Source organism: Pseudomonas fluorescens (genome assembly GCF_018614775.1).
In the GTDB taxonomy this organism is placed as follows: domain Bacteria; phylum Pseudomonadota; class Gammaproteobacteria; order Pseudomonadales; family Pseudomonadaceae; genus Aquipseudomonas; species Aquipseudomonas fluorescens_BY.
In genome coordinates this window covers 5072-62742 of record NZ_JAGGOF010000011.1, presented here as the reverse complement: position 1 = coordinate 62742, position 57671 = coordinate 5072, and the positions used below count along the sequence as shown (strand labels likewise).

General features: G+C 62.7%; 51 protein-coding genes (1 of these 51 cut by a window edge). 21 read left to right on the top strand and 30 right to left on the bottom strand.

The genetic code is table 11. The features are described from left to right. The 17 genes from J7E36_RS03580 to queC all read left to right on the top strand — a co-directional run. A protein-coding gene (locus J7E36_RS03580) for a glycosyltransferase family 2 protein (protein WP_214999949.1) crosses the window boundary here: on the top strand, positions 1–678 show its 3' portion. 57 nt of this gene lie to the left of the window's left edge; the window shows 678 of its 735 coding nt (coding positions 58–735); the start codon falls outside the window, past its left edge; its stop codon occupies positions 676–678. Beyond that, positions 675–1619 carry a glycosyl transferase gene (locus J7E36_RS03575; RefSeq protein WP_214999947.1) on the top strand — a complete coding sequence of 315 codons (945 nt, stop codon included), beginning with the start codon at positions 675–677 and terminating at the stop codon, positions 1617–1619. Before J7E36_RS03580 ends, J7E36_RS03575 begins: the two co-directional genes overlap by 4 nt. Further along, positions 1600–3144 carry an HAL/PAL/TAL family ammonia-lyase gene (locus J7E36_RS03570; protein ID WP_214999944.1) on the top strand — a complete coding sequence of 515 codons (1545 nt, stop codon included), beginning with the start codon at positions 1600–1602 and terminating at the stop codon, positions 3142–3144. Before J7E36_RS03575 ends, J7E36_RS03570 begins: the two co-directional genes overlap by 20 nt. Beyond that, positions 3137–3562, top strand: coding sequence for an acyl-CoA thioesterase (locus tag J7E36_RS03565; RefSeq protein WP_214999942.1), 426 nt, complete (start codon positions 3137–3139; stop codon positions 3560–3562). Before J7E36_RS03570 ends, J7E36_RS03565 begins: the two co-directional genes overlap by 8 nt. Beyond that, positions 3559–4152, top strand: a complete 594-nt coding sequence (locus tag J7E36_RS03560; RefSeq protein WP_214999939.1) for an outer membrane lipoprotein carrier protein LolA — start codon at positions 3559–3561, stop codon at positions 4150–4152. The genes J7E36_RS03565 and J7E36_RS03560 overlap by 4 nt, the downstream gene beginning before the upstream one ends. Further along, on the top strand, positions 4136–6475 hold the full coding sequence (locus J7E36_RS03555; protein WP_214999937.1) for an MMPL family transporter: 2340 nt from the start codon (positions 4136–4138) through the stop codon (positions 6473–6475). The genes J7E36_RS03560 and J7E36_RS03555 overlap by 17 nt, the downstream gene beginning before the upstream one ends. After that, positions 6472–7629 (top strand): sodium:proton antiporter, encoded by a 1158-nt coding sequence (locus J7E36_RS03550; protein ID WP_214999935.1) that lies wholly within the window; start codon positions 6472–6474, stop codon positions 7627–7629. Before J7E36_RS03555 ends, J7E36_RS03550 begins: the two co-directional genes overlap by 4 nt. Continuing rightward, on the top strand, positions 7616–8875 hold the full coding sequence (locus J7E36_RS03545) for an NAD(P)/FAD-dependent oxidoreductase (protein ID WP_214999933.1): 1260 nt from the start codon (positions 7616–7618) through the stop codon (positions 8873–8875). The genes J7E36_RS03550 and J7E36_RS03545 overlap by 14 nt, the downstream gene beginning before the upstream one ends. Continuing rightward, complete coding sequence (locus tag J7E36_RS03540; protein WP_214999931.1) at positions 8872–9600, top strand: class I SAM-dependent methyltransferase; 729 nt, start codon at positions 8872–8874, stop codon at positions 9598–9600. Before J7E36_RS03545 ends, J7E36_RS03540 begins: the two co-directional genes overlap by 4 nt. Beyond that, positions 9597–10094, top strand: coding sequence for a hypothetical protein (locus J7E36_RS03535; protein WP_435304150.1), 498 nt, complete (start codon positions 9597–9599; stop codon positions 10092–10094). Before J7E36_RS03540 ends, J7E36_RS03535 begins: the two co-directional genes overlap by 4 nt. Continuing rightward, positions 10091–11287 carry a beta-ketoacyl-[acyl-carrier-protein] synthase family protein gene (locus J7E36_RS03530; protein WP_214999929.1) on the top strand — a complete coding sequence of 399 codons (1197 nt, stop codon included), beginning with the start codon at positions 10091–10093 and terminating at the stop codon, positions 11285–11287. The genes J7E36_RS03535 and J7E36_RS03530 overlap by 4 nt, the downstream gene beginning before the upstream one ends. Next, the gene (locus J7E36_RS03525; RefSeq protein WP_214999927.1) at positions 11284–11751 is read left to right on the top strand and encodes an ApeP family dehydratase; all 468 of its coding nucleotides are present in this window, start codon (positions 11284–11286) and stop codon (positions 11749–11751) included. The genes J7E36_RS03530 and J7E36_RS03525 overlap by 4 nt, the downstream gene beginning before the upstream one ends. Beyond that, positions 11748–12476: a 3-oxoacyl-ACP reductase FabG gene (fabG, locus tag J7E36_RS03520; RefSeq protein ID WP_214999925.1), complete on the top strand. Its 729-nt coding sequence runs from the start codon at positions 11748–11750 to the stop codon at positions 12474–12476. Before J7E36_RS03525 ends, fabG begins: the two co-directional genes overlap by 4 nt. Continuing rightward, positions 12476–13702: a beta-ketoacyl-ACP synthase gene (locus J7E36_RS03515; RefSeq protein WP_214999923.1), complete on the top strand. Its 1227-nt coding sequence runs from the start codon at positions 12476–12478 to the stop codon at positions 13700–13702. The genes fabG and J7E36_RS03515 overlap by 1 nt, the downstream gene beginning before the upstream one ends. Positions 13703–13743: 41 nt before the next feature. After that, positions 13744–14190, top strand: a complete 447-nt coding sequence (locus J7E36_RS03510) for an excinuclease (protein WP_214999921.1) — start codon at positions 13744–13746, stop codon at positions 14188–14190. 725 nt (positions 14191–14915) lie between these two features. Next, positions 14916–18425, top strand: coding sequence for a dermonecrotic toxin domain-containing protein (locus tag J7E36_RS03505; protein WP_231286365.1), 3510 nt, complete (start codon positions 14916–14918; stop codon positions 18423–18425). 344 nt (positions 18426–18769) lie between these two features. Then, on the top strand, positions 18770–19465 hold the full coding sequence (queC, locus tag J7E36_RS03500; protein WP_214999978.1) for a 7-cyano-7-deazaguanine synthase QueC: 696 nt from the start codon (positions 18770–18772) through the stop codon (positions 19463–19465). Between the two features lie 47 nt (positions 19466–19512). Here the strand turns inward: queC and J7E36_RS03495 are convergent, their stop codons facing one another. Together J7E36_RS03495 and J7E36_RS03490 are read right to left on the bottom strand one after the other, a co-directional pair. After that, complete coding sequence (locus tag J7E36_RS03495; RefSeq protein ID WP_214999917.1) at positions 19513–20391, bottom strand: queuosine precursor transporter; 879 nt, start codon at positions 20389–20391, stop codon at positions 19513–19515. Next, entirely contained in the window at positions 20384–20980 is a 597-nt protein-coding gene (locus J7E36_RS03490) for a helix-turn-helix transcriptional regulator (protein ID WP_214999915.1), read from the bottom strand. The genes J7E36_RS03495 and J7E36_RS03490 overlap by 8 nt, the downstream gene beginning before the upstream one ends. Before the next feature lie 445 nt (positions 20981–21425). Between J7E36_RS03490 and J7E36_RS03485 the strand changes: the two genes are divergently transcribed. Both J7E36_RS03485 and J7E36_RS03480 read left to right on the top strand, forming a co-directional pair. Next, positions 21426–21785: a DUF6124 family protein gene (locus J7E36_RS03485; protein WP_214999913.1), complete on the top strand. Its 360-nt coding sequence runs from the start codon at positions 21426–21428 to the stop codon at positions 21783–21785. A 37-nt stretch (positions 21786–21822) separates the two neighbouring features. Next, entirely contained in the window at positions 21823–22077 is a 255-nt protein-coding gene (locus J7E36_RS03480) for a hypothetical protein (RefSeq protein WP_214999911.1), read from the top strand. A gap of 252 nt (positions 22078–22329) precedes the next feature. Here J7E36_RS03480 and J7E36_RS03475 read toward each other — a convergent pair whose 3' ends face one another. Continuing rightward, complete coding sequence (locus J7E36_RS03475) at positions 22330–23223, bottom strand: LysR family transcriptional regulator (protein WP_214999909.1); 894 nt, start codon at positions 23221–23223, stop codon at positions 22330–22332. 142 nt (positions 23224–23365) lie between these two features. On the opposite strand from J7E36_RS03475, the gene J7E36_RS03470 reads away from it, so the two are divergent. Continuing rightward, complete coding sequence (locus J7E36_RS03470; RefSeq protein ID WP_435304152.1) at positions 23366–24622, top strand: MFS transporter; 1257 nt, start codon at positions 23366–23368, stop codon at positions 24620–24622. Between the two features lie 118 nt (positions 24623–24740). Here J7E36_RS03470 and gspM read toward each other — a convergent pair whose 3' ends face one another. The 24 genes from gspM to J7E36_RS03350 form a co-directional block, all read right to left on the bottom strand. Then, complete coding sequence (gene gspM / locus J7E36_RS03465) at positions 24741–25196, bottom strand: type II secretion system protein GspM (protein ID WP_214999904.1); 456 nt, start codon at positions 25194–25196, stop codon at positions 24741–24743. Continuing rightward, positions 25196–26299, bottom strand: coding sequence for a type II secretion system protein GspL (gspL, locus tag J7E36_RS03460; RefSeq protein ID WP_214999903.1), 1104 nt, complete (start codon positions 26297–26299; stop codon positions 25196–25198). Before gspL ends, gspM begins: the two co-directional genes overlap by 1 nt. Further along, positions 26299–27144 carry a type II secretion system protein GspK gene (locus J7E36_RS03455; RefSeq protein WP_214999901.1) on the bottom strand — a complete coding sequence of 282 codons (846 nt, stop codon included), beginning with the start codon at positions 27142–27144 and terminating at the stop codon, positions 26299–26301. Before J7E36_RS03455 ends, gspL begins: the two co-directional genes overlap by 1 nt. Beyond that, complete coding sequence (locus tag J7E36_RS03450) at positions 27141–27674, bottom strand: type II secretion system protein GspJ (RefSeq protein WP_214999898.1); 534 nt, start codon at positions 27672–27674, stop codon at positions 27141–27143. The genes J7E36_RS03455 and J7E36_RS03450 overlap by 4 nt, the downstream gene beginning before the upstream one ends. After that, a complete protein-coding gene (gene gspI / locus J7E36_RS03445) occupies positions 27667–28053 on the bottom strand; it encodes a type II secretion system minor pseudopilin GspI (protein ID WP_214999896.1) in 387 nt (128 codons plus the stop codon). Before gspI ends, J7E36_RS03450 begins: the two co-directional genes overlap by 8 nt. After that, entirely contained in the window at positions 28046–28513 is a 468-nt protein-coding gene (gene gspH, locus J7E36_RS03440; protein WP_214999894.1) for a type II secretion system minor pseudopilin GspH, read from the bottom strand. The genes gspI and gspH overlap by 8 nt, the downstream gene beginning before the upstream one ends. A gap of 2 nt (positions 28514–28515) precedes the next feature. After that, positions 28516–28971, bottom strand: coding sequence for a type II secretion system major pseudopilin GspG (gene gspG, locus J7E36_RS03435; protein ID WP_214999891.1), 456 nt, complete (start codon positions 28969–28971; stop codon positions 28516–28518). 3 nt (positions 28972–28974) lie between these two features. After that, positions 28975–30183 carry a type II secretion system inner membrane protein GspF gene (gene gspF, locus J7E36_RS03430; protein WP_214999889.1) on the bottom strand — a complete coding sequence of 403 codons (1209 nt, stop codon included), beginning with the start codon at positions 30181–30183 and terminating at the stop codon, positions 28975–28977. A 4-nt stretch (positions 30184–30187) separates the two neighbouring features. Then, complete coding sequence (gene gspE / locus J7E36_RS03425; RefSeq protein WP_214999887.1) at positions 30188–31660, bottom strand: type II secretion system ATPase GspE; 1473 nt, start codon at positions 31658–31660, stop codon at positions 30188–30190. Then, on the bottom strand, positions 31657–33576 hold the full coding sequence (gene gspD, locus J7E36_RS03420) for a type II secretion system secretin GspD (protein ID WP_214999885.1): 1920 nt from the start codon (positions 33574–33576) through the stop codon (positions 31657–31659). Before gspD ends, gspE begins: the two co-directional genes overlap by 4 nt. Positions 33577–33584: 8 nt before the next feature. After that, a complete protein-coding gene (locus tag J7E36_RS03415) occupies positions 33585–34082 on the bottom strand; it encodes a type II secretion system protein N (RefSeq protein WP_231286364.1) in 498 nt (165 codons plus the stop codon). A gap of 26 nt (positions 34083–34108) precedes the next feature. Further along, a complete protein-coding gene (locus tag J7E36_RS03410) occupies positions 34109–34648 on the bottom strand; it encodes a cytochrome b (protein WP_214999976.1) in 540 nt (179 codons plus the stop codon). 67 nt (positions 34649–34715) lie between these two features. Beyond that, positions 34716–36182 carry an N-acetylglucosamine-binding protein GbpA gene (gbpA, locus tag J7E36_RS03405; RefSeq protein WP_214999881.1) on the bottom strand — a complete coding sequence of 489 codons (1467 nt, stop codon included), beginning with the start codon at positions 36180–36182 and terminating at the stop codon, positions 34716–34718. A gap of 341 nt (positions 36183–36523) precedes the next feature. Further along, positions 36524–37591 carry a uroporphyrinogen decarboxylase gene (hemE, locus tag J7E36_RS03400; RefSeq protein ID WP_214999879.1) on the bottom strand — a complete coding sequence of 356 codons (1068 nt, stop codon included), beginning with the start codon at positions 37589–37591 and terminating at the stop codon, positions 36524–36526. A 138-nt stretch (positions 37592–37729) separates the two neighbouring features. Then, positions 37730–39148 (bottom strand): FAD-dependent oxidoreductase, encoded by a 1419-nt coding sequence (locus J7E36_RS03395; protein ID WP_039592434.1) that lies wholly within the window; start codon positions 39146–39148, stop codon positions 37730–37732. Positions 39149–39181: 33 nt separating this feature from the next. Further along, positions 39182–43630 (bottom strand): glutamate synthase large subunit, encoded by a 4449-nt coding sequence (gene gltB, locus J7E36_RS03390; RefSeq protein ID WP_214999877.1) that lies wholly within the window; start codon positions 43628–43630, stop codon positions 39182–39184. A 349-nt stretch (positions 43631–43979) separates the two neighbouring features. Continuing rightward, positions 43980–45560: an AAA family ATPase gene (locus J7E36_RS03385; protein WP_214999875.1), complete on the bottom strand. Its 1581-nt coding sequence runs from the start codon at positions 45558–45560 to the stop codon at positions 43980–43982. Between the two features lie 10 nt (positions 45561–45570). Further along, positions 45571–46671: a 3-dehydroquinate synthase gene (gene aroB / locus J7E36_RS03380; RefSeq protein ID WP_214999873.1), complete on the bottom strand. Its 1101-nt coding sequence runs from the start codon at positions 46669–46671 to the stop codon at positions 45571–45573. Between the two features lie 144 nt (positions 46672–46815). Then, a complete protein-coding gene (gene aroK / locus J7E36_RS03375; RefSeq protein ID WP_122565305.1) occupies positions 46816–47334 on the bottom strand; it encodes a shikimate kinase AroK in 519 nt (172 codons plus the stop codon). Between the two features lie 4 nt (positions 47335–47338). Beyond that, positions 47339–49420 carry a type IV pilus secretin PilQ gene (gene pilQ, locus J7E36_RS03370; RefSeq protein ID WP_214999871.1) on the bottom strand — a complete coding sequence of 694 codons (2082 nt, stop codon included), beginning with the start codon at positions 49418–49420 and terminating at the stop codon, positions 47339–47341. Beyond that, positions 49417–49962, bottom strand: a complete 546-nt coding sequence (locus J7E36_RS03365) for a pilus assembly protein PilP (protein WP_214999869.1) — start codon at positions 49960–49962, stop codon at positions 49417–49419. The genes pilQ and J7E36_RS03365 overlap by 4 nt, the downstream gene beginning before the upstream one ends. Beyond that, on the bottom strand, positions 49959–50582 hold the full coding sequence (gene pilO, locus J7E36_RS03360; protein ID WP_214999867.1) for a type 4a pilus biogenesis protein PilO: 624 nt from the start codon (positions 50580–50582) through the stop codon (positions 49959–49961). Before pilO ends, J7E36_RS03365 begins: the two co-directional genes overlap by 4 nt. Further along, complete coding sequence (locus J7E36_RS03355) at positions 50579–51145, bottom strand: PilN domain-containing protein (RefSeq protein ID WP_214999864.1); 567 nt, start codon at positions 51143–51145, stop codon at positions 50579–50581. Before J7E36_RS03355 ends, pilO begins: the two co-directional genes overlap by 4 nt. Further along, complete coding sequence (locus tag J7E36_RS03350; RefSeq protein ID WP_214999862.1) at positions 51145–52209, bottom strand: pilus assembly protein PilM; 1065 nt, start codon at positions 52207–52209, stop codon at positions 51145–51147. The genes J7E36_RS03355 and J7E36_RS03350 overlap by 1 nt, the downstream gene beginning before the upstream one ends. A 209-nt stretch (positions 52210–52418) precedes the next feature. On the opposite strand from J7E36_RS03350, the gene J7E36_RS03345 reads away from it, so the two are divergent. Continuing rightward, entirely contained in the window at positions 52419–54863 is a 2445-nt protein-coding gene (locus J7E36_RS03345) for a penicillin-binding protein 1A (protein ID WP_435304151.1), read from the top strand. Between the two features lie 175 nt (positions 54864–55038). Here the strand turns inward: J7E36_RS03345 and J7E36_RS03340 are convergent, their stop codons facing one another. From J7E36_RS03340 to rpmE, 3 genes are all read right to left on the bottom strand, one after another. After that, complete coding sequence (locus J7E36_RS03340; RefSeq protein WP_214999858.1) at positions 55039–56307, bottom strand: malic enzyme-like NAD(P)-binding protein; 1269 nt, start codon at positions 56305–56307, stop codon at positions 55039–55041. Between the two features lie 181 nt (positions 56308–56488). After that, on the bottom strand, positions 56489–57274 hold the full coding sequence (locus tag J7E36_RS03335) for a thermonuclease family protein (protein WP_214999856.1): 786 nt from the start codon (positions 57272–57274) through the stop codon (positions 56489–56491). A 41-nt stretch (positions 57275–57315) separates the two neighbouring features. Beyond that, a complete protein-coding gene (gene rpmE / locus J7E36_RS03330; RefSeq protein ID WP_214999854.1) occupies positions 57316–57540 on the bottom strand; it encodes a 50S ribosomal protein L31 in 225 nt (74 codons plus the stop codon). Between the last annotated feature and the right edge of the window lie 131 nt (positions 57541–57671).

Here is a 57671-nt window from a genome sequence, read left to right as displayed (position 1 = left end):
GTGGTCCGGGCATTGCTCGCCAATGACCTGCCGTGCGTCCTGGTGGACGACGCCAGCAGCCCGGCCTGCGCGGCGGTGCTGGAACAGCTGGCCGAGAATGAACGGGTGCACCTGGTCCGGCTGGCCGTCAACCAGGGCAAGGGCGGCGCGGTGATGACCGGCCTGCGGGAGGCGTCGCGCCTGGGCTTCAGCCACGCCTTGCAGGTGGATGCCGACGGGCAGCACGACCTCGGTGACGTGAAAGCCTTCATCGAACAATCCCGCGCTCACCCCGACGCGGTGATCTGCGGCTATCCGCACTACGACGCCAGCGTGCCGAAAGGTCGCCTCTACGCGCGCTACCTGACCCACGTGATGGTCTGGATCAACAGCCTGTCCCTGCAGATCCGCGATTCCATGTGCGGCTTCCGGGTCTACCCCTTGCCGCCGACCCTGGCGCTGATCGGTTCGGCGAATATCGGCAAGCGCATGGATTTCGATTCGGACATCCTGGTGCGCCTGGCCTGGCGCAATCAACCGATGCGCTGGCTGCACACCCGCGTGCATTACCCCCAGGACGGCGTGTCGCACTTTCGCCTGTTCCACGACAACGTGCTGATTTCCAGCATGCACACCCGGCTGTTCTTCGGCATGCTGGTGCGTTTCCCTTTGATTCTCTGGCGACGGTGGCGGGCATGAGCCTTCAGGCAGACAAGCAGCACTGGGCCGACCGCCAGGAGCGCGGCAGTTTCTGGCTGATGAAACTCACGGCCTTCGCCGCCAAGGTCCTGGGCCGGCGCCTGCTGAGCCCGGTGCTGTACGGCATCGTCCTGTACTTCTTCGTGTTCGGTCGCAGCGCCCGCCAGGCCGCGTGGCAATACCAGCAGCGCCTGGCCGAGTGGAGCGCCCGCCCCGAGCTGCTTCCTACCCATCGGCGGGTGTTCGGGCAGTTCATGGCGTTTGCCGACTCGCTGCTCGACAAGCTCGACGTCTGGAACGGCAAGCTGAGCATCGAACAGATCGAGATCGTCGACACCGCGCGGCTGCGTAATCATCTGCGCGACAGCCGTGGGCAGATGCTGGTGGGCGCCCACCTGGGCAACCTGGAAATGTGCCGGGCCCTGGCCGAGCTGGGCGAGAAAGTCACCATGAACGTGCTGGTGCACACCAAGCACGCCGAACAATTCAATCGCCTTCTCGGCGAAGCCGGCGCCACGCACTTGCGCCTGATCCAAGTCAGCGAGCTGGACCCGGCCGTGATGCTGCAACTGAGCGAGCGCCTGGAACGCGGTGAGTGGCTGGCGATTGCCGGCGACCGCGTACCGCTGCACGGCGGCCGCAGCGTAACCGTGGATTTCATGGGCCACCCGGCCGCCTTCCCCCAGGGCCCGTGGCTGTTGGCCGGCCTGCTGAAATGCCCGGTCAACCTGCTGATGTGCCTCAAGCACGAGGGGCGCTATCGCGTCACCCTCGAGCCCTTCGCCGACGCCGTGGTGTGGAAGCGCACCGAACGCGAGCAAGTGATCGCCCACTGGGCCGGCCGCTACGCCGAGCGCCTGGCGCAGTTCTGCCTCCAGGGCCCGCAACAGTGGTTCAACTTTTACCCTTTCTGGAAGACCGATGACGATGCCCACTCTTGAGCCGGTAATCTTTGGCGAACGTCCCTTGCGCATCGAGCATGTGCTGGCCCTGGCCAACCGTCAGACGCCGACGCAGTTGCAGGATGACCCGGCGTTCCGCCAGCGCATCGCCAAGGGCGCGCAGTTCCTCGACTCCTTGCTGGACAAGGAAGGCGTGATCTACGGCGTGACCACCGGCTACGGCGATTCCTGCGTGGTGGCCGTGCCGCTGCACCACGTCGAGGCCCTGCCGCGTCACCTGTATACATTCCACGGCTGCGGCCTGGGCAAGCTGCTGGACGCCCAGGCCACCCGCGCGGTGCTGGCCGCGCGTTTGCAGTCGCTGTGCCACGGCGTGTCCGGGGTGCGGGTCGAACTGCTCGAACGTCTCCAGGCCTTTCTCGAACACGACATTCTGCCGTTGATTCCGGAAGAGGGTTCGGTGGGCGCCAGCGGCGACCTGACGCCGCTGTCCTATGTGGCCGCGACGCTCTCCGGGGAACGGGAGGTGATGTTCCATGGCGAACGTCGGCTGGCCGCCGATGTGCACCGCGAGCTGGGCTGGACCCCACTGGTGCTGCGGCCCAAGGAAGCCCTGGCGCTGATGAACGGCACCGCGGTGATGACCGGCCTGGCCTGCCTGGCGTTCGCCCGGGCCGACTACCTGCTGCAATTGGCAACCCGCATCACCGCGCTGAACGTCGTCGCCCTGCAAGGCAATCCCGAGCACTTCGACGAGCGCCTGTTCGCCGCCAAGCCACACCCGGGGCAGATGCAGGTGGCCGCGTGGCTGCGCAAGGACCTGGCGATCGACGCGCCGACCGCGCCGCTGCATCGCCTGCAAGACCGCTACTCCCTGCGCTGCGCCCCCCATGTGCTCGGCGTGCTGGCCGACAGCCTGAACTGGCTGCGCGCCTTCATCGAAACCGAGCTCAACAGCGCCAACGACAACCCGATCATCGACGCCGAGGCCGAGCGGGTGTTGCACGGCGGGCATTTCTACGGCGGGCACATCGCCTTCGCCATGGACAGCCTGAAGAACCTGGTGGCCAACGTCGCCGACTTGCTCGACCGGCAACTCGCGCTGTTGGTGGACGAGCGCTACAACCACGGCCTGCCGAGCAACCTGTCCGGCGCCAGCGCCGAGCGGGCGATGCTCAACCATGGCTTCAAGGCCGTGCAGATCGGCACCAGCGCCTGGACGGCCGAAGCCTTGAAGAACACCATGCCGGCCAGCGTGTTCTCGCGCTCCACCGAGTGCCACAACCAGGACAAGGTGAGCATGGGCACCATCGCCGCCCGGGACGCGATCCGTGTACTGGAACTGACCGAACAAGTGGCCGCCGCGACGCTGCTGGCAGCCAACCAGGGCGTGTGGTTGCGCAGCCGTGCCGAAGACGCGCGACCGCTGCCGCCGGCCCTGGCGACCATGCACGCGCAACTGGCCAAGGACTTCCCGCCGGTCATCGAAGACCGCGCCCTCGAAGCCGAATTGCGCCTGTGCCTGCAACGCATCGCCGAGCAACACTGGAGGCTGCATGCGTAGTCAGGGCGTGTTGCACGCAGAGACGCAGATCGTGGTGCCATTTTTCGACGTCGACTCGATGAACGTGGTCTGGCACGGCCATTACGTCAAATACCTGGAAGTGGCCCGCTGCGCCTTGCTCGATCAGCTCGGCCACAACTACAACGACATGCTCGAGTCCGGCCATGCCTGGCCAGTGATCGACCTGCAACTGCGCTACGTGCGCAGCGCCGTGTTCGGCCAGACCCTGACCGTGCGTGCCAGCCTGGTGGAGTGGGAAAACCGCTTGAAGATCAACTACCTGATCAGTGACGCGAACACCGGTGAACGCCTGACCCGGGCCAGCTCGGTGCAAGTGGCGGTGGACATCGCCAGTCGCGAAATGCTGCTGGCCTCGCCGCGGGTCTTCGTCGATGCCGTCGAAAGGAGGCTGCCATGAAGCGCTTATGTACCTGGCTGTTGCTGTGCTGTCTGGCCCCGTTGGCCCAAGCCTTCGATTTGCAGCAGTTGAGCGAACAACTGGCCCGCCCGGAGGTGATCCACGGTCAGTTCATCCAGGAAAAACACCTGCGCGCCCTGCCCCAGCCGCTGGTCAGCCAGGGTCGTTTCGTCCTGGCGAAAGACCAAGGGCTGCTGTGGCTTTTGCAATCCCCGCTGAAGCAGGACTATCGCATCACCGCCCAAGGCATCGCCCGGCGGGACGGCAACACCTGGCAAATGCTGCCGAACAAGAGTGCCGGCGCCGAACAGAATCGCTTGTTCCTGGCGGTATTGCAGGGTGACAGCAGCGGTTTGCTACGGGATTTCGAGTTGAGCCTGTCGGGCGAACCGCAGCAATGGAAGCTCACCTTGACCCCGCGCTCGGTGCTGCTCAAACAGGTGTTCAACCAGATCAACATCGACGGCGGCGACCTGGTGCAACGCATCGAACTGTTGGAAACCCAGGGCGACAGCACGGTGCTGCGCATGCAGGACGCTACCCGCGCGCAACCTTTGAGCGAAGCGGAGCAACATGATTTTGCCGAGTGAACGCAGGCTTCCAAGGCTGTTCCTGATCCTGCTGCTGGCGGTGCTGGCGCTTGCCGGCTGGCAATGGCGCCATGGCGCGCCACTGTCGGCCAATCTGATGGAACTGGTGCCGGGCACGTCGCCCGATGCTCTGGAGCTCGTCGCCGAGCAACGCATGCAGGAACCGCTGAATCGCGAGGTGCTGGTGCTGGTCGGCCACGCCGACCGCCAGCACGCCATCGCCCTGGCGCAAACCCTGGGTGAGCAATGGCAGGCCAGCGGGCTGTTCGACAAGGTCCAATGGACATTGCAGGCCGACTTGCCGGCACTGCGCACCCAGCTGCTCAACGGGCGGCTGGCGATGCTTTCGGCGGCGGACCGGCAGCAACTGATCGAGCAACCCCAAGCCTTCATCCAGCAACGGGTGCAGGCGCTGTTCGACCCGTTCAGCGGCTTCAGCCTGGTGCCCAGCCAGGACGATTGGCTGGGCCTGACCGGACGCATTCAGAACAGCCAGCCCCAGCGCGGCGCGATACAACTGGACGTGGGCAGCGGCGCGTTAATCGCCGATGCCGATGGCAAAAGCTGGGTGATGCTCCGGGCTCGCACCCTGGGCAACGCCTTCGACATGAACCTGCCGCTGCGCGTGGCCGACCTGCTGCAACACAGCCGTGACCAGGCCAGCCAGGCCCAAGGGCAACTGCTGGCGGCCAGCGGCCTGCTGTACGCCGCCAGCGGCCAGCAGCAAGCCTCGCGGGAAATCACCTGGGTCGGCGGTGGCGCGACGGTGGGCATTCTGTTGCTGCTGTTGCTGGCCTTCCGGCGCCTGCGGGTGTGGCTGGCGTTCGTGCCGGTACTGGTGGGCATGCTGTTTGGCGCGGTGGTGTGCGTGGCGCTGTTCGGGCACATGCACGTCATGACCCTGGTATTGGGCTCCAGCCTGATCGGGGTGGCGGTGGATTACCCGTTGCACTACCTCTCCAAGAGCTGGAGCCTCAAGCCCTGGCGCAGCTGGCCAGCGTTGCGCCTGACCTTGCCGGGGTTGAGCCTGAGCCTGGCGACCAGCTGCATCGGCTACCTGGCCCTGGCCTGGACACCGTTCCCGGCCCTGACCCAGATCGCGATATTTTCCGCCGCCGGGCTGCTGGGTGCCTACCTGACAGCGGTCTGCCTGCTGCCAGCGCTGCTCAAGGGCGCCGACCTGCGCCCGGCCCAGTGGCCGCTGCGACTGTGCGAACACCTGCTCAAGGCCCGCGAAAAGTTGCTGGCGCGGGTGCGCACGCCGGTGCTGCTGGTGCTGCTGCTGACCTTCTGCGCCGGCGGCCTCTGGCACCTGACCACGAAAAACGACATCCGCCAGTGGATCGGCACGCCCCAGCACTTGACCGACGAGGCCCGCGATATCGCTCGCATCACCGGTTTCCAACCCACCAGCCAGTTCTTCCTGATCCGCGCCGACAATCAGTCACAGTTACTTGAGCGCCAGACCGCTCTCAACGGACGGCTGGACCAATTGATCGGCCTGGAAAAACTCCAGGGTTACCTGTCACTGAACCAACTGGTCAGCCCGCCGGCTGAACAGCAGAAAGTCCGTGAGGCCCTGGCCCGGCTGCCGGCGTTCTGGCAGCCGCTGCTGGACCTGGGCGTACCGGACGTCGCCCTGCAAGCCGAGCTGGCGCAATTGCAGGCCCTGCCGGCGGAAGACATCGATACCGCGCTGACCGGCCCATTGGCCGAGCCGTACCGCACGCTCTGGCTCGGCCCGACCGCTCAGGGCGTGGCCGCCATGGTCAGCCTGCAAGGCTTGAACGACGCTGCGCTGCTGCGGGTGCAGGCCGTGGACTTGCCCGGCGTGCAGTTGGTGGATCGCCTGGGAGACCTCAACCAAGTGTTCGCCGCCACGCAGATCAGCGCCGCCGAGTTGAAACTGGCCTCGTGCGTGCTGATCGTGCTGGTATTGATCTGGCCGTTCGGGGTCGGCGCGGCCTTGCGTATCGTTGCCCTGCCGCTGCTGGCCGCGTTGTGCAGCCTGGCGAGCCTCGGCTGGCTCGGGCAGCCGCTGACATTGTTCAGCCTGTTCGGCCTGTTGCTGGTGACCGCCATCGGTGTCGATTACGCGATCCTGATGCGCGAGCAGATCGGCGGCGCCGCCGTGAGCCTGTTGGGTACGCTGTTGGCCGCGGTCACCACATGGTTGTCGTTCGGCCTGCTGGCGCTGTCCAGCACCCCGGCGGTGAGTAACTTCGGCCTGGCGGTGAGCCTGGGGCTGGCCTTCAGCTTCCTGCTGGCGCCATGGGCCGGACATCAGGCCCACGGGCAAGCCGTAGCGGAGCCTGCCCGATGACGATCCTGGTGTTCTGGCTCATGGCCTTGGGGCTGTTCGCCGCCGCGACGTTCATCGGCCGGCGCTTCGGCTTGATTCCGATTGTCAGCCAATTGCTGCTGGCAACGTTGGGCCTGCCGCTGCTGATGTATGTCTGGATCGAGCCAGGCTGGCAGCTCAGCGGGGCGCAACTGGTCTCGCCGCTGTGGTTGAAAAACCTCTACAGCCTCGCGTTCGCCTTGTTGCTGGGGCACATTCTCAGCGACGTGATCGACCTGCGCCTGGATCGCCAGAGCGTGAAGATCGCCCTGCCAAGCTTCGGCGTGCCGTTTGCCTGCGGCCTGGCGACCGCGTTCTGGCTGCTGCCGCCCCAGCCCTGGATCAGCTCCCTGGCCGTGGGGCTGCTGTTTGCAATCACCGCCATCCCGGTGTTGTACCTGTACCTGCGCCACATCGACTACCCGCCCGCCGCCACCCGACGCCTGGTGCAAACGGCGATCCTGATCGACCTGGCCTGCTGGAGCCTGTTCGGCCTGGCCCAGGGCAGCCTGCACCTGGGCAGCCTGTTGCTGCCCCTGGCCGGCGCCTGTGTGCCGCTGCTGTTGCGTCTGATTGGCCTGCGCCAGCCATTGCTGCACAGCGGCATGTTCTTCGCCCTGCTGGTGCTGGCCGAGCACTATCGGCTCAACGCCCTGATCGTCGGCATCGGCTACCTGCTGTGCATGGCCGCGCTCAAGGTGCCGTTGGTGTTGCCGCTCAGCGCCACCTGGATGCAAGGCTTGCAGACCTACCTGGCGATCCCGCTGATCCTCACGTTCGGCATCGTCCAGATCAACGTCCACAGCGCCCTGAACAGCCTCGACGGCGTGCAGCTGACGGCATTACTGCTGTTGCCGATGGCCAGCAAACTGCTGGGCAATTGGCTCGGGCTGGGTTGGGCCGGGCCATCATTCACCGGCGCCAGTCGCTGGCGTGAAAGTGTCTTGCTGAACATCCGCGGCTTGAGTGAAATCGTGTTCCTCAACCTGCTCTTGCAACAACAGCTCATCAGCCCGGCGTTGTACTTCACGCTGATGTTGATGGGGCTGATCGCAACCTTGTTGCCGGCCATGGCCGGTTTCCACCGTATACCCTCGATTGCCGCCCCGGCCAGGAGCCCCCGTGCCAACAGTTGAAATGGAACGTCGACAGGTCGTCATCATCGGCGCCGGTCCTTCCGGCGCTATCGCCAGCGCCTTGCTCAAGCGCAAGGGCCACGACGTGCTGGTCATCGAGCGCCAGCACTTCCCACGGTTCTCCATCGGCGAGAGCCTGCTGTCCCATTGCCTGGACTTCGTTGAAGAAGCCGGCATGCTCGACGCGGTGAATGCCGCCGGGTTCCAGCGCAAGAACGGCGCGGCGTTCTCCTGGGGCGAGCGCTACAGCGCGTTCGATTTCGGCGATACGTTCAGCCACGGCAAGCCCACGACCTTCCAGGTGCAACGCGCCGACTTCGACAAGTTGCTGGCCGACCAGGCCGCGCTGCAAGGTGTGGAGATCCGCTATGGACAAGCCATCACCCGCGCCGATTTCAGCCTCGCCAAGCCCCGGCTGGACGTGCAGCGCGAAGACGGCAGCGAATACCGGGTCGAGGCCGATTTCGTCCTCGACGCCAGTGGTTATGGTCGGGTCCTGCCGCGCCTGCTGGACCTTGAAGCACCGTCGAATTTCCCGGTGCGCCAGGCGGTGTTCACCCACATCGAGGATCGCATCGACGCGCCGACGTTCGACCGGGAAAAGATCCTGATCACCACCCATCCGAGCAAGCGCGACGTGTGGTTCTGGACCATTCCATTCAGCGGCGGGCGCTGCTCGGTGGGCGTGGTCGCCGCTGCGGAACATTTCGCCGTCCGCACCGACGACCTCGATGCCTGCCTGCGCGGTTTCATCGACGAAACCCCTGGCCTGGCCGGCGTGTTGCGCAATGCCGTGTGGGACACCCCGGCGCGGACCATCGGCGGCTATTCGGCCAATGTCAAAACCCTGCACGGCCCTGGCTTCGCCCTGCTGGGCAACGCGGCGGAATTCCTCGACCCGGTGTTCTCGTCCGGGGTGACCATCGCCATGCGCTCGGCGAGCATGGCCGCCGCCGTGCTGCACCGCCAGTTGCAAGGCGAACCGGTGGATTGGCAAAGCGAATTCGCCGAGCCGCTCAAGCGCGGCGTCGATACCTTCCGCTGCTACGTCGAGGGTTGGTACGCCGGCACCTTCCAGGACGTGATTTTCTACACCGAAGGCTCGAACGACATCCGCCGCATGATCAGCTCGATCCTCGCCGGTTATGCCTGGGATGAGCGTAACCCGTTTGTCAGCGAGCCCAAGCGCCGCCTGCGCATGCTGTCGGAAATCTGCGCGAGCCCTGCGCCGAGTCAACAGTCATGAGTTACCTGAGCGACAACTACGTCGAAGAAACCCGCTTCGGTTTCTGGTTCCTGCGCAGCCATACCTGGCAGCACCATGTGTTGCGGGTGGCGATCAACGACCTGCGCGGCCTGTTCAGCAGCCCGCTGCCGGCCAACCCGGTTTTGCTCGACGCCGGCTGCGGCCAGGGCAAGTCGTTCCAGTACCTGCGCCAGGCGTTCACGCCGCAACGGCTGATCGGCGTCGACGCCGACCCCCATAGCCTGGCACTCAGTGGCGAGGAAGCCGCACGCCAGGGCCTGGCCGTGGAACTGATCGGCAGCGACTGCGCGAAGCTGGCGGTGCCGGACGCCAGCGTCGACCTGCTGTTCTGCCACCAGACCTTCCATCACCTGGTGGAGCAGGACAAAGCCCTCGCCGAGTTCTATCGCGTGCTCAAGCCCGGCGGCTACCTGATGTTTGCCGAATCCACCGAAGCCTATATCGACACCTGGGTGATCCGCTGGCTGTTCCGTCATCCCATGCACGTGCAGAAAAGCGCCGCGCAATACCTGGGGATGATCCGCAATCAGGGTTTCCAGTTCGAGGCTCGCAACGTGTCCTATCCGTACCTGTGGTGGAGCCGCGCCAAGGATTTCGGCCTGCTGGAACGCTTCGGCCTGCGCCGTCCCAAGCCGTTCGGCGAGCGCGAGGAAACCCTGGTCAACGTGGTGGCCCGCAAACCCATCGCTGGGGCTGCCGAATGATCCGCGGTGCGCTGCGCAACGGCCTGTTGCTCGGCTGCCTGTTGCTGCTCGGCGCTTGCGCCAGTCATGCGCCACTGCCCGCGCACACGCCAACCCTGGCCTTGCCGATGCAGTTGCACATCGAGCGGCAACTGGCCGGCCAGCGCCTGGACTGGCTGCTGGTGATCCAGCGCGAAGGCGCCGGTTTGCGCTGGTCGATGATGGACCCACTGGGCATTCCCGTGGCCCGCCAACGCCTGATCGACGGGCAGTGGCAAGCCGACGGCCTGCTGCCGCCCAACGCCGAAGCCCGCGAGCTGTTCGCCGCGCTTTTGTTCGCCTTGACCCCCGACGCCGAACTTTCCGGCAACTACCCCAGCGCCCGGCAACAGGCAGCGCAGCGGACCCTGGATTCGCGCTGGCAGGTGCGCTACAAGCGCCCGCTGGATTTTGACCTGAGCCTGCCCCAAGGCCCGCACTACCGCATCACGCCGTTGACCGAGAGCGCCCCATGACCGCCTATCTGAATGCCCTCGGAGTGATCTGCGCCCTGGGCCGCGACAAGCACACCGTAGCGCGCAACCTGTTTGCCGGCGACTGCTCGGGCATGCGGGCCGAGGCTGGCTGGGTGGCCGAACGCGCCCTGCCGATCGCCTCGGTGCCGGGTGAGCTCGCGGCCATCCCGCCGGCCCTGGTCGCGCAAAGCAGCCGCAACAATCAGTTGCTGCTGGAAGCCGGCTTGCAGATCCGCCCCGACATCGACCGGGCCATCGAGGCCTATGGCCGCGCGCGCATCGGCATCGTCCTGGGCACCAGCACCTCGGGCATCGACGAAGCCAGTCAAGGCATCGCCCATTACTTGCGCGAACAACGCTTCCCCGAGGGTTATGACTATCAGCAACAGGAGCTCAGCGCGCCGGCCAATTTTCTTTCCGACTGGCTCGGCCTGAGCGGCCCGTCCTACGTGATTTCCACTGCCTGCACCTCCAGCGCCCGCGCCTTGATGAGCGCCCGGCGCCTGCTGGACCTGGGGCTGTGCGATGCGGTGATCTGCGGTGGGGTGGACAGTCTGTGCAAGTTGACCCTCAACGGTTTTTCCGCGCTGGAAGCGGTGTCGAGCGAACGTTGCAACCCGTTTTCGGTGAATCGCAACGGCATCAACATTGGCGAAGCGGCGGTGTTGTTCCTGATGAGCAAGACGCCCGGCGACGGAACGCCGATTGCCCTGCTGGGTGACGGCGCCAGTTCCGATGCGCATCATATTTCCGCCCCTGAGCCCAGCGGTCGCGGGGCCCGGCAGGCCATGGAGAAAGCCCTGCGGGGTGCCGGCCTCGATGCCAGCCAGATCGACTACCTGAACCTGCACGGCACCGCCACGCAACACAATGACGCCATGGAAAGCCAGGCCGTGGCCGGGCTGTTTCCGGCGGGCGTGCCTTGCTCGTCCACCAAACCCATGACCGGCCATACCCTTGGCGCTGCCGGGGCACTGGAAGCAGCGTTCTGCTGGTTGGCCCTGAGCGCCGAAAACGCCGCCCAGGCCTTGCCGCCGCATGTCTGGGACGGCCAGGCCGATCCCGGTTTGCCGGCGCTGGACTGGACCGATGCCAATAGCCGCCTGAACCCGACCGCGCCCCGTCGCCTGATGAGCAACTCATTCGCCTTCGGTGGCAACAACGTCAGCCTGATTATCGGAGACGCCCCATGATTGACTGGCCGCTCGCCGAACTGCTGCCCCATGCCGGCGACATGATCCTGATCGACCGGATCGTCGCTTTCGATGACGAGCAGATCCACACCCACACCACCGTCAGGCCCGGCGGCCTGTTCAGTCGCGACGACGGCGCACTGCCGGCCTGGGTCGGCATCGAGCTGATGGCCCAGAGTGTCGCGGCGTTTGCCGGTTGCCATGCGCGCCAACGGGGCGATGCCGTGGAACTGGGCTTCTTGCTCGGCACCCGCAAGTTCGAATGCAACGTCGACTGCTTTCCAGCCGGCACCGAACTGACCGTCCACGGCCTGCGCTCCCTGGAAGACGACAACGGCATGGGCGTGTTCGAATGCCACATCCGCGCGCCCGGCATCCATGCCACCGCCCGGCTCAATGTATTCCGTCCACCCCAGCCCGCCCATTACCTTCATGAACCGTCCGCAACAGGAACCCCGCCATGACTGAATTCGTACTGGTCACCGGCTCCAGCCGTGGCATCGGCCGCGCCATCGCCCTGCGCCTGGCCCAGGCCGGGCATGACATCGTGCTGCATTGCCGCAGCGGCCGCGCCGAAGCCGAAGCCGTCCAGGCCGAAATCCAGGCGTTGGGCCGCCAGGCCCGCGTCTTGCAATTCGACGTCTCCGACCGCGCCGCCTGCAAAGCCATCCTCGAGGCCGACGTCGAGACCCATGGCGCGTACTACGGCGTGGTACTCAACGCCGGGCTGACCCGCGACGGCGCGTTCCCGGCCCTGAGCGAGGACGACTGGGACACGGTGATGCGCACCAACCTCGACGGTTTCTATAACGTGCTGCACCCGGTGATGATGCCCATGATCCGTCGTCGCGCCGCCGGACGGATCGTCTGTATAACTTCGGTTTCCGGGTTGATCGGCAATCGTGGCCAGGTCAACTACAGCGCCTCCAAGGCCGGTTTGATTGGCGCGGCCAAGGCGTTGGCAATCGAGCTGGGCAAGCGCAAGATCACCGTCAATTGCGTCGCGCCAGGGCTGATCGACACCGCCATGCTCGATGAAAACGTACCCGTGGAAGAACTGATGAAAATGATCCCCGCCCAGCGCATGGGCACCCCGCAAGAAGTGGCTGGCGCGGTGAACTTCCTGATGTCCGCCGAAGCCGGCTACATCACCCGGCAGGTCCTGGCCGTCAACGGAGGCCTGTGCTGATGAAGCGCGTCGTCGTCACCGGCATGGCCGGCATCACCTCCCTGGGCAGCGATTGGGAGACCATCGCCGGCAACTTCGCCGCCAACCGCAGCGGCATCCGGCGCATGGATGAGTGGGACCGTTTCACCGAACTGAACACCCGCCTGGCCGGGCCCATCGACGACTTCAAGGTCCCGGCCCACTGGACGCGCAAGCAACTGCGCAGCATGGGTCGGGTCTCGCGCCTGGCGGTGGGCGCGGCGGAACAGGCCCTGGCCGATGCGGGCCTGTTGGGCGACGCGTCGATCAAGGACGGCCGCATGGGCGTGTCCTGCGGTTCGTCCACCGGCAGTACCGACGAGATCAAGGCGTTCGGCAACATGCTGCTCAACAGCGTGGCCGAAGGTTTGAATGCCAACTCCTATGTGCGGATGATGCCCCACACCACTGCAGCCAATATCAGCATCTTCTTCGGCCTGACCGGACGCCTGATTCCCACCTCCAGTGCCTGCACCAGTGGCAGCCATGGCATCGGCTACGCCTACGAGGCGATCAAGTTCGGTCGCCTGCCGCTGATGCTTGCCGGCGGTGCCGAAGAACTGTGCCCGACCGAAGCGATGGTCTTCGACGCGCTCTACGCCACCAGCCTGAAAAACGACGCGCCGCAAACCAGCCCGCGGCCCTATGACAAGGGACGCGATGGCCTGGTGATCGGTGAAGGCGCCGGCATGCTGGTCCTCGAAGAACTGGAACATGCCCTGGCCCGTGGCGCGCGGATCCATGCCGAGATCGTCGGCTTCGGCAGCAACGCCGACGGCCAGCACGCCACCCGTCCCGAACTGAGCACCATGCGCCGGGCGATGGAGCTGGCCCTGGAAGACGCCGGCCTTACGCCAGGCGCCATTGGCTACGTCAACGGTCACGGCACCGCGACCGAACAGGGCGACATCGCCGAGACCCTGGCCACCAGCAGCCTGTTTGGTGAGCACATGCCCATCAGCTCGCAGAAAAGCTTTCTCGGCCACACCCTGGGGGCCTGCGGCGCGCTGGAATCCTGGTTCAGCATCGAAATGCTGAACCGCGACCTCTACGTGCACACCTGCAACCTCGACGAGGTGGACCCCCAGTGCGGCAAGCTCGATTACTTGCGTAACGAATTCCGGCCGATGAGCCACGAATACGTGATGAACAACAACTTCGCCTTCGGTGGGGTCAACACCTCGTTGATCTTCCGCCGCTGGCGCTGAACCGGTTCCAAATGCCCGTTACCCTCGTCAAGGAGACCCCGATGTCGTTGAAGAAAATCGCCGTTACCGCCGCCCTGTTGCTCAGCACCCTGCCGACCATCAGCCAGGCCCGTGATACCGCGCTGTTCCTGCCGTTCGACAAAGTCGTCGCCGAAGCCATCCGCACCGGCAAGATCGATGGCAGCGTGAAGTTCTACCTGGCGGGCAACAAACCGGCCGGCAACGTCACCGTGATCAGCCCCGGCGCGGTGACCAACAAGAAGACCAACGCCTTCAACAAGTCCGACGAAGTGGCCTGCGAATGGGTCTTGCAATCGGCGCTCATCAGCCTGCACCAGGCGGCCAAGAACGCCGGCGCCAATGCCGTGACCAACATCGTCAGCTTCTACAAGAGCAATGAACGCAAAGACCCGACGACCTACGAATGCCATGCCGGCGCGATCATGGCCGGGGTTGCGTTGAAAGGCGATCTGGCGAAGGTGCAGTAAGCCTTCGATATCGATGTCACCTGACACACCGCGATCGCGAGCAGGGTCGCTCCCACAAGGGATCTGTGCCGGACACGGGTTCCGGGCTCACTGAAGATCCACTGTGGGAGCGAGCCTGCTCGCGATGGCGACATGTCAGTCGACAAAGATGCAGCAGGTCCACCGCGATCGCGAGCAAGCCCGCTCCCGCAAGGGACCTGTGCCGGATGCAGGTTCCGGGCTCACTGAAGATCCACTGTGGGAGCGAGCCTGCTCGCGATGGCGACATGTCAGTCGACAAAGATGCAGCAGGTCCACCGCGATCGCGAGCAGGCTCGCTCCCACAGGGGGCTGTGCCCGGGGGCCTTGCTTACCCGGCCTGACACCGCCGCGTGCGGTATCTATCTACCACCCTCCCCGCTACCGACTTCAATAGCTTGGTCTTCCGAACGTTTTCCCTGGAAGAGCACATGTTGGATAACACCCCCCTGCAAGCCGATGATCCTACAGACCCAAGCGCGGCGCTGATAAATCTGCTGAGTACCTCGCAGCAGCACATGATCCGTCTCAATGACGCCGTTCCACGCGCCTCGAAGGTGCTGGAGCAGCACCTGGATGACGGGCCCGGCAGGGCTTTCCCCGAAAGCGTCTCGCTGGATGCCTACCAACACCTGCTGACCCAGGCACTCGATGACTTCTGGGAGCAACCCGCCGATTTCAGCCAGGGCCGAAGCGTCAGCGCCTGGTTGGTTGATGAACTGGCGACACAACTCAAGACCCAGGCGGATCTCCATGCGCTGGACGGAACGCTGAGCCCACTGATGCACAAAGCGCTGACCGAGCGCGCCCTGGCGGCACCGGACGCGGCGGCTCGGGCCCGGCTGACGGAGTACCAGCGGCCCGGCGTCCAAAGCCTGAGCCTGATTCCGCAAGGATGGGCCATGAGCGTGCCAATACCCGGTGCCGTGGTCGTGACCCGGCATGACCGAGCCAGCGAATCAGGCGCCGCGGTGCTGTACCGCCCGGGCGAACCGCTGCATCTCTACGAGGACCTGGCGGCGCTCAAGGCGAGCCTGAGGGAAGACGGCGATCCCGGGGATGAGATCGACACCGCGCCGATAACCGAGAACTTCCTTGTCCGCCTGGTCGCTGAACTACGGGCGACGCAAAAAAGCGCCGTGACCCGTGCGCTGCTCGACGGCCCTGCAGAAGCAACGCAGATCGACACGTGGGTGAGCAGGATGGACGCGGCGGCGGACCTGAAGGATCGGCTGGACCTGGCCACCGCCATGGATGAACGCGAGCTGCGGCTGAGCCTGAAAAAGCTCGACGACTGGCTGCACAACAACCCCGACGTCACCGGTGGCGACCGTCTGGCGTGGTGGCAGGCGACCCGGACATTCCAGCGAACGCTGGCAGAAAGCGCCCCTGCGCCAGACCCGGTGACACTGGCCACCCCTACCGCCCTTCATGCCCGGACCCGCAGCCTGTTGGCCGGTTTGATCCGCGAGAAATACCCGCCGGTAGACCCTGAAGATGTGTCACTGAGCATCAGGAAACAGGTGACCGATCCGCACGCCCCCACGGGCGGATCACCGTTTGGGTCCGGGATTTCCATGGGTGATGTCCGAGGCGTCATCGATGACCGTCGCTCCCTGACGGAATGGGCCATGTCCAACCTGACGCGGGATGAACGCAACGCCCCTCAACCCGCCATAGTGGGGCCATTGAGCTTTGCGCAGATCGTGGAAGTCATCGAAAGGGCGAATATCGGCGCCCGGCTGCCGAACGAACTGCAACGAGTAGCCCACCAAACACAGGCGCCGTGGATGGCCCTGAAAAAGCAACAGATGCGCGCCCAGCTGTGGGCGGCCCACCTCTCGGGCGATCTGCGGCATGACCGCGACAACATCGGACTGAAACTGGTGCTGGCGGCGTTGGACAACCCGGCGGCGGCAGGCCGCGGCAAGGTCGGTGGGTACGAGGTTGGGGTCCGTCAGTTGCGCTGGGGCGATAGCGTGTTGAAAGAAGTGTTGGCTTTTGGGGTCACGACGCTGGCGAGCCGCCCCTCGCTGACCCTGTACACACCGGGAGCACCGGACGGCAAGGTGTTCAGGGACGTGGACGCGACCAGCAGCCGTACGTTGGAAGCCACCCTGGTGCAGACGCTGACCGCCACACCCGAGATGACCCGCTGGCTCATTTCGCACCTGCCATTGCTGGAACAGGCCGAGCAGCTCGCCAGCCTGGTGCCGCTTTCGGAAAAGCTGACGATGGAGCAGAAGATCAGGGCAATCACGCAGTCGGTCTTCGCCTTGACGAAGGACCGGGCACAGAATGATTTCGCCAGGAAAATCGCTTCGCCCCTGGTTGAGGCGAACCTGTTCAAGGTGCTGCACGAAACCCAGATAGCCCACGCGATCAAAACGGCAGAAATGCTCACGGTGACCAATGCCGAGCGCGACAGCGCGTCCGCGCGGGAGGGGCGCCGCAACGCCGTCATGCTGCTGACGGGCGCCATGTCGATGTTCCCCGTGGGTCGGCTCGGCGGCCTGCTGGGCCGGGCGATCCTGCCGACCATGGCGGGCGGTGCCGCAGTGGCGGCGATCGATGACGAGGGCGGCAGCGTCCGTCAGTGGACCGCTGACTTTATTGGCGGGCTGGGGGAGGTTCTGGCCGAGGCCGGGCAGGACTTGATCATGGCCCGCGCGGGACGCCGGCGGCGCCAGGCCCCGCCGGCGCTGTCGTCCCTGCCCCACATGCCGGACCCGCAGTTGGAGCCCTATCGGCTCAAAGGGTTCAGCGGACATGGATTGATCGCCGAAGGGCGCCACCGCTACCGCGATGCCGCCGGGCAGGGCTATCTGACGCTTGGCAAGGGCTATTACAAGACTGCGGTCCAGGCAGGCGAGCAGATCATTTACGCACCGGACAATCGCTCGAACCAGCGAACAGTCACCTGGGAAAATGATGGCTGGCGTGTTGAAGAGCGTCCCTGGCTACGGGGCGGCGGTGCGCTCCAGAGCCTGTTCGGGCGCCCCCCGGAAACCCCACGACAAAGAACCTGCAATGCGCTGGTGGAAGGGGTGCTGGTGATGAATCGCTATCCCTCCCTTGAAGCCGTCGACACCGCGAAGGCCATCTTCCAATCCATGCCCGAAGCACTGGCCGAACGCATCCTGCAAGAAAGCATGGCCGACATAGGTGCGCCCGACCTGAACGCCTACCGCTCACAAGTACGCGACATGACTCAAGAGCGGGGTAACGCGCCCAGACGCAAAGCCTTCCTTGAACAGCTACTGGACAAGATGAACACGTGGAGCATCGTCATCCTCAGCAGCAAGGACATCGAAGCCAATGTGTTCAACGTCGATTTGAGCGAAACCCAGAAAATAAAAATATACGACACGATACTGGCGCATAAGAGCCTGTTCTTTACCGAAGACCGCATTCAGGTCAACACGACGATCATAACGGACAACATTACCGGTGCCGTCTTCATGGCTTTCACTTCGAAAGAAGGGAGAAAGAAGGCTGCCATGGCCAGGATAGCGAAAGATACCCGGGACATGTTGAATGCCGTGGAAGACAAGCTGACGGCCAAGGCCCATGCGTTGTTTCCGGGAGACGAGCCAACAGCAAAGGCCGCCCGGCAAAAGTACATGGCCTCGGACGAATACTATAACGAGCTGATTGCTGCCCTGCGGGAAGAGAAACAGCGTCGGCACAAGCCTGGCTTACTGACTGAAATAAGGAATCATCGAGTCCCCTATGTCATCGCCAACAAAGGCCAGACACAACGGAATGTCATGTTGCTCACCGGCGAAGACATTACTGATTTCACGCGTACGCTCGCTAACTACGAACCCTTCGATATCGACATCGTGACCCAGGCACAGACCCATAAAGTGACAGGGAGCCAGCCTCCCGACACGGCCTCGGTTCTACCCGCCCCCTTACCGACGCCGGACAAGTTTACGGTCAGCGCGAGCACATTGGCCGAAACGCAGATGTCCTACGATAACTTCCCGAAGGCGGCCCGAACCAAAGTAACGGAAATCATGGAGGACATTCGCGCCGGCAGGGTAACGACCAAGCGAATCAACCGATATTACTGGTACGACCTGGCCCAACTGGCCCCGGGCAGTGGCCGAAGCGCATGGCGCGCCGCGTTTGAGCGCAAGGGCGATACCTGGATACTCCAGGGTTTTTATGATTACCACGTCAATGGACCTGCGACGGTCTGGGAGGGCTGAGAAAAAAGGGCGCCCTACAACGTAATGCTGTTCACTTGAATTGTGGCGAGGGAGCTTGCTCCCGCTGGGCTGCGTAGCGGCCCCATTTTTGTGAGTGCTACGCACTCAAGCGGGAGCAAGCTCCCTCGCCACAGGTTGAGTGGTTTCCTGAGTGAAGCTTGTTTGATATCGCGGGCCCGACTGCTTTTATTACCACTGCATGGAAGGCCATGGCCTGACGTCATTCAGATCCAATCAACCCTACGATTGATGCAAATCAAATTCAGAAAATTCCCACAGGAAAAAACTGAATCTTCGAGCTAGGGTCAGGCCTTCAACTCTATCGGGACAACCCAATGAATGAAATGACCAAAAAAGCAGTCGTCGTTTTCAGCGGCGGTCAAGACTCGACAACCTGCCTGATACATGCCCTAACAAGATATGACGAAATCCACTGCGTTACGTTTGACTATGGTCAGCGCCATCGCGCAGAAATCGATGTGGCGCGCCAGCTTTGTAAAAAACTTGGCGTAACAGCCCACAAGGTTATAGATGCATCACTGCTCAATGAATTGGCCATTAGCAGCTTAACCCGTGACAACATTCCTGTTCCGCTGGCCGAGAGTACCGTTAACGGATTACCCAGCACTTTCGTTCCCGGACGCAATATTCTATTTTTAACGCTGGCCTCTATTTATGCTTATCAGGTAGGCGCCCAGACCGTCATCACAGGTGTTTGCGAAACGGACTTTTCCGGGTATCCAGACTGCCGTGACGAATTCATCAAGGCTTTAAATGGCGCCATTGAGCTCGGCATGGACTATAAAATCCGCATTGAAACGCCTCTTATGTGGCTGACCAAGGCGGAAACCTGGGCGCTGGCCGACTATCACAACCAACTGGAGCTGGTCCACCAAGAGACGTTGACCTGCTACAACGGAATCAAGGGGCATGGATGTCGCAGTTGTGATGCTTGCAGCCTTCGTGCAAATGGCTTGGAGCAGTTCTTGAAGAATGGAGAAATGGTCATGCGCAGTTTAAAAAACAAACTTGAATTGTAATTTTTTTGGGAAGTGATGGGTTATCAGGATAGCCCATCACACTGATGTCAAGCAGCTTGGGTTCCCACAACATAACGTCTGAACAACGCCCGGGCACCATAAGCAGGCAGCACGTTAAAAAAAGCAAAGCCCATCTTGATCACTATCTGAACATACACGATGCCAAGAATGTCTTCGTTCTTCATCGCGCCGTAAAATGCGATGAAGCAGAAAATGAAACTATCGAGGATTACCGCAAAAAACGTGCTGAAAAACACTCTCAAAAATAAAAACCTTGAACTGGTTAGGTTTTTTATCTTGCACAACAGATATGAATTGACATATTCAGAAACAAGAAATGAAAGGGACGATGCGGCCAACGCTGAAGACACGTGGGCAATTACCTCGCCGTAGGCTCCTTCAAGTTTCCAGCCAGGCAGCCCGGGGAGCCATCCGGTTATGCTTAGTAAAATCAAAATGAACGTATTGCTTACAAAAGCGAAAAAAATTGCCTTACGGGCCAGCCTGAGCCCGTAGGACTCATTCAATACATCTACCACCAAAAAAGTTAACGGATATAGAAACACGCCTGGAGTTACAACCACATCAAAGCGTTCTATATAAACAAGTTTAGCGGCCGATACATTAGTGAAAATATAAAGCGCAAACAACACTAGATTCAAGGCAACATAGGTTAACCAGGATCGCTCATGACGATCCTTGACTTCATAGGCAGTTACGGTAGTCCCTCCCGAATAAAATTTTCTGTAGATATCTTTTATTTCCGCCTTACTTAAATCATCGATCAATTTGCTTTTCAGCAACTCATCAAGCCTTATCTTAATTACCCGCCCAGTGGCAATCACCATTATAACGGCAAGGCTTTTGCCATTCTCATAGCCCAGAAGCTTATACTTGAAAATTTCAGTCCCCGCGTTGCTAGCCATTGAACCTCTCCTCAATCACACGCCCGACAACATAGAACCCGTCCAACGTACAATCCGAAGCGCGCACAATAGATAATTTTTTAGTTGCTCTGTCACAGACCAGGTTCTCACCAACACTGCGACCCAAACCTTTATCAATAATCAACAAGTCACCCGCCTCATTCTTCCCGGCGATATCATTCTCCAAAAGTACCGCGATCAGATTTCGGGCTGAGCCAAAATAGTAGGTCAAAGGGTGCGAGACGACCAACTCGCCTATTCTTCTGTCGAGACTCTGCGCCAGCATGCTTTCCTTTATCACGGGAACAGCCGCCGGGTTCATGTTTCCATGCAGAGATATGCTGCTTTCAATTACTTCTCTCGCTTCAAAATCAACGGTTTCTATTTCTTGATAGGAAACGCCAAAGAAGTCGGATATTTTGCGAACTGTGGATTGCTGAACATTGACCACCCGTCCTTCGAGAATATTGTAGATGGTCGTTCTAGTCAGACCGCTTGCATTGCACAACGAAAGGCGCGTTTCACCACGACTCTTTATTAGATATTTAATATTATTTTTTAATTTCTCTGCTTTGTCTTTTCTATACATGAACGCTTCACCATTTCCTTATAGCTTCAGACCAACCTCCTTGGCGAGCTGGCTATGAGGTGATTTTTTCTGGACTGGCATCCTACACATCCTGTCTTGGAGAGAAAACCACAATGCAAAAATCGTTTCCGAACCTCAAATCATTTTCACGTCACCGCGCTTGTCCGCGCGTAAGGGAATTTTCCTACGAGCTTTAGAAAATTATCCTTCAGATAAATGTGTACAACAGCGCAACAACCGGCCTTCCAGCTCAACAGCTCTAATCAGAGGGCACTCTCAATAGCCAGACAAGAATCATTTCTTTACACAGATGTTAATTTTTTTGATTAATTAGTTAAAAATTTCTGGTAATAAATCTGGACCGTCGGTTCATGCATGGATGCCAAACAATCTCGATTAACCAATGAGTCTGACGTTTTCTTGAACCTTGCAAGGAGCTGCAGAAATGAAAAAAGTCATCCCAGAAGTCGCTGAGTCCCCGATATCCATCGATACAATCAATCTCTCCGCCCCCCTCGCCACTGGGCGCTCGCATGAACCAGAGCGCCCCGACCCAGTCAGTAACGTGTTCACCGTCGTCGCGAACGTCGACACCGAAGCCCTCCTCTGTCACGCCAGTGAGAACCTCGCCTCACTGAGCGTGATGGCTAGCGACCTCGCCGACCAGTTGGACGGTCCGCGCCGGAACGTCGCGCTGGCTATGCAGCAACTCACCGTGTTGTGCGAGTTACTGGTGAATCGGGCGCTCGATGATCTGGATCCTCCTCAGGAGGTGCCTGGAGTTTCTTCATCCAACCAACGATAAGCCGCACCATTTCCCAGGTCATGGAGGTATTTTTGTTATGGACAGGTACATCCCCACCACCGGCATTGATTGCATTACTGCTTCGTTATTGATCGACACCCAAGCGCCACTGGACGTACTGCATGAAACGGCGGCAGACCGCGTGCGCGTGGCGACCCAACTGCTTGAGAGCCTGGCATTTGAAGAGGGCCCTTACAGTGAACTGGCGCGCGTGCTGGTAGTGTCATTGCGCGAAGGCTGCGATTTGCTGGACGTAGTCGGGCGACGATTACAGTCGCAGATTCTGGCGTAAAAAAAGGCGCCTTTCGGCTAATGCCAGTCAGTCAAGGATCAAACGACACAAAGCCTGTGGGAGCAAAGCTTGCTCGCGATAGCGGCAGACGCGTCAATTGCGTTGTCGAAGGGCTCCCAATCGCGAACAACCTTTGCTCCCACGGGTTCACGCTTCAATGACTGGCATTAGCCTTTGGCGCTTCTCTCTAAGGACTCACCGATCGCTGGCCCCGGCGAAAAATGGGAAGGTTTGTTTTTCAAAAATATCCGCTCAGGATCCCAACTCACCCGTCAACAACGCCACAAACGCCCCCGCCAGCGGCGAGCGCTGGTCTTTGCGTTGCACCAGCCACACCGCTGACACCGCCGCCGGGTCGAGCAAGGGGCGGTAGACGACGCCGTCGATGCGCATGCGTTGGTAGGACGCTGGCAGTACCGAGACGCCGAGTCCCGCTGCTACCAGGCCAATGATGGTCATGGCTTCGCCGGCTTCCTGGGCGAAGTGCGGGCTGAAGCCGGCGTCGCGGGCCAGGCTCAGCAGTTGTGCGTAGAGACCGCTGCCGTAGCTGCGGGGAAAGAACACGAACGGTTCCTGGGCCAGCGCCGAGAGGTACAGGCCCTCTTCACTGCCTTGGGCCAGCGGGTGCTTGGCGCTGAGCACGGCCACCAGCGGTTCGCGGCTGAGCTCGATCTCGCGCAGGGACTCGGGCAGCGGCAGTGGGCGCATGATGCCCACCTCGATTGCACCTTCCATCAGCGCGTCGGCCACCTGGGTGCTGCTCATTTCCCGCAGGTTCAGGTGCACGGCGGGGAACCGCTGGCGGAAGGTGAAAATCGCCTGGGGAATCGTCGAGTTGAACGGCGCCGAGGAGGTGAACCCGATCTTCAGCTCGCCCAGTTCGCCCAACTGCGCACGGCGGGCCACGTCAGCGGCCTTGTCGACCTGAGCCAGCACCCGCCGTGCCTCGTCGAGGAACAGCCGCCCGGCTTGACTTAACTCGACCCGACGATTGGTGCGCTCGAACAAGCGCGCGCCGATCTCCTGCTCCAGCGCCTGGATCTGCTGGCTCAAGGGTGGCTGGGAGATGCCCAGGGCCAGCGCGGCGCGGCCGAAGTGCAGTTCTTCGGCAACGGCGATGAAGTAACGCAGGTGACGCAATTCCATGGGGCAATCCAATAAGTCGTAGAACGTCTTAAACAGGTCGAACAATATATTGGATAGAAACATTAGCCGGCTATATGCTTTTTTTCACTGCCTGCCTGATCGTGCCCTTGCGAGGTCCATCGTGAAAACTGCTGTCGCACCACTGGCCCATGAAATCCCACCCCGCCTACAGGATGATGCCGTCGCCCAACTGAAGGACGTGTACATCGAGAAAGGCACGCCGATGTTCATGCGTACGGTACTGGCGTTGTTCTGCGGCGGCTTTGCGACGTTCGCCCTGCTGTATTGCGTGCAGCCGATGATGCCGCTGTTGTCCAGGGAGTTTTCCGTCAACGCGGCGCAGAGCAGCCTGATCCTGTCGGTGGCAACCGGCCTGCTCGCCATCGGCCTGCTGATCACCGGGCCGATTTCCGACCGCATCGGCCGCAAGCCGGTGATGGTCGCGGCACTGTTCGCCGCTGCCCTGTGCACGGTGGCCAGTGCAATGATGCCAACCTGGCACGGCGTGCTGTTCTTGCGCGCCCTGGTGGGGCTGTCGTTGAGCGGGTTGGCGGCGGTCGCCATGACGTACCTGAGCGAAGAGATTCATCCCAAGCACATCGGCCTGGCGATGGGCCTGTACATAGCCGGCAACGCCATCGGTGGCATGTGCGGACGCCTGATCACCGGCGTGCTGATCGACTTTGTCAGCTGGCACACCGCAATGCTGGTCATTGGTGGCCTGGCCCTGATCGCGGCAGCGGTGTTCTGGCGGATCCTGCCCGAGTCGCGCAACTTCCGGCCACGCTCGCTGAACCCGCGCAACTTGCTGGACGGCTTCACCCTGCACTTTCGCGATGCCGGCTTGCCGCTGTTGTTTCTTGAAGCCTTCGTCCTGATGGGCGCGTTCGTGACCTTGTTCAACTACATCGGCTACCGCCTGCTGGCCGAGCCCTATCATCTGGATCAGGCCGTTGTCGGACTGCTGTCGGTGGTGTACCTGTCGGGCATCTACAGTTCGGCAAAAGTCGGCGCGCTGGCGGACAAGCTCGGGCGGCGCAGGATGCTCTGGGCCACCATTGCGCTGATGCTCGCCGGCCTCGCCCTGACCATGGCCACGCCGCTGGTGCTGGTGATCCCGGGCATGCTGGTGTTCACCTTCGGCTTCTTCGGCGCCCACTCGGTCGCCAGCAGTTGGATCGGCCGCCGCGCCCTCACTGCCAAGGGCCAGGCATCGTCGCTTTATCTGTTCAGCTATTACGCTGGATCGAGTGTGGCAGGCACGGCGGGCGGCGTGGCGTGGCACCTGGGCGGCTGGAACGGCATCGGCCTGTTCATCGGCGCGTTGTTGCTGGTGGCACTGGGGGTGGCGGTGAAACTGGCGAAGTTGCCGGTGCTGCCTGGGAACCTGCCGGTTTAGGCCGCGATTGTCAGGAGCAACCCCATCGATCGTTTCCACGCTCTGCGTGGGAGCGATCGAGACCTCATCACCTTCATCGTGGGCAAGCCTTGCTCCCACAGGTTCCATGTACGGCCCTTCATTGGCGCAATACTACCCGCGCCTCCAACAACCCGTCCCGCGCTTCCAGGGTCAGCGCTTGCAACACCGCGCCGGCCCGCTCGTGTTGATCCAGCCACTGGAGCAACGGGTTGGCATCGCCCGTGACGGTGACTCGCAACGAATTGCCATCGACTTCCATCTCGACGATGTCCAACCCCGCCGCCGTTGCGCTGTCGTTGACTCGCACCGAAAGGGGTCGAGCGGCGCTGCTTGTATCCCGGCCCGGCTCGGCGCGCTGGATCCGCACGTTCAATTCAACCTGTTGGCGATAGTGTCGCTCGGCGACTTCGAGCCGTTGCCGCGTGGGTTGCCAGATCGAGGTGTAGCCCACGAACACCAGCATCACCCCGGCAAGCCCCAGCAGCAGCCCCTGCTCACGGCGCGATAGTCCTTCCCAGGCCTGCTTCAGCCTCAGCCATCCCTTGAGGTTCATCAACCGTTCTCCAGCGTCAGGATGGCCCGCACCCGATTGTCTTGTTTGCTGGCGCTGCCCAGGGTCAGGGGCAGTCCGATTTGCCGGCCGCGCTCACGCAGTTGTTCAAGTTCGACAAAGCTGTTGGCGGTCAGCTGGATCTTCCAGCCCTCGCCTTCGCGAAAGTCGATACGTTGCGCCTCGACGTTGCTGGCGCCGATGACCTGCTCCGTCAGATGGACCAGGCGAGCGACCTGTGTGTCCTGGCTTTGGCCGCTGCGGCCCTGCATGGCCTGGAACTGCGCCGCCAGGTCGACGATGCGGCTTTGTCCGGGATACAGCGACCTGAAGCGCTGCTCGTTCTGGGTGTACAGATGCCGTGTCTGGCTTTCCAGAAAGCGTACGCGCGCTTCGCTGAACGCCCAGCTCAGCACGCACACGCCGAGCAGCGCAGCCGCCGCGCCGCGCCATGGCAGCCGCTGGCGGCGGCGACGAAATTCGCCCTGCAACAGATCGATGGGATGGCCGCCGGTGCCCAGCAACCATTCATCGATGCCCGGACGATCACGCGCTTCGTCCAGCCAATGAATGTCCTCGGGCAGGTCCGGTTTGAGCGCTGCCAGGGCCTGGACCGACAACGACACCCGCGCCGCCAGCGCCCCGCCCAACAGCCAGCGGCCAAACCAGCGCACGCCAAATGCCTGGTCACCGGCCAGCAGGTCGGCATCGACATGCACCGCACCCACCTCGATGCCCTGTGCGTCGAGCAGCGCCAGCAGCGCCTGGAACCGCGCTCGCTGAGTCACCAGCAGCGGATAACGCTGCTGACGGTCCCGCGCGCCCACGGCGATGTGCAAGGTTTCAAGGTTCTCACTCAATTGTTCTTCGATGGCAAATGCCAACGCCTGGGGGCGCGGCTGGCGTCGCGACGGCCATGGATCGCTGCGCACCCAGCTGCATATTTCCATCGGCAACAGCACGTCGACGACATGTCCGTTCAATTCGCGAGCCGCTTCGTGCAAGGGCAGATAGCGACGCTCGCCGGTCGGCGACCACACACAGCAGGGCCAACTGGCGCAAGGCACGCCCAGGCCCTCGGCTGTCAGGTAAAGCCAGGTTTTCATCAAGGGAGCTCGCTGGGGCTGAGGGGAAGGAAACGACGCTGACGCACAGTCCAGCGTCCGGTAGCGGCATCGCGCTCGATGTCCGAGGCCAGGTGCAGACGGCTGCCCGCGCGCGTTACGCTCACGGTGATGCGGAACCAGCGGCTGGTCGTGCCCAACCCATGGCTGCTAAGGCCCAATCCGGCCACCAATGGGTCACCGGTAAACGCCTGCACGCTGGCGTAGGGCGTTTCCCGGCGCTGGTTGACCACGGCCTGGGCAGGTCCGGCCTCCATGCCATCCAGGGTCATCAGCAATAGCGCAGGCGCGGTGTTGATGTTCAACCGGGCCTCCTTGGGCAATAACACCACCCAAGGTTCCAGGCGGAGCAATGTCGGGCCGTCGAGGCCGGGCAACAGGCGCAGTTGACTCAACTCCTGCACCACCCCGACCTGGGGTAACGAGAACGCCGGTAGATCCAACAGGGCAAGCAATCGTGCCCATCGACCGAGGGTAACTTGATCGACCTGCCCCTGGGCCAGCAGCGCGGTAAGGTTCAGGCGCGCGGACAAATCCTCGATATCGATGTGCAGCTCGGCGTCATCCAGCGTCAACGCAGGTGCGGACCGGGCCCAGTCCTGACTCAGGTCAACCGGCCCGGACGGCGCTATCGCGCTGCCTTCCAGCACCGCTTGCGCCCAGGCTTCACCGGCCAGCCCCAATTGACGCAACTGCACCTGTTGCAACTGCTGCGCGCTGCTGTGCAATAACAGCCGATGACTGCGCAGCAGGCCGCCGATCAGCAGCAGTGCCAGGCTCAAGACCAGCAGCACGCTGATCAGCGCCACGCCCCGTTGCCGATTCATGGCAACGCTCCTGGCAACAGCAGCACGCGACGGACCTGCTCAAAACGCCCCACCGACAGCTGCAACTCCAGCGCCAGCGGCGTGGGGTCGCCGGCAGTTTCACTGCGCCAACCGCGCTGTGGGTCGAACACCCGCCAACTCAAACTGTGCACCCCATCCAGCAGTTTCTGCTGCTGCACGAGGGTTGTTCCTTCACCGCGACTGTCGCGCCACAACGCTGCCCCGTCGAGTCGATAACTCACCGCCTGTCGCTCGCTGCGCGGCTGGTCCAATGGATTGCGCCAATGGCTGCGCTGCAACTGCAGGCCTGCCGGGGCGAGCACGATTGAACCGATGACGGCCTGCCAGGCATCGCGTTCGATCATCCCTATGGCACGCTGCAAGGCCCTGATTTCCCGCTCGTGATGGCCGGCTCCTTGCTGTGTGCGCACGACGCCGTCGAACAGGCGCCAACTGGCGAGGCCGAGCAAGGCAAAAATGGCGATGGCGATGACCAGCTCCAACAGGGTGAAGCCCGACTGTCTATTCATCACGCTGGCGGATCCATCCGGTGGTGCGGTACACGACCGCCGGGTTACCGGTCCGGCTGACCTGGATCTCGACCTGGAGCAGGCGCGGGTCACGGGCTGGGGCGATGCGCTGTTGCAGCGTCCAGTCGCGGCGATCCAGGCGCTGGGGCAGCCGCAGGTGCCCTGGCGCCGGAGCCGGTTGCAGACGCAGTTCGCTCATTTGATTGTCCGCCAGCCAGGCGCCGAACAGACGTTCCTCCAGCCCGGCACTCTGCTTGAGCACGAATTGGCTGGCCGAGAGCACCGCCGCCGCCACCGTCGCAAAAATCGCCAGGGCGACCATGACTTCCAGCAGCGTGAACCCTTGGCAACCAGCGGCCAGGCGGCGAGCATTACTCATCGATCGTCGGCTCCGTCAGGCCATCACTGGACACCTGCACAAGGTGCTGGCCGGCAGCCCGGATGAACAACCTGAACGGGCTGATCTCATCACTGCTGAGCATCAGCAATTGCGGTACGCCTTGCGTGTCATCGAGGGTCGCCGCATGGCCGTCCTGCTCCAGGCCAAGCGTCAGGTTGTCCGGCAACCGCTGCAACGCCGATACGGCTGTCCAGCCCTGGGCATCGAGCCGCAAGGCCTGATAACCGCGCGGGTGTATGCGCAGCGCGAATTCCTGGCCGTCCAGCACCGCCCGTTCGCGCAGCTGTTGCACCACCGCGATGAAGTCCCGGGCGTTCTGGCGGGCCTCGCGGGTCGGGCTCGGGCCGATGGCGAAACTGACCATGCCGGCGACCATCCCGATCAGGACGATGACCACCATCAGTTCCAGCAGGGTAAAACCGCGGCAACGACGACCCATGCTCACTCAGCCCAATTGCCGATATCAGCTGCCATTCCATCGCCACCTGGCGCGCCATCGGCGCCCAACGAGTACAGGTCATAACTGCCATCGATTGATCGGAGGCCAGGATTGAGATACTGGTAGGGCGTGCCCCAGGGGTCGACCGGCGGGCTCTTCAGGTACCCCTGTGGGTTCCAGTTTCTCGCCGAGGGCGTACCGGTCGGACGCTTGCTCAGCGCCTCCAGGCCTTGCTGGGTCGAAGGGTAGTGAACGTTGTCGAGTCGGTACATTTCCAGCGCCGTGGCAATGGCCTGGATGTCGGTGCGGGCGGCCGTGGCCTTGGCTTGGTCCGGGCGGCTCATGAACTGCGGCACCACGATAGCGCCCAAGACGCCGATGATGACCACCACCACCATGATTTCGATCAGGGTAAAGCCGCGTTGAAGAGGTGCAGGTCGGTTGTTTCGAGGGTTCATGGGTCAGTTCACCAATTGGTTGAGGCTCAAGATAGGCAGGAGGATGGCCATGACAATCAGCAGCACGACGCCGCCCATCAGCACCAGCATGGCCGGTTCGAAAAGGCCCACCACCAGGGCAATGCGCGCTGCGAGGCTGGCCTCCTGTTGCTCGGCGGCGCGGGCGAGCATGCTGTCGAGTTCGCCGGCGCGCTCGCCGCTGGCGATCATGTGCAGCATCAGCGGTGGGATATCACCGCCTTGCTCCAGGCCGCGGGTCAGGGTCCCGCCCTCGCGCACCGAGCGGGCGACGTCGGCCATGCGGGCGCGAATCGGCAGGTTGCCGATCACTTGCGCGGCGATGTGCAGGGCCTCTACCAGCGGCACTGCACTTTTGCTCAGGATCGCCAGGGTGCTGGCAAATCGGGCCGCTTCCATGGCCCGCAACACCTCGCCCAACAGCGGCAGCCGAAGTAACAAGCGATGCCAGCGCAGGCGCCACGCGGCTCGGCGCAGGCTCCAACGCCACAGCCCGAGCAGTCCGGCCAACGCCGTGAGCATCAGCACGCCGTGGCGGCGCAAGCCGTCGCTCACGGCGATCAGTGCCTGGGTCAGCCAAGGCAACGGTTGGCCGCTGTCGATGAAAATCTTCACCACGTCCGGCACCACGTAGCCCAACAGGAACGCGACAATCGCAACGCAGGCCAGCAGCAGGATCAGCGGGTACACCAACGCCAGTTGAATACGCTGGCGCGACGCCTGGCGCGCCTGGGTGTAGGCCGCCAATTGCTCCAACACCTGGCCCAGGTGACCGGATTGTTCGCCCGCCGCCACCGTGGCGCAGAACAGTTCGGGAAACGCCTGGGGAAATGCCCGCAGGGCCGTCGCCAGCGCATGCCCTTCCAGCACCCGGCTGCGCACCGCCGACAACAACTGGATGACGCGGCGCTTCTGGCTCTGTTGCGCCACCGCCGCCAACGACTCTTCCAGGGGCAGGCCGGCCTGGATCAGCGTGGACAGTTGCAGCGTCAGCAAGGCCAGCTCGGCCGGGCTCAACCGACCTGCGCCATAGCTGGTTCTCAACGTGCGCGGGGTCCCGCCTTCATGCAGTTCCCAAGGCAGCAAACCGCGTTCGCGCAACAACTGGCGGGCCTGACGGGCGCTGTCGGCTTCCACCCGGCCCTTGCAGCGCCGGCCCTGGGCATCTTCGGCCCGATAGTCGAAGGTCGGCATCGTGTTAATGCTCCTGAGTGATGCGCAGCAGTTCATCAACGCTGGTCAGGCCGTCCAGCACCCGTTGGCGTCCGTCCTGAAACAAGCTGCGAGAGGTGTTGCGCGCCTCACCGGCCAACGCCTGCTCGGTGGCCCCCTGATGAATCAGCTGGGACAACGCGGGGCTGACCGCGACCAGCTCATAGATGCCGAAACGCCCGCGATAACCTTTCTGGCATTGATCGCAACCCCGGGCCTTGAACAACCGTGGCGCGGCATCGACCTGCAGCCCCAGGCGCCGGCAGGTGGCGGCGTCAGCGACATAAGGCGTCTTGCAGGACGGGCAGAGCCGGCGCAGCAGCCGTTGGGCAACGATGCCGGCCAGGGACGACGCCAGCAGGTAGGCGTCCACCCCCATGTCCACCAGTCGGGTGACCGCACCGACGGCGCTGTTGGTGTGCAGGGTCGAGAGCACCAGGTGCCCGGTCAGGGACGCCTGGACCGCTATTTCGGCAGTCTCGCGGTCACGTATTTCGCCGACCATCACCACGTCCGGGTCCTGGCGCAAGATCGCCCGCAGGCCACGGGCAAAGGTCATGTCGACCTTCGGATTGACCGGCATCTGCCCGATGCCCGGCAGGTGATATTCGATCGGATCCTCGACGGTGAGGATGTTGCGGCTCTGGTCGTTGAGGCTGCTCAACGCCGCGTACAGGCTGGTGGTTTTGCCTGAACCGGTGGGCCCGGTGACCAACACGATACCGTGGGGTTTGCCGAGCAGCTGGCGCAGGCCGGCCAGGGTATCGTCGGGCAGGCCCAGGCGCTGCAAATCCAGGCGCCCGGCCTGCTTGTCGAGCAAGCGCAACACTACGCGCTCACCGTGGGCCGATGGCAGGGTCGAGACCCGCACATCGACTTCGTGCCCGGCCAGGCGCAAGGCGATTCGCCCATCCTGGGGCACGCGCTTCTCGGCGATGTCCAGGCGGGCCATGACCTTGATCCGCGACACCAGCAGGTTCGCCAGCTCCCGACGCGGACGCAACATTTCCTGCAACTGGCCGTCGATGCGCATGCGCACCGACAGGTACTGCTCGAAGGTTTCCAGGTGCACGTCGGATGCGTGTTCACGGACCGCCTCGCTGAGCAGGGCGTTGATCAGCCGGATGATCGGCGCGTCGCCCTGCTGTTCCAGCAGGTCAGTGGTCTGCGGCACCTGATCGGCCAGGCTGAGCAGGTCCAGTTCCTCGTCCAGGCCCTGGGCGACCTGCTCGGCAGCGCTCTGGCCCTGGCGATAGACACTGGCCAGGCGCGCCGCGAACGGTGCCGGTTCCACCACCTCAATCGACAATTCCCGACCACACAGGCGCCGTACCTCCGCGATCGCGGTCAGCGGCGCATCGCGGCGCATCACCAGGCTCAAGATCGGCCCCGCGCCCTCCAGCAGCACGCCGAAGCGCCTGGCGAACCCAAAGGGCAAGACGGTCTGCGACGCGCTCACAAGTCACCCGGGCGCAGGTCCGTCTCCGGCACTTGCGCGGACGGCTCGAACAACTCGCGAGCGTCCCGGGGCAGCAACAGCGAATTGTTTTTTCGCGAGCCGGGCTTGCTCAGGTCCCGTAGCGCGTCGTAGCGCTGCCGGCTGACATCGGCCAGGTCTTCGTTGCTGCGCACGATGGTGGGACGCAGGAACACCATCAGGTTGCTTTTGGTCTGGGTCTCGCGGCTCCAGCGAAACAGTGCGCCCAGGTAGGGAATGCTGCGCAACAGCGGCACCCCGCTTTCCTGGGTGCGCACGCTGTCACGAATCAGCCCGCCGATCACGATGATCTCGCCGTCGTCCGCCAGGATCGTGCTCTTCAGGGCACGTTTGTTGGTGATCAGGTCCGAAGAGTCGACGCCGGAAACCGACGGCGCGATGTCCGAGACTTCCTGCTGGACCTCAAGGCGCAGGGTCGAGCCTTCATTGATGTAAGGCTTGACCTTGAGGCTGATGCCGACGTCCTTGCGCTCCACGGTGGTGAACGGGTTGTCGGCGCCGTTGCCGCTGGTGGTGTAGGAACCGGTCTTGAACGGGACGTTCTGGCCGACGATGATTTCCGCCTCCTGGTTATCCAGGGTCAGCAGGCTGGGCGTGGACAGCAGGTTGCTGCGGGTATTGCTCGCCAGCGCCGACACCAGGGCGCTGAAGCGATCGCCGCCCAACTGCAACACGGCGCCTTCCGGCATTTTTTTCAGCGCATCGGACTTCAGCCCACCGATGATCGGGACATCGGTTCCGGGAAAATTGATGAACCCTGTGGCGCTGCCACTGTTGAGCCCCCACTGCACCCCCAGCGCCTCGGCGATGTCCCCGGAAATTTCGACGATGGCCGCGTGGATAAGCACCTGGGCCCGGGGCTGGTCCAGCTCCCGGACAATGTTTTCGACGGTGCGCACCTGGGCCGGCTCGGCGATCAGCACCAGCGCATTCTGGCTCTCGTCGGCCTTGATCATGAACGCGCCGGTGGCGGCACTGTCCCGCTGGCCGGCCAGGGCCGGGGTGGTTTTCCTGTCCTGGCCGACCGCTTCCAGCACCTCGGCCAGTTGCTTGGCATCGCTGTGGCGCAGGCGGATGACCCGTGCATTGCCCTGGGAGGCGGCCGGCGGCACATCGAGGGTGCGGGCCAGGTCGACCAGGCGTTGGCGCACCGCCGGTGCGCCGATGATCACCAGGCGATTGCTACGGGCGTCGGCGATCACCAGGCCTGCAGTATCCCCTTCGCGCTTGCCGGCGGCAGCCTCCATGACCGGCGCAATGTCCCCGGCCTGGGCATGACGCAAGGGCACCACCACATGAGTGCGGTTTCGCCCGGAGTCCAACTGCTGCACCACCCCGGCGATGCGCTGGACGTTGGCCGCCGTGTCGGTCACCACCAGGGCGTTGGACGACACCGAAGGCCCGACGTAACCATTGGCCGACACCAGGGGCCGGACCAGCCCGGCAATGTCGGCAGCGATGCTCGACTGCAGGTCGAGCACCCGGGTGACGAATTGCGACGGCGTTGTGCTGTTTGCGTCGCTGAGGCCGGCCCGCGTTTTGGCGTCGGTGACCGGGGTGATCAGGATCCGCTCGCCTTCGTCGATCACGGTGAAGTTGTGTGCATCGAGTACCGAATAGAACAACCGGCGCACGCCTTCGCGGTCCAGGGCCTGACGGGACATGACGGTAATGCGCCCGGACACCCTGGGGTCGAGCACCACGGTCTTGCCCAGGATCGCAGAGAACTCCTCGACCACGTCACGCAGTTCGGCGTTGTTCATCGCCAGTTGCCAGTGGGGTTCCTCGGCCCGCAGCGCACCGGGAAGCGCCAGCGGGCAACACACGGCAAGGCAAAGCAGGACGCGCGATACGGGGCCGCGGATAAAGCTGTTCATGAATTGGATCACTCTGATTGCCCGGCCACCGGGCGTAGGTATTGCGGGGAAGAGAGCGCTGCCTGACGCCCGTTTTCGAGACCGACTTGACGCAGCAAGGGCTTGGCCGCTTGTTGCAGGGCCAGGCGCTCTTCGCGCCCGTTGCGCCACAACGTCACATGACTGGGCTCGACCCGACGCAACACGCTGCCGCCGGGCAGGCGTTCACCCACTTGGTAGATGCGCGGGCCGGCGGCGTCCGCCAGCAATGCCCGGGACAAGCCTTGGTCAGCGACAAAACTGGCCTGCAAGGTCATCGGTTCCGTGCTGGGTGCGTGGGCTCCGTCAGGCGCCAGGCCGAGTACGGTCGCCACGGCTTGTACGTTGGGCAGGCCGCGAGCCGCAGCCACCGGCGGGTCAGCGACCACCGGCACATCACGGCCCAGGCCCTGGCGAAAACGCCGTTCCTGCTCCACCAGGAACCCCCCGTACAGCAGCGGCACGAGCAGCAGCAATGCCTTCGGCAATCGGGCCCCGAAACCGGCGGAAAATCTCACCGTTGCCCCCGCTGAATCATCGCGTCGGCGCGCTTTGCGAATGACATTCGCCGAACCACCCGGCGCCCGGAACACTCATGCCAGGCCACCGCGCACAGATGCAGCGCAACGAGCATCGAAAGCACCGCGCAAGACAGGGTGTGGACCGCGCTCGCCAATCCGATAAGCGCGGGGTCGTCCAGTGGTCGGGGAATCTCAATGAATCCGAAGATACTGATGGGGCTTTTCATCATCAGGACCCCGGTCACCAGCACCACGCCGATGCACAGGTAGATCAATGCGTGTACGGCCAGGGCCAGCCGGTTGGTCACCGGCTCGCCGGCTCCAAGCTCGCTGACGAACAGCCAGAGCCGCCAGGCAAACACCGGAATGAATAGCGTGGTCAGCGACACATTGAGCGAGCCGACCCAGTGCTCGGTGGCGGCTGACACCGGGTAGTACGCCACATAAAAGCCCGACGCCAACGCCCATAAAATGATCACGGCCGACAGCCAATGCAGCAGCACCCGCCGTCCGGAGTAGTAATTGGAATGCATCACCGCGTTCTCACTTGAAGGCCCCGGGCAACCCGCTCGGACTGCCCTGGGCCATGCCTGTCAGGACTTACAGCTTGTCCCAGGCGCTTTGCCAGGAGGCACCGACACCCGGCTCAAAGCCGTTGGCCGTCGGGGAGTACTGCTTGCAGTAGCCGGACGCCGGGAACGGCTTGCATTCGAAGACTTCGTCGGTTTTCGGCTGCAGCACTTTCGTACCGGCGGCGTAGCCGCTGAGGCCTTCAGGGAAGACGAAGTCGTACTCGATGCCCGCGCCTTCACCGGTAAGGGTGACACGCTGGGTGTCCTGGCGAGTGGTCCGGCCGTCTTCGGTGGTCCCGACCAACGTCAGGGTATGCGCACCCGGCGCGCTGCGGACGTCGATGCTCAACCCGGTACTGCCTTCACCTACGGCCTGGCTGACGACGCCCACCTGCTTGTTGTTCTCGTCGAACAACGTGGCTTCGAGGTTCATCCGGCGGTTGGTCTGCGCCGCGAAGGCCATGCTGACCCGACCTTTGTCGAGCACGTACTCCGGTTGCAAGGAAGCGATTGCCATGCTGGCGGCGGCGTCTTCCTGCATGTCCAATTGCACTTCATAACGGGTCACGCCGCTTTCGTTCTGGGCGTACAGCTTGTTGGTGCCCCGGACCGGGGTGATATTGCCTTCCTCGTCGCGGATACCGGCACGAATCAGAGGGAAGGCCTGGTTGATGGCTTCGGCCAGTTTGAACGACCAGTTCTCAGGCTTGCCTTCCTCGGCGTTGGCGATGCTGATCTCTACGCTGTATTCGGCGTTTTCACCGGTTGCGGAGAATGCCCGAGCCTTGACCTTGTCACCCGCCAGCAGCGAGGTGGACGACGCGATGCTGCCCACCGGCGACCAGCCGCCCGGCAACGCGGCCTCGGCGAGGATGTTCACATCCGCCGGGTTGTAGAACGCGTTGTCGGTGTCGCCCACTGTCCAGACCGCCAGGATGACGTGGTGACCCGATTTGCTGTCGGGAATCACACAGTTGTGCTTGGCCCCGCCGACCGGAACCTGATGCCCGCCGTCGATCGTGCAGAACGGTGCGCTGTCGAACGAGGCGCGCTTGAGCGGCTCGTTCGGGTTCCAGCCGTCGCGGGTAATGAAATACTCGTGCTTGGTCGTCAGATGCGGGGCATCGTATTTCCATTGAAAAGCGATATTGCGGTCCCTGATTTCAGTCAGTTGCCAGCGCGAAGCCGACTGTGCATCCAGGGCGGAAAACAGCGAACTACCGCCGCTGGCGATCTTGCCGTCGATGGGGCCTTGCAGCGGGGCGCCGCCCGTTCCATTCGGGAAGCCCTTGAACGTTTCCCCGGTGCTGTGGGGCTCGTACTGAGCGCCACCGCAGTTGATGTTTTCGCCTCTTTGGCACAGCAGTGCGCGCGAAGGCGGCACCTCAAGGAAGCCGTGGGCGATTACACCCTGGGACGCCGCCATGGCCGACAGGAGAACCAATGACGAAGCACATCCGGTTAATGCACTGCGCTTGTTGAAGTTGTTTTTCATATAAGTTCCAGACAAGTCATCGAGATTCAAAAGACGGATTACCGTCATCCTGAAAGGCACGCCGGATTGTTCTGCGCCGTACCTCACAAGCGCCGAACCTTATAGAAAATTGAAACCTCGCTATGTAGGGCAAATCTCTCAAGTCGGAAGGAATGATCTCTGAATCTATTTCCTCTTACATAACGAGAGAAATCTCTTACGAACGGAAATAGCTATCAACCACCAGCAAACAGATACGTCAGATAAAACAACGGATTGGTTTGTTGTAAGACGGGTAAAACGCGGACATTAAAAAGCCTGTCCGACACGGGTCCGGACAGGCTGGGCCAACGGCGCGTCAATTAGGGGTGATATTGCGCCGACAGCTCGTGCACCGCCCGCAGGAAAGCACCGGCGTGTTCCGGGTCGACTTCCGGGGTAATGCCATGGCCGAGGTTGAATACGTGGCCGCTGCCGCTGCCGTAGCTGGCGAGGATGCGTCCGACCTCGGCGCGAATGGCTTCAGGCTTGGCGTAGAGCACGGTCGGGTCCATGTTGCCTTGCAGGGCGACCTTGTGACCGACACGCTCGCGGGCGTTGCCGATGTCGCAGGTCCAGTCCAGGCCAAGGGCGTCGGCACCGGCGTCGGCGATGCTTTCCAGCCAAAGGCCGCCATTCTTGGTGAACAGGATCACCGGGACCTTGCGCCCTTCATGCTCGCGGATCAGGCCGCTGACGATCTTGCGCATGTAGGCCAGGGAAAACTCCTGGTACGCCGCCGCCGACAGGTTGCCGCCCCAGGTATCAAAGATCTGCACCGCTTGCGCACCGGCCAGGATCTGGCCGTTGAGGTAGGACGTCACCGACTGGGCCAGCTTGTCCAGCAACAGGTGCATGGCTTGCGGGTTGTCGTAAAGCATCGCCTTGGTCTTGCGGAAGTCCTTCGACGAACCGCCTTCGACCATGTAGGTGGCCAGGGTCCATGGGCTGCCGGAGAAACCGATCAGCGGCACGCGGCCGTTCAGTTCACGGCGAATGGTGCTGACCGCGTCCATGACGTAGCCCAGGTCTTTCTGCGGATCGGGAATCGGCAGGGCTTCGATGTCGGCCAGGGTGCTGACGACCTTCTTGAAACGCGGGCCTTCGCCGGTCTCGAAGTACAGGCCCTGGCCCATGGCGTCGGGGATGGTGAGGATGTCGGAGAACAGGATGGCCGCGTCCAGCTGCGGGTAGCGATCCAGCGGTTGCAGGGTCACTTCGCAGGCGAACTCGGGGTTCATGCACAGGCTCATGAAGTCGCCGGCCTTGGCACGACTGGCGCGGTACTCCGGCAGGTAGCGACCGGCCTGACGCATCATCCACACCGGGGTGACGTCTACGGGTTGCTTGAGCAGGGCGCGAAGGAAACGGTCGTTCTTCAGGGCAGTCATGTCGGCATCCGGAAAAAAAGTGCGGGCATGGTCTCAAAAGACAGCGGCAAGCGGCAAGCTACAAGCCGCAAGTTAAAAGCAAGAGTGCTTCAACCTTGTAGCTTGTAGCTTGTAGCTTGTAGCTTGTAGCTGAGATCTTTAGACCCCCAGATAATCCAGGATCCCTTCAGCCGCATTGCGGCCTTCGAAGATCGCCGTCACCACCAGGTCGGAACCACGGACCATGTCACCACCGGCGAAGATCTTCGGGTTGCTGGTCTGGTGCTTGTACTGGCCTTGTTCCGGTGCCACGACGCGGCCCTGGCTGTCGGTCTGGATGCTGAACTGTTCGAACCATGGCGCCGGGCTTGGGCGGAAACCGAACGCGATCACCACGGCGTCGGCCGGGATGATTTCTTCGGAGCCCGGGATCGGCTCGGGGCTGCGTCGGCCACGGGCATCCGGCTCGCCGAGACGGGTCTCGACCACCTTCACGCCTTCGACCTTGTCTTCACCGACAATGGCAATCGGCTGGCGGTTGTAGAGGAATTTCACGCCTTCTTCCTTGGCGTTCTTCACCTCTTTGCGCGAGCCGGGCATGTTCGCTTCGTCACGACGGTAGGCACAGGTCACCGACTTGGCGCCCTGGCGGATCGAGGTGCGGTTGCAGTCCATCGCCGTGTCACCACCACCGAGCACCACGACCTTCTTGCCTTTCATGTCGACGAAATCTTCCGGCGACTTTTCAAAGCCCAGGTTGCGGTTGACGTTGGCAATCAGGAAATCCAGTGCGTCGTAGACACCCGGCAGGTCCTCGCCGGCAAAGCCGCCCTTCATGTAGGTATAGGTGCCCATGCCCATGAATACCGCATCGTACTCTTCGAGCAGTTGCTCCATGGTCACGTCCTTGCCCACCTCGGTGTTCAGGCGGAACTCGATGCCCATGCCGGTGAAGACTTCGCGGCGATTGCTCAGGACGGTCTTTTCCAGCTTGAACTCAGGGATGCCGAAGGTCAGCAGGCCACCGATTTCCGGGTTCTTGTCGAACACCACCGGAGTCACGCCACCGCGCACCAGCACGTCGGCACAGCCCAGGCCGGCCGGGCCGGCACCGATGATAGCCACCCGCTTGCCGGTCGGCTTGACCTTGGACATGTCCGGGCGCCAGCCCATGGCGAACGCGGTGTCGGTGATGTATTTCTCCACCGAACCGATGGTCACCGCGCCAAAACCGTCGTTGAGGGTGCAGGCACCCTCGCACAGGCGGTCCTGCGGGCACACCCGGCCGCAGACTTCCGGCAAGGTATTGGTCTGGTGCGACAGCTCGGCGGCCTGGAGGATGTTGCCCTCGGCCACCAGCTTCAGCCAGTTGGGAATGAAGTTGTGCACCGGGCACTTCCATTCGCAGTACGGGTTACCACAACCCAGGCAGCGGTGGGCCTGGTCGGCCGACTGCTGGGGTTTGAAGGGTTCGTAGATCTCGACGAACTCTTTCTTGCGTTGACGCAACAGTTTCTTCTTCGGATCCTTGCGCCCGACATCGATGAACTGGAAGTCGTTATTCAGACGTTCAGCCATTGTTAAAACCTCATCAAACTCTTCAGGCGCATATCACTGCGGGTTGGCACGGGTGCTGGAAAGCAACGACTTCAGGTTGGCAGCCTTGGGCTTGACCAGCCAGAAGCGGCGCACGTAGTCATCGAGGTTTTCGGCGAGTTCACGACCCCACTCGCTGTCGGTTTCCTCGACGTACTCATCCAGTACGCGTTGCAGATGGCTGCGGTAGGCTTCCATCGCCTCGCCGCTGATCCGCTGGATTTCCACCAGTTCGTGGTTGACCCGGTCAACGAAGGTGTTGTCCTGGTCGAGCACGTAGGCGAAACCACCGGTCATGCCAGAGCCGAAGTTGTAACCGGTCTTGCCCAACACGCAAACAAAACCACCGGTCATGTACTCGCAGCAGTGATCGCCGGTGCCTTCCACCACGGTGTGGGCACCGGAGTTACGCACCGCGAAACGCTCACCCGCGGTGCCGGCAGCAAACAATTTCCCGCCGGTGGCGCCGTACAGGCAGGTGTTGCCGATGATGGCACTGTCCTGGGTCTTGTAGACGCTGCCCTTGGGCGGCACGATGACCAGCTTGCCGCCGGTCATGCCCTTGCCCACGTAGTCGTTGGCGTCGCCTTCCAGGTACATGTTCAGGCCACCGGCGTTCCAGACGCCGAAGCTCTGGCCCGCGGTGCCCTTGAAACGGAAGGTCACCGGTGCCTTGGCCATGCCCTGGTTGCCGTGCCTGCGGGCGATTTCGCCAGAGATCCGCGCGCCGATGGAGCGGTCGCAGTTGCAGATGCCCAGGGCGAACTCGGCGCCGCTCAGGTCGTTGATTGCCGAGGCGGCCATGTCGACCATTTTCTCGGCCAGCTCACCCTTGTCGAACGGCGGGTTGCGCTCGACCTGGCAGAACTGTGGCTTGTCCGCCGGAATCAGGTCGCTGCCCAGCAACGGGGTCAGGTCCAGGTGGCGCTGCTTGGCGGTCTGGCCTTCGATCACTTCCAGCAGGTCGGTACGACCGATCAGCTCTTCAAGGGAACGCACGCCCAGTTTCGCCAGCCACTCACGGGTTTCTTCGGCCACGTAGGTGAAGAAATTCACCACCATGTCGACGGTGCCGATGTAGTGATCCTTGCGCAGTTTGTCGTTCTGGGTCGCCACGCCGGTGGCGCAGTTGTTCAGGTGACAGATGCGCAGGTACTTGCAGCCCAGGGCAATCATCGGTGCGGTGCCGAAGCCGAAGCTCTCGGCGCCGAGGATCGCTGCCTTGATCACGTCCAGGCCGGTTTTCAGGCCACCGTCGGTCTGCACCCGGACCTTGCCGCGCAGGTCGTTGCCGCGCAGGGTCTGGTGGGTTTCCGCCAGGCCCAGTTCCCACGGCGCGCCGGCGTACTTGATCGAGGTCAGCGGCGATGCACCGGTGCCGCCGTCGTAGCCGGAGATGGTGATCAGGTCGGCGTAGGCCTTGGCCACACCGGCGGCGATGGTACCGACGCCGGCTTCCGCCACCAGTTTCACCGAGACCAACGCCTGCGGGTTCACCTGCTTGAGGTCGAAGATCAGTTGCGACAAATCTTCGATCGAGTAGATGTCGTGGTGCGGCGGCGGCGAGATCAGGGTCACGCCAGGCACCGCGTAGCGCAGCTTGGCGATCAGGCCGTTGACCTTGCCGCCGGGCAACTGGCCGCCTTCGCCAGGCTTGGCGCCCTGGGCCACCTTGATCTGCAGCACTTCAGCGTTGACCAGGTATTCCGGCGTCACACCGAAGCGGCCGGTGGCGACCTGCTTGATTTTCGAACTCTTGAGGGTGCCGTAGCGCGCCGGGTCTTCGCCGCCTTCGCCGGAGTTGGAACGCGCACCCAGGCGGTTCATGGCTTCGGCCAGGGCTTCGTGGGCTTCCGGGGACAAGGCACCAAGGGAAATACCGGCCGAATCGAAGCGCTTGAGCACCGATTCCAGCGGTTCCACTTCGCTGATGTCCAGCGGCGTATCGAGGGTCTTGACCTTGAGCAGGTCGCGGATCATCGACACCGGACGGTTGTCCACCAGCGCGGTGTATTCCTTGAACTTGCTGTAGTCGCCCTGCTGCACGGCCGCTTGCAAGGTGTTGACCACGTCCGGGTTGTAGGCGTGGTATTCGCCGCCGTGGACGAACTTCAGCAGGCCGCCTTGCTGGATCGGCTTGCGCGGGCTCCAGGCTTCGGCCGCGAGGGCTTTCTGTTCGGCTTCGATGTCGACGAAGCGCGCCCCCTTGATGCGGCTCGGCACGCCACGGAAGCTCAGTTCGCAGACTTCTTCGGACAGGCCGATGGCCTCGAACAGTTGCGCACCACGGTACGAGGCAATGGTCGAGATGCCCATCTTCGAGAGGATCTTGAGCAGGCCCTTGGTGATGCCCTTGCGGTAGTTCTTGAACACCTCATAGAGGTCGCCCAGCACTTCACCGGTGCGGATCAGGTCACCCAACACTTCGTAGGCCAGGAACGGATACACCGCCGAGGCACCGAAACCGATCAGCACCGCAAAGTGATGCGGGTCGCGAGCGGTGGCGGTTTCCACCAGGATGTTGGAGTCGCAGCGCAGGCCTTTTTCGGTCAGGCGATGATGCACCGCGCCAGTCGCCAGCGAGGCGTGGATCGGCAACTTGCCCGGGGCGATGTGACGGTCGCTGAGCACGATCTGGGTACGCCCGGCGCGTGCGGCTTCTTCAGCCTGGTCGGCGACGTTGCGGATCGCCGCTTCGAGGCCGACGCTTTCGTCGTAGTTCAGGTCGATGACCTGGCGTTCGAAGCCCGGACGGTCGAGGTTGGTCAGCGAGCGCCACTTGGCCGGGGAAATGACCGGCGAGCTGAGGATCACCCGCGAAGCGTGCTCCGGCGATTCCTGGAAGATGTTGCGCTCGGCGCCCAGGCAGATTTCCAACGACATCACGATCGCTTCGCGCAGCGGGTCGATCGGCGGGTTGGTGACCTGGGCGAACTGCTGGCGGAAATAGTCGTACGGCGTGCGCACACGCTGCGACAGCACGGCCATCGGCGTGTCGTCACCCATGGAGCCGACCGCTTCGTAGCCCTGCTCGCCCAGCGGACGCAGCACCTGGTCACGTTCTTCGAACGTCACCTGATACATCTTCATGTACTGCTTGAGCTGGTCGACGTCGTAGAAAGCCGAACCGTGGTCGTTGTCTTCCATGGTCGCCTGGATGCGCAGGGCATTCTTGCGCAGCCATTGCTTGTACGGATGACGGGACTTCAGACGGTTGTCGATGGCGTCGGTGTCGAGGATCTGGCCGGTTTCGGTGTCCACGGCGAAGATCTGGCCCGGGCCCACGCGACCCTTGGCGATAACGTCTTCGGGCTGGTAGTTCCAGACGCCGATTTCCGACGCCAGGGTGATGAAACCGTTGGTGGTGGTGACCCAGCGCGCCGGGCGCAGACCGTTACGGTCCAGCAGGCACACGGCGTAGCGACCGTCGGTCATGACGATGCCGGCCGGGCCGTCCCACGGTTCCATGTGCATGGAGTTGTATTCGTAGAAGGCCCGCAGGTCCGGGTCCATGGTCTCGACGTTCTGCCACGCCGGCGGAACGAGCATGCGCACGCCGCGGAACAGATCGATGCCACCGGTCACCATCAGTTCCAGCATGTTGTCCATGCTGGACGAGTCGGACCCGACGCGATTGACCAACGGGCCGAGCTCTTCGAGGTCCGGCATCAGGTCGTTGGCGAACTTGGTGCGACGGGCCAGGGCCCAGTTGCGGTTGCCGGTGATGGTGTTGATCTCGCCGTTGTGGGCGAGGAAGCGGAAGGGCTGGGCCAGCGGCCATTTCGGCAGGGTGTTGGTGGAGAAGCGCTGGTGGAACACGCAGATCGCGGTTTTCAGGCGCTCGTCACTCAGGTCCGGATAGAAGGCGGTCAGGTCCGCCGGCATCATCAGGCCTTTATAAATGATGGTCTTGTGGGAAAAGCTGCAGATGTAGTGATCGGGATCAAAGGCATTGGCCACGGACGAACGACGACGGGAGCTGAACAGCTTGATCGACATGTCCTGGTCGCTCAGGCCATCACCGGCGATGAACACCTGTTCGATCTGCGGCAGGCGTTCGAGGGCCAGGCGGCCGAGGACACTGGTGTCGATCGGCACTTTGCGCCAGCCGACCAGTTGCAGGCCAGCGGCCAGGATCTCGCGGTTCATGTTCTCGCGAGCCGCCTGCGCCTTCACCGGGTCCTGATTGAAGAACACCATGCCCACGGCGTACTGCTTGGGCAGCGTTACGCCAAACGTTTCCTGGGCAATGGCACGCAGGAACTCGTCAGGCTTTTGAATCAGCAAGCCGCAGCCGTCACCGGTCTTGCCGTCGGCGTTGATCCCACCGCGGTGGGTCATGCAGGTCAGGGCCTCAATGGCCGTTTGCAACAGGGTATGGCTGGGCTCGCCCTGCATATGGGCTATCAGGCCGAAACCGCAGTTATCCTTGAATTCATCTGGTTGGTACAGACCTGCTTTCATAGACACTTTCTCACCAGGCTGCCTCTAGTTGAGGCAAATTTCTTTTCAATTCAACCAGTTGCACGCCGCGCTGAACGTACGCCAGCTTTGCGGGGGCAAAAGGGAGGTCATTGTACACACCGACACAGAGCCTCACAAATTTGACGACGAACTGTCGCAAATCCATGTCGCATTTGTGAAAGGTTTAAAGCTATATGCTGTGCTAGTCAAAACTTTTTTGGGTTCGACCGCTACGACTCAAACGCTACTGTGACGCAGACACCACAAGGCGCGCGGCCTGAAAGGTCGCTCGTCTTGTGGAAATTTTGAGGTTGCCGGGAGAGGCGGCCTGGGTAAGGCCGCCGAATCTTCAGCGAGTTGCTGCCAGTTCCTGTTGGACGCTGGCGACAGTGCGAGGCCAAGGTTTACCAGCCTGGACCTTCGCTGGCAAGGCCTTGATGGCGGATACGGCGGCATCACGGCTGGCAAAGCTGCCATAGGTAATGACATACAGCGGCTTGCCGTTGAGCACTTTCTTGAAATAGCGGTACTCGCCGCCCTGCTCCTTGACGAAGTTTTGCGCGGTGGCTTCCGAGCTGGTGCCGAGGATCTGCACCACGTAGTTGCCCGGTGCCTGACCGGCATACCAGTTACCGCCCGCGGCCTTGGCCGGCGCAGCAGGCTTGGCCGCCGGAACAGCAGGCGCCGCCGGCTTGGCGGCCGGGGCTGGAGCCGGTGCGGGTTTGGCGGTAGCCACCTGGGTCGGTGCCGGGGTCGGCTTGGCGGCCGGCGCGGGGGTCGGGGCTGGACCGGCCGGTACGCCCGCAGGTGGGGCGGTGGTGGTCACAGTCGGCGGCGTATCGCTGCTGTCGTCGACCGGCGGCGCTGCACCGTCGTCACCCTCGGTGATGCCACCGGCGGCTTCGGCCAGGGGACCGCGCATGACCGGTTGCGACTGGCCGACCAGCGGCAGCGGCATCGGCTGGGTATTACCGGCGAATTCCACCGCCGGCGCCCCACCGTTAGGCTTCGGAGTGCCCTGGCCGAGGGGCAGTTGTGCCTGTTCGTTGGCAGGCGTGCCCGTGGTGGGTGCCTTGTTGCGACCCGGCATCAGCCAGGCGGCGGCGACCGCGACCACGACCACGGCGGAAATCGCCAATACGTGTTTCTTCGGCATGTTGAACCCCATACTTGGACGCTTCACCGCTGAGCGGCTGGCAATCATGACTTCGATCAGAGCATCGCGGGCCACCTGGTTGATGTTGCCAGGCCAACCGTCGGCGCTTTGGTGAATCTCAGAGATCTGATCGGCGGTAAAAAGTTCGATACCCCGGCCTGCACCCTCAAGACGCTGGGCCAGGTATTCACGGGTTTCTTCCTCGGTGTAGGGCGCCAGCTCGATGACGTGGAAGCGCTCTTCCTCAAGGCTCAACTGGTCCAGATCGGCAATCAGCGACGACTCGCCGAACAGGAACACATGAGGGCGGCCTTCCGGCGCGCCGGCCGCCAAGGCCATCAGGGCTTCGAGGGCCGATCCGTCGAGCTGCTCGGCGTCGTCCACCAGCAGATAGACTTCCTGCCCGGTCAATGCCAGCTGCACGATCTGGCCGAGAATCGCACCGATTTCCGCCTGGGCGACATTCAGCGCCTCGGCTACCTGGCGCAACACACCAGCGGCGTCGCCGGCGCCGCGAGCCGACACCACCACGCTTTGCACGGACTGTTTGTTGGTGCTGGCCACCAGGGCCTGGCGCAGCAACGTCTTGCCGCTGCCCTGGGGACCGGTGACCACCAGCAGCAACTGGCTGTAGCGCGCCAGGTGATGCAACTGGCCCAACACTGGCTTGCGCTGGGCTGGGAAGAACTTGAAGCCCGGTACCCGTGGCGCAAAAGGGTCATGGCTCAATTGGAAATGGCCGAGGAAAGCCTCGTCGGCATGCAAACTAGTCATCGGAATCTCATCAACCTTTAAGCTGAGCCAGGGCGCGGTAGTCCGCTCCCAGCGTGGCCTGTAGAACCTCTTTCGGATAATCGTCGGTCACCACCGCTTCGCCCATGCGGCGCAGCAGCACCAGACGCAGACGACCGTCGATCACTTTTTTATCGATTGCCATGTGTTCGAGGAAGTCCGCCTCGGTCATTTCCTCGGGCGGGACCACCGGCAGCCCGGCGCGCTGGAACAGGCGAATGCCGCGATCGCGCTCCTGCTCGCTGATCCAGCCCAGGCGTGCGGACATCTCCAGGGCCATGACCGTGCCCGCCGCAACTGCCTCGCCATGCAGCCAGACACCATAGCCCATGTGGGTCTCGATGGCGTGGCCGAACGTGTGCCCCAGGTTGAGTGTGGCGCGTACCCCGGACTCACGCTCATCGGCACCGACCACGGCAGCCTTGGCCGCGCAGGACCGCTCGATGGCGTAGGTCAGGGCCGTTTGATCCAGCGCTCGCAGGCGCTCGACGTTCTCTTCAAGCCACCCCAGGAACGGCTCGTCGCAGATCAACCCGTACTTGATGACTTCCGCCAACCCCGCAGACAGCTCGCGGGCCGGGAGGGTATTGAGGGTGGCAGTGTCGATCAGCACCACGTTGGGCTGATAGAACGCGCCGACCATGTTCTTGCCCAGCGGATGGTTGATGCCGGTCTTGCCACCCACCGACGAGTCAACCTGGGAGAGCAGCGTGGTGGGGATCTGGATGAAGTCGACGCCGCGCTGGTAGCAGGCAGCGGCAAAGCCGGCCATGTCGCCGATCACCCCGCCGCCCAGGGCCACGACCGTGGTGCGGCGATCATGCCGGGCGGTCAGCAGGCCGTCGAAGATAAGTTGCAGGGTTTCCCAATTCTTGAATGCTTCACCGTCGGGCAGCACCACGGAAATGACCGAGAAGGCCGACAGGGTGCGGGCCAGGCGTTCCAGATACAGAGGCGCGACGGTCGCGTTGGAGATGATCGCCACTTGGCGCCCGGCAATATGCGGCACCAGCAGTTCCGGCTGGTCCAGCAAGCCTTCGCCAATGTGAATCGGGTAGCTGCGCTCGCCCAGGTCGACCTTAAGTGTCTGCATGTGTCCCCACAGTGAAGATGGAATCAGGCGTCCGGCCTGCAATTAACGAAAGTCCACGGTGCTCTGACGCCATCCGATGGCCATCCGCCACGCCCCAAGCGGGCCACGACGGGACGTCGAGGATAGCGCATTTCGAGAAGCGCATTAACGGGGAGGTAATTGCTGCAGACGCTCAAGGATGTCCAGTACCACCATCCGCGGCGGCCGCTCATCGGTTTCCACCACCAGGTCGGCAATTTCCCGGTACAGCGGGTCACGCAGCGCCAGCAGGTCGCGCAGGGTCTTGGCCGGATCGGCGGTGCGCAACAAAGGCCGATTGCGGTCGCGGGCTGTGCGACCGACCTGCTGTTCGACAGAGGCGTGCAGGTAGACCACCCGTCCGCCAGCATGCAACGCCCGACGATTGGCTTCGCGCATCACCGCGCCACCACCGGTCGCCAGCACCACCCCTTCGAACGCGCACAGCTCGGCGATCATCGCCTGCTCACGGTCACGAAAGCCCGGCTCGCCTTCCTTATCGAATATCCACGGGATATTGGCGCCCGTGCGCAATTCAATTTCCTTGTCGGAATCTTTGAATGGCAGGCGCAGCTCTTTGGCCAGCAAACGGCCGATGGTGCTTTTGCCAGCCCCCATCGGTCCTACAAGAATCAAATTTCGCACAGAATCAACGACTCACAGCAATCGCCTGGTTGTTCATGATACGCGGAGTGAGGAACACCAGTAGCTCGGATTTTTTCTCCGAAACCACATCACGCCGGAAAAGGCGGCCAAGATACGGCACATCGCCAAGAAATGGCACCTTATCTACAACCTTGCTCTGAGTATTTGAGAAAACACCGCCAATCACAATGGTCTCGCCGTCGTTGACCAGTACCTTGGCATTGACTTCGTTTTTCTTGATCGGCGGCACCTCCTGGACCTTGTTCAGGTAATCAGGCTCATCCTTGGTGACCTTGACCTCCATGATGATGCGATTGTCCGGCGTGATCTGCGGGGTCACCTCCAGCGACAGCGAGGCCTCCTTGAACGACACCGAGGTGGCGCCACTGGAACTGGCCTCCTGGTAGGGGATCTCCGTGCCCTTGAGGATCTTTGCCGTCTCCTTGTCGGACGTCACCACCTTGGGCTGGGAGACGATTTCTCCGTTGCCGGTTTTCTCCATGGCGGTCAATTCCAGGTCCAGCAGTACGTTATCGGTGATGAACGCAATGCCGATCCCGGAAGTATTGCCTGACGCGCCCATGTCGACGAACGGCTGGTTGGTGCCGGTGCTCCCCGGCGTGCCGATGGTCGTGGAGGAACCGGAGGTGACCCCGGAGGAGTTCCAGTTGCCCTTGTTCTGTACCGAGCCGCCCCAACGAACGCCCAGGCTTTTGTCGTAGTCGACGTTGGCCTCGACGATCCGCGCCTCGATCATCACCTGGCGCACGGGAATGTCCAGCTGCGCGACGATCCGGCGCAGTTCATCGAGCCGGTCCTGGGTCTGGTAGGCAATGATGTTGTTGGTGCGCTCATCGACCGTGATCGAACCGCGCTCATCCGCTTTCGCCTCGGCGCTGGTCACCGACTGGAACAGCTTGGCGATGTCTGCAGCTTTCGCATAGTTGACCTGCAACAGCTCGCGACGCAGCGGCGCAAGGTCGGCAATCTGCTTCTGCGATTCCAGCTCCTGGCGCTCGCGCGCCGCAATCTCATCGGCCGGCGCCACCAACAGCACGTTACCGACCTTGCGCTTATCCAGTCCCTTGGTCTTCAACACCAGGTCCAAGGCCTGGTCCCACGGCACATTCTGCAACCGCAAGGTGATGCCGCCCTGCACCGTGTCGCTCGCCACCAGGTTCAGGTTGGTGAAATCGGCAATCAATTGCAGGACCGAGCGAACTTCGATGTCCTGGAAGTTGAGCGAGAGCTTTTCACCGCTGTAGGCGGCGCGGTCGGAGTTGCGTTTTTGCAAGTCCTCGACGGTCATTGGCCGGACGCTGACCGTGAGCTTGTTATCGGTCTGGTAGGTCGAGTAGTCGAAAGTGCCGCTGGGTTCGATGCTGATCGTCGCACGGTCGTCGCCCGCGCTGGCGTTGACGAACTGCACCGGGGTGGCGAAATCCTTCACATCCAGGCGTACCCGCAGCGGTTCGGGCAACTGGGTCCTGGCAAAATTGAGGATGATCTTGCCTTCACGCTCCTGGATATCCGGGGCGATGGCAGGGTCCGACAGGTCGATCACGACATTACCCTCGCCCTGGGTCCCGCGCTGGAAATCGACGCCACGGATGGCCTTGCCCACCGGCGCCTTGGGTCTTGCAGGCGCAGCGCTGGCAACCGCCGGGCGCGGCGCCGGGTTCACTGCCGCCGGGGTCGAGGGCGCTGCGCCCTTGCCCACCACGACGAACAGGTTATTGCCCTCGATCCGGGTGTTATACGGTGCCAGCTGGGTGAGGCCGATGATCAGCCGGGTGCGATCCCCCGCCTCGACCACGGTGGCGCTGCGAGCGTTACCACCGCCCAGGTCGTGGTTCTTGCTCGCCAATTGGTTGGTCACGCCGGGCAGATCCAGCGCAATCCGCGCCGGTTGTTCGGTGGTGTAGCCCCGGGGCGTCGGCGGCGGACCGTCGAAAGACAGCTTGAGCTCGACGCGGTTGCCGGGGAGGGCAGCAACGTCCAGTGTCTTCAGGCCAGCCCCATGAACCATCGGCGATAACAGCGCTATCCATAGCGAAATGCCGAAGGCTGAAAGAATCCTGTTCATTGTTGGGCTTCCACTATTGAGTGCTCTTTCAAAGGAATGGTCCGTGGTCGCTCCAGCCAGGCGCCCTCGCCATCGGGAACGATTTCGACCACATCGACCTGAGTGGCGTTGATACCGATGATCCGCCCGTCGTTGCGGCCCAGGTAGTCACCGATCTTGAGTCGATGTACCCCGCCTGCGCCACGCAGGAGCGCAAAGGAACCACTGGCGTTGGAGATAGTGCCGACCATTTCAAACTGCTCGATGTTGAAGCCTTCCAGGTATTGCTTGACCCGGTTGGGGTCGGGCCGGACATTGCGCGCGCCCTGCTGCCGACCAGCCTGATCCACCCGGACCTGCCGGGAGAACGGGCTGCGCAGGTTGGCGGCGCTGTAAGTGAACGTTTCCGGAGGCTTGAACGTCGGCGTCGGCTCGATCGTGCCAGGCGGACGCAGGCGCACTTCGTTCATGTAGGCGTCGAGGTCGCTGAAGCCGTTGTCGTTGTTGCAACCCGCCAACACCAGCAGGCCTGCCAGCAGGCAAATGCGACACGCCGGGCTCATGGCTGTGCCTCCTGCTCGTTGTAGCGGTAGGTCTTGGCCTGGATGCTCATGCGCAGCCTGGTCCCCGTCTCGGGCCCCATTGGCGCGATCTCGAAATCGTGCAGCGTGACGATCCGGGGCAGACCAGCCACGCCGCTGACGAACGTCGCCAGGTCATGGTAGCCGCCGGTCACCGTGATCTGGATCGGCAACTCGATGTAGAACGGCTGGGTGACTTCCGGCAGCAGTTTGATTTCCTCGAACTCCAGACCGCTGCCCAGGCCCGTGCGGGTGATATCCTCCAGCAGGCCCGGCACTTCGGTATCGCTGGGCAACTGCCGCAGCAGCACACCGAACGACGTTTCCATCTGCTTCATCTGCTCGGTGTAGCGCTCCAGGTTCGCCGCCATGTGGGCCTTGCCCGCGAACTGCGCCTTGAGGGTGTCTTCTTCCTCGCGCACCTGCTGCAACCGGGCCTCCAGGTCGCTCAAGGCAAAGTTGTAGCCCAGCCCCAGCACCAGGACCACCAGCAGTATGCCGGCCAACCATTTGATCGGTGCCGGCCAGGAACCGACGTTGTTGGTATCCAGGTCACGGAAGTCCACCTTGCGCAGCGCGCCGAGCCATTCCCCAGGCCTCATTGGGCATCCTCCGCATCGGCCGGACGGGACTGGCGAACCGTAAGCTGGAATACGTTGGCCTGGTCGAGCTGACCAGCCGTGGTGGCCTTGACCTCCGTCAGGCTCGGGGTATCGAACAGGTCCGATGAGTCCAGGTTACGCATCAGGTCCGAGACCCGGTGGTTCGACTCGGCGGCCCCCTTGATGGAAAGCGTCCCCTCCTCCATCTTCACTTCGGTGAAGTACACCCCGTCTGGCAGGGTCCTGGTCAACTGATCGAAGATACGCCCGCTGACTGGCCGATTCCCCTGCAAATTCTGGATGATGCGCATGCGCGCCAGCAATTGCTGGCGACGGGCCTTGAGTTCGCTGATCTGCTTGATGCGCTCGTCCAGCACGGCAATCTGCTCTGAGAGATGGCTGTTGCGAGCCACCTGATGGTCGATGGCACTGTTGAGGTACTGCACGGCAATAAGCGTCACGCCCACCGCGCCGACAAACGCACCCACCAATGCCAGGAAAAAGCGCTTGCGCCGCTCTTCGCGCAGCTCCTCGCGCCAGGGTAGAAGGTTGATACGCGCCATCAGTCGAAACTCCTGAGGGCCAGCCCACAGGCGATCATCAACGCCGGCGCGTCACTGGCCAGGGCACCGGCATTGACCTTGCTGCTCAGGGCCATGTTGGTAAACGGATTGGCCACCTGGGTCGGCGTGCCCAGGCGCTGTTCGATCAGCCGGTCCAGCCCCGTGACCGAGGCCGTGCCGCCGGCCAACAGAATGTGGTCCACCGCGTTGTACTGGCCCGAAGCGAAGAAGAACTGCAGCGACCGCGACACCTGCTGCACCAGCGCCTCGCGAAACGGTTGCAACACCTCGCTGACATAATCGTCGGGCAGGCCGCCCTGCTTCTTTGCCAGACCGGCCTGCTCGGGCGTCAGGCCATAGCGACGCTGGATTTCCTCGGTGAGCTGGCGACCGCCGAACAACTGTTCGCGGGTATAAATGATGCGTCCGTTGTGCAGTACGCTGAGGGTGGTCATGGTGGCGCCGATATCGACGACCGCGACGGTCAGCCGCTCCTGGGAAGCGGCCAGTTGCGTGGCGAGCAGGCCGAAGGCGCGCTCCAGCGCATAGGCTTCCACATCGACCACCCGGGCGGTCAGCCCGGCCAGGGCCAGTGCGGCCTCGCGCACCTCGACGTTTTCCTTGCGGCAGGCCGCCAGCAACACCTCGACCCGCTCATCGCTGCGCGGCGACACCCCCTGGACCTCGAAGTCGATGGCCACCTCATCCAGCGGGTAGGGAATGTATTGATCAGCCTCGACCTTGAGCTGGTTTTCCATGTCGTCGTCGGATAGCCCGGCATCCATCTCGATGGTCTTGGTGATCACCGCCGAACCGGCCACGGCCACGGCCACGTTGCGCAAGGACGTCCTGGCCTTGACCAGCACCCGCGACAAGGCCTGACCCACCCCTTCTAGCTCGGCGATGTTCTTCTCGACGACGGCGTTGGCCGGCAACGGTTCGACCGCGTAGGACTCCACGCGGTACCGGTCCCCCTGGCGGCTCAACTCAAGCAGCTTCACCGAAGTCGAACTGATGTCGATCCCCAGAAGCGCATGGGTTTTTTTATTGAAGAGTCGTAGCACTACCAATTCCCTATGACTATCCGTGAGTTACGGACTCTCTCATATGCGTTGCGTTCAATCACTCCGGCCCGACGGACGTCCGGATGGCATTCCTGGCGAAAAAAAATGCTTATAATGCCCAGCGTTTTTTTTCGCTTTGTTGCAAGCACGGGGTCCTTCCCTGCACCTGGCGCCTTTTTCATTCTTTGCCTGGATATCCAAAAGCCTTGATTCGTCTGCTGAAATTTTTCGGATGGTCCGTCATCGCCGTCTTCTGCGGACTGCTCCTGGGTCTGAGCGGTGCGTTTCTTTACCTTAGTCCGGGATTGCCGTCCGTGGAGGCTCTGAGAAGTATTCAGTTGCAGATTCCTTTGCGGGTGTACAGCAGCGACAACAAATTGATCGCCGAATTTGGCGAAATGCGCCGCACACCGATCCGTTTCGCCGACATTCCCCCCAACTTCATCAATGCGTTACTAAGTGCTGAGGACGATAATTTCGCCAACCACTATGGCGTCGATCCTGGCAGCCTGATGCGTGCCGCCAGCCAGCTGGTCAAGAGCGGGCACATCCAGTCCGGCGGCAGCACCATCACCATGCAGGTGGCGAAGAACTTTTTCCTGACCAGCGAGCGCAGTTTCTCGCGCAAGACCACCGAGATCCTCCTGGCCCTGCAGATCGAGCGGCAGTTGACCAAGGACGAAATCCTCGAGCTGTACGTGAACAAGATTTACCTGGGTAACCGCGCCTATGGCATCGAGGCTGCGGCGCAGGTGTACTACGGCAAGTCGATCCGCGACGTGAGCCTGGCGCAGATGGCGATGATCGCCGGCCTGCCCAAGGCGCCATCGCGCTTCAACCCGCTGGCCAACCCGGCTCGCAGCAAGGAGCGGCGCGACTGGATCCTGGGGCGCATGTACAAGCTCGGCAAAATCAGCGAAGCCGACTACACCGCCGCGATCAACGAGCCGTTGAACGCCAGCTACCACGTGCCGACCCCCGAGGTGAACGCCCCGTACATCGCCGAGATGGCCCGCGCCGAGATGGTCGGCCGTTATGGCAGCGGCGCCTACACCGAAGGTTTCCGCGTCACTACGACGGTGCCGAGCAACCTGCAGGAAATGGCCAACACCGCAGTGCAGGAAGGCCTGATGACCTACGATCAGCGTCACGGCTACCGCGGACCTGAATCGCGCCTGCCTGGCAAGACCCGGGAAGCCTGGGCCCTGGAACTGACCAAGCAACGCACCATCAGCGGCCTGGAGCCAGCGATCGTCACGTCGGTGGACAAGGACGGCCTCAAGGTGCTGACCCGCAACGGCGAGCAGGAAGAGCATGTGGGCTGGGACAGCATGAAATGGGCCCGCCCGTTCCTCAACACCAACAGCATGGGCGCCAACCCACGCCAGCCGTCGGACGTTGCCCAGGTCGGCGACCTGATCCGCGTGCAGCGCCAGGCGGACAACGTCCTCAAGTTCAGCCAGATCCCGGCCGCCCAGGGTGCGCTGGTGTCCCTCGACCCGCAGAACGGTGCCATTCGTTCGTTGGTGGGTGGCTTCGCATTCGAGCAAAGCAATTACAACCGCGCGTTGCAGGCCAAGCGCCAACCGGGATCGAGCTTCAAGCCATTCGTCTACAGCGCTGCACTGGATAACGGCTACACCGCTGCCAGCCTGGTGAACGATGCGCCGATCGTGTTTGTCGATGAGTACCTCGACAAGGTCTGGCGACCGAAGAACGATACCAACACGTTCCTCGGCCCGATCCGCTTGCGCGAAGCCCTGTACAAATCCCGCAACCTGGTGTCGATCCGACTGCTCCAGGCGCTGGGCGTGGACCGCACCATTGACTACATCAGCAAGTTCGGCTTCAACAAGCAGGACCTGCCGCGCAACCTGTCCCTGGCCTTGGGCACCGCGACCCTGACACCGATGGAAATCGCCACGGGCTGGAGCACATTCGCCAACGGCGGCTACAAGATCACGCCGTACATCATCGACAAGATCGAAAGCCGCAACGGCGAGACGCTGTTCGTTGCCAACCCGCCGCGCGTGCCCACCGGCGAGCAGGCCAGCGATGGCCTCGCCGCACCGTCCACCGAGACGTTCACGGTCAATGCAACGCCGGGTGAAGCCACGACAGCGCCAGGGGTGCCGCAAGCGCCAGCCATCGCCGAGCGCATTGTCGACGGGCGTACCACCTACATTCTCAACAGCATGCTGGAAGACGTGATCAAGCTCGGCACCGGCCGTCGGGCCCTCGCCTTGGGCCGAACTGACCTGGCAGGCAAGACCGGCACCACCAACGAATCCAAGGACGCCTGGTTCTCCGGTTATAACGCCGATTACGTGACCACCGTCTGGACCGGTTTCGACCAGCCTGAAAGCCTGGGTCGTCGCGAGTTCGGTGGCACCGTGGCCCTGCCGATCTGGATGAGCTACATGGGCGCCGCCCTCAAGGACAAACCGCCCCACACCCAACCGGAACCCGAAGGCATCCTCAGCCTGCGCGTCGACCCGGTCAGCGGCCGCGCGGCCACCCCAGGCACCCCAGGCGCCTACTTCGAGCTGTTCAAGAGCGAAGACACGCCGCCGTCGGCCAACGAACTGGGTAATGGCGTCGCACCGGGCAGCCCGCTGCCGGCGGATGAAGCGGCGCCGATCGATTTGTTCTGATGCGCAGGCTGACCCGACGCCATCGCGAGCAGGCTCGCTCCCACATGAGGTCTTTGCCGCGCACAGGAATTGATCGTTCCCACGCTCTGCGTGGGAACGATCAGAGCGTGGGAACGATCAATAAAAAACCCCGACTCACAGGAGCCGGGGTTTTTCGTTGAAGCGCTACAACGGCTTAGCCGTTGAACACGTCATCCACGCTCTTGAGCGGGTAGTTCTTCGGATACGGCAGGGTTGCCACGCCGGTCTCGATCGCAGCCTTGGCCACGGCGTCGGAGATCAGGGTGATCAGGCGGGCATCCATGGGTTTCGGAATGATGTACTCACGACCGAATTCCAGCTTGATGCCACCGTAGGCGTCGCACACTTCCTGGGGTACCGGCAGCTTGGCCAGTTCGCGCAGGGCGTTGGCCGCCGCGACTTTCATTTCTTCGTTGATGCGCTTGGCGCGAACGTCCAGGGCACCACGGAAGATGAACGGGAAGCCCAGCACGTTGTTGACCTGGTTCGGGTAGTCCGAACGGCCGGTGGCCATGATCACGTCGTTGCGGGTGGCGTGAGCCAGTTCCGGGGAGATTTCCGGGTCCGGGTTCGAGCAGGCGAACACGATCGGGTTCGGCGCCATGCGCAGCAGGTTTTCCGGGCTCAGCAGGTTCGGGCCCGACAGACCGACGAATACGTCGGCACCGTCCAGTGCGTCAGCCAGGGTGCGCTTTTCAGTCGCGTGGGCGAACACCGCCTTGTACTGGTTCAGATCGCTGCGGCCGGAGTGGATCACGCCGGTACGGTCGATCATGAAGATGTTTTCGATCTTCGCACCCATGCTCACCAGCAACTTCATGCAGGAGATGGCTGCGGCGCCAGCGCCCAGGCAGACGATCTTGGCTTCCGGCAGGGTCTTGCCGGCAATTTCCAGGGCGTTGATCATGCCGGCCGCGGTCACGATGGCGGTACCGTGCTGGTCATCGTGGAATACCGGGATGTCGCACTGTTCGATCAGGGCGCGCTCGATCTCGAAGCACTCAGGCGCCTTGATGTCTTCCAGGTTGATGCCGCCGAAGGTGATGGAGATGCGCTTGACGGTGTCGATGAAGGCTTGCGGGCTCTCGGAGTCGACTTCGATGTCGAACACGTCGATACCGGCGAAGCGCTTGAACAGCACGCCCTTGCCTTCCATGACCGGCTTGGAAGCCAGTGGGCCCAGGTCACCCAGGCCGAGGATCGCGGTGCCATCGGAAATGACTGCAACCAGGTTGCCCTTGCCGGTGTATCTGTAGGCCAGCTCAGGGTCGCGAGCGATTTCGCGCACTGGTTCGGCTACGCCGGGGCTGTAGGCCAGCGACAGATCGCGGGCAGTAGCGGTGGCCTTGGTGAGCTCGACACTCAGCTTCCCTGGACGAGGATGAGCGTGATATTCGAGAGCGGCAGTTTTCAGATCAGACATGTGGGCATTCCGCTTTTTACTGTGTTGGACAGACGGACCGCCGAGGATACGCGCCTCGTAAAGTCCCCACAAGACTGACCGGTCACCGCTGTCAAGCGCCCTACTCTAAGACTTTGGGCCAAGAGCCGCGAACCACAAGGGCTACATGCATACAATCAGACACAAAAATGTCTACAATTTTTTATTGAGGGACTGCGCTCAACATGGCCGGATCAGTCAGCGGCAGCAACCAACGCGCCTGTCCTGGCTCAAGCCCGCCGCGTCGTGAACGATCAACGACCCAACCACGCGCCTCGACCTGCCTGCCCTTGAGGCGCTCAAGGGCAGGCAGGTCGAAATAGCCCACCAGATTGGGTGCAACCCGCAGCACAACCGAGCCCGGCAACTCGACCCAGACACCGCCGCGATTGCGCCTGACGTCGCTTACCCGCCCGCTCACCACCGCGAAGCCAGAGGCCTGGATCTGTTGCGCGCTGAGCACCGGCGAGCGCTTCCACAGTCCCAGGCCCGCCTCACGCGCCTGACGTTCGGCAGCCCGCTGGCAGGCCACCAAGTCCACATTGGGTGCAACCGCCACGTAAAAACCCAGGCCCTCGGCGAGCAACTGCGCCTCGAGGCTCTGACCATCGGCACCGTAGACATGGGCCAGCGTACGGCCGTAGCGGTCTTCACCCTCCTTGCCGAGCAGCAAACCCACGCGCCCGTCGCTGGCGGCTACCAACGCTTCGAGCCGCCGCCTGGCAGCGACGGCGAAAGGCTCGTCCGAACGGCCCTGCCGCCCCAACTCCGGGCTATTGAGGCCGATCATGCGCACACTGCGACCATCGGCCAGACGCAGGGTATCGCCATCCACCACCCGCTGGACCGTTGCCGGGGCGAGGCCCGCAGGTGCCGGACAGAAAGCCTGGGCGTGCCCGAGCCAAATCGCAGACACAAAAAAGGCGCCCGCAAGGGACGCCTTTTTCATCAGTCTGGAGAAGCCGGAACGACTTTCCAAAGCGATCAGCCTCAGGCCTTTGGAGCCACTTTGCCGAAAGCACCGAAACGATCGGCGAACTTCTGAACGCGGCCGCCGGTATCCAGAGTCTTCTGCTTACCGGTGTAGAACGGGTGGCATTCGTTGCAAACGTCGATCGACAGGGCTTTGCCGTAGGTCGAACGAGTTTCGAACTTGTTGCCGCAGCTGCAAGTCACGGCAATTTCCGGGTACGCCGGATGGATATCGGTTTTCATGGTCTTTCCTCAGGCTAGCGTGCCGCCACCCAACACTATTGTTGAATACCGCACGTAATTAGGCCGCGGATTCTACCAGACATCGCCGATCACGCAAGCTGTCGCTTATACCAACCGTCTGCTAGGCTCGC

Coding starts and splice junctions, on each gene's coding strand:
- J7E36_RS03575 (WP_214999947.1), top strand. CDS start 675: ATGAGCCTTCAGGCAGACAAGCAGCACTGGGCCGACCGCCAGGAGCGC.
- J7E36_RS03570 (WP_214999944.1), top strand. CDS start 1,600: ATGACGATGCCCACTCTTGAGCCGGTAATCTTTGGCGAACGTCCCTTG.
- J7E36_RS03565 (WP_214999942.1), top strand. CDS start 3,137: ATGCGTAGTCAGGGCGTGTTGCACGCAGAGACGCAGATCGTGGTGCCA.
- J7E36_RS03560 (WP_214999939.1), top strand. CDS start 3,559: ATGAAGCGCTTATGTACCTGGCTGTTGCTGTGCTGTCTGGCCCCGTTG.
- J7E36_RS03555 (WP_214999937.1), top strand. CDS start 4,136: ATGATTTTGCCGAGTGAACGCAGGCTTCCAAGGCTGTTCCTGATCCTG.
- J7E36_RS03550 (WP_214999935.1), top strand. CDS start 6,472: ATGACGATCCTGGTGTTCTGGCTCATGGCCTTGGGGCTGTTCGCCGCC.
- J7E36_RS03540 (WP_214999931.1), top strand. CDS start 8,872: ATGAGTTACCTGAGCGACAACTACGTCGAAGAAACCCGCTTCGGTTTC.
- J7E36_RS03535 (WP_435304150.1), top strand. CDS start 9,597: ATGATCCGCGGTGCGCTGCGCAACGGCCTGTTGCTCGGCTGCCTGTTG.
- J7E36_RS03530 (WP_214999929.1), top strand. CDS start 10,091: ATGACCGCCTATCTGAATGCCCTCGGAGTGATCTGCGCCCTGGGCCGC.
- J7E36_RS03525 (WP_214999927.1), top strand. CDS start 11,284: ATGATTGACTGGCCGCTCGCCGAACTGCTGCCCCATGCCGGCGACATG.
- fabG (WP_214999925.1), top strand. CDS start 11,748: ATGACTGAATTCGTACTGGTCACCGGCTCCAGCCGTGGCATCGGCCGC.
- J7E36_RS03515 (WP_214999923.1), top strand. CDS start 12,476: ATGAAGCGCGTCGTCGTCACCGGCATGGCCGGCATCACCTCCCTGGGC.
- J7E36_RS03510 (WP_214999921.1), top strand. CDS start 13,744: ATGTCGTTGAAGAAAATCGCCGTTACCGCCGCCCTGTTGCTCAGCACC.
- queC (WP_214999978.1), top strand. CDS start 18,770: ATGACCAAAAAAGCAGTCGTCGTTTTCAGCGGCGGTCAAGACTCGACA.
- J7E36_RS03495 (WP_214999917.1), bottom strand. CDS start 20,391: ATGGCTAGCAACGCGGGGACTGAAATTTTCAAGTATAAGCTTCTGGGC.
- J7E36_RS03490 (WP_214999915.1), bottom strand. CDS start 20,980: ATGTATAGAAAAGACAAAGCAGAGAAATTAAAAAATAATATTAAATAT.
- J7E36_RS03485 (WP_214999913.1), top strand. CDS start 21,426: ATGAAAAAAGTCATCCCAGAAGTCGCTGAGTCCCCGATATCCATCGAT.
- J7E36_RS03480 (WP_214999911.1), top strand. CDS start 21,823: ATGGACAGGTACATCCCCACCACCGGCATTGATTGCATTACTGCTTCG.
- J7E36_RS03475 (WP_214999909.1), bottom strand. CDS start 23,223: ATGGAATTGCGTCACCTGCGTTACTTCATCGCCGTTGCCGAAGAACTG.
- gspM (WP_214999904.1), bottom strand. CDS start 25,196: ATGAACCTCAAGGGATGGCTGAGGCTGAAGCAGGCCTGGGAAGGACTA.
- gspL (WP_214999903.1), bottom strand. CDS start 26,299: ATGAAAACCTGGCTTTACCTGACAGCCGAGGGCCTGGGCGTGCCTTGC.
- J7E36_RS03455 (WP_214999901.1), bottom strand. CDS start 27,144: ATGAATCGGCAACGGGGCGTGGCGCTGATCAGCGTGCTGCTGGTCTTG.
- J7E36_RS03450 (WP_214999898.1), bottom strand. CDS start 27,674: ATGAATAGACAGTCGGGCTTCACCCTGTTGGAGCTGGTCATCGCCATC.
- gspI (WP_214999896.1), bottom strand. CDS start 28,053: ATGAGTAATGCTCGCCGCCTGGCCGCTGGTTGCCAAGGGTTCACGCTG.
- gspH (WP_214999894.1), bottom strand. CDS start 28,513: ATGGGTCGTCGTTGCCGCGGTTTTACCCTGCTGGAACTGATGGTGGTC.
- gspG (WP_214999891.1), bottom strand. CDS start 28,971: ATGAACCCTCGAAACAACCGACCTGCACCTCTTCAACGCGGCTTTACC.
- gspF (WP_214999889.1), bottom strand. CDS start 30,183: ATGCCGACCTTCGACTATCGGGCCGAAGATGCCCAGGGCCGGCGCTGC.
- gspD (WP_214999885.1), bottom strand. CDS start 33,576: ATGAACAGCTTTATCCGCGGCCCCGTATCGCGCGTCCTGCTTTGCCTT.
- J7E36_RS03410 (WP_214999976.1), bottom strand. CDS start 34,648: ATGCATTCCAATTACTACTCCGGACGGCGGGTGCTGCTGCATTGGCTG.
- gbpA (WP_214999881.1), bottom strand. CDS start 36,182: ATGAAAAACAACTTCAACAAGCGCAGTGCATTAACCGGATGTGCTTCG.
- hemE (WP_214999879.1), bottom strand. CDS start 37,591: ATGACTGCCCTGAAGAACGACCGTTTCCTTCGCGCCCTGCTCAAGCAA.
- J7E36_RS03395 (WP_039592434.1), bottom strand. CDS start 39,148: ATGGCTGAACGTCTGAATAACGACTTCCAGTTCATCGATGTCGGGCGC.
- gltB (WP_214999877.1), bottom strand. CDS start 43,630: ATGAAAGCAGGTCTGTACCAACCAGATGAATTCAAGGATAACTGCGGT.
- J7E36_RS03385 (WP_214999875.1), bottom strand. CDS start 45,560: ATGACTAGTTTGCATGCCGACGAGGCTTTCCTCGGCCATTTCCAATTG.
- aroB (WP_214999873.1), bottom strand. CDS start 46,671: ATGCAGACACTTAAGGTCGACCTGGGCGAGCGCAGCTACCCGATTCAC.
- pilQ (WP_214999871.1), bottom strand. CDS start 49,420: ATGAACAGGATTCTTTCAGCCTTCGGCATTTCGCTATGGATAGCGCTG.
- J7E36_RS03365 (WP_214999869.1), bottom strand. CDS start 49,962: ATGAGCCCGGCGTGTCGCATTTGCCTGCTGGCAGGCCTGCTGGTGTTG.
- pilO (WP_214999867.1), bottom strand. CDS start 50,582: ATGAGGCCTGGGGAATGGCTCGGCGCGCTGCGCAAGGTGGACTTCCGT.
- J7E36_RS03355 (WP_214999864.1), bottom strand. CDS start 51,145: ATGGCGCGTATCAACCTTCTACCCTGGCGCGAGGAGCTGCGCGAAGAG.
- J7E36_RS03340 (WP_214999858.1), bottom strand. CDS start 56,307: ATGTCTGATCTGAAAACTGCCGCTCTCGAATATCACGCTCATCCTCGT.
- J7E36_RS03335 (WP_214999856.1), bottom strand. CDS start 57,274: ATGAAAAAGGCGTCCCTTGCGGGCGCCTTTTTTGTGTCTGCGATTTGG.
- rpmE (WP_214999854.1), bottom strand. CDS start 57,540: ATGAAAACCGATATCCATCCGGCGTACCCGGAAATTGCCGTGACTTGC.